The organism is Tabrizicola sp. (assembly GCF_030373185.1).
Lineage (GTDB): Bacteria > Pseudomonadota > Alphaproteobacteria > Rhodobacterales > Rhodobacteraceae > Tabrizicola.
Window position 1 is genome coordinate 1 of sequence record NZ_JAUCZH010000002.1, and the last position, 55,010, is coordinate 55,010.

Consider the following 55,010-nt stretch of genomic DNA (forward strand, 5'->3'; position numbering starts at 1 on the left):
CAATCGTGCCAATGTTGACGTGCGGTTTGTTCCGTTCAAACTTTGCCTTGCCCATTGCGAATTCCGCCTTGTTGATATCGGGCCGCGCTGGCCCAAGTTTACACGGGCGGCCACTTAGCCCGCCGGGCGGGGAAATTCAAGCCTGATCGGGGTTGATCCGGGCCATAGCGTCGCTTCAGTTGAACCGGTTGTCCCTTGGAAAGCCTCGCGGGGCCATCTTGCCCGCACTGGCACGGGCGCCCTGCCATTCGGCAAGGTCAGTTTCCAACCGGGTCCGGCCTGCCGGATCTTTCCAGCTGAGACCATCGGCAAGGCGGAAGGTGATGGCATCCGACAACCCGCCATCCTTGTATTTTTGCAGGCGCACGCCCTTGCCCTTGGCCATTTCCGGCAGTTCGGCCACCGGGAAGACCAGCATCTTGCGGTTGTCGCCAACCACCGCGATGCTGTCGCCTTGGACCTTCACGCAAACCGCCGTCCTTGTGCCGTCGCGCACGGTCAGCACGGCCTTGCCCGCCTTGGTCTGGGCCACCAGTTCTTCGGACGGCACGATGAAACCATCGCCCGCGCTTGAAGCGAGCAGCAGTTTTTCGCCCGGCCGGAAGATCATCAGATCAGTGATCCCGGTGTCATTCGGCAGATCGACCATCAGCCGCACCGGTTCGCCCATGCCGCGCCCGCCGGGAAGATTGGCACCAAGCAGCGTGTAGAAGCGGCCGTTCTCGGCAACCAGCAGGATCTTGTCGGTGGTTTCGGCGTGAAGGGCAAAGCGGGGGCCGTCGCCGTCCTTGAACTTCTGTTCGGCCGAAAGGTCCACATGGCCCTTCATCGCCCGGATCCAGCCCATGCGCGAACAGATCACGGTGATCGGCTCACGCTCGATCATCGCCTCATAGGGGACATCTTCTATTTCCCTGGCATCGGCAAACTGGGTGCGTCGCGCGCCAAGGACGGTGGCCTTGCCGTAAAGCTTGCGCACCTCGTTCAGGTCGCTGCCCACACGCTTCCACTGGCGGCGGTCATTTTCCAGCAGGTCAGCAAGGTCGGCGCGTTCGCCGGTCAGCGCGTCGCGTTCGGCGTTCAGCTCCATTTCCTCGAGCCTGCGAAGGCTGCGAAGCCGCATGTTCAGGATCGCCTCGGCCTGATTTTCAGTCAGCACCCCTTGGCCCTTTGCCGGGGGGCGATAGTCCTTTTCCGAGGTCGCGCGGATGTGGGGTTTCGACCAGTCTTCGGCCATCAGGGCGGCCTTGGGGTCATCATCATAGCGGATGATGTCGATCACCCGGTCAAGGTTCAGGAAGGCAATCAAAAGGCCGCCCAGAATCTCCAGCCGGGCGTCGATCTTTTCCACCCGGTGCAAGGACCGCCGCCGCAACACTTCGCGCCGGTGGTCAAGAAAGGCGCGCAGCACGTCCTTCAGTGAACAGACCTTCGGCACGCGGCCATCGATCAGCACGTTCATGTTCAGCGAAAAGCGCACCTCAAGATCCGAGTTCTTGAACAGGCTGCCCATCAACACATCCGGGTCAACCGTGCGCACGCGGGGTTCAAGGATCAGGCGGATGTCATCGGCGGATTCGTCGCGGACATCGGCCAGAAGCGGAACCTTCTTGATCTGGATAAGCTCGGCCAGCTTTTCGATCAGCTTGGATTTGGCGACCTGATACGGGATTTCCGTGACCACGATCTGCCATGTCCCGCGCCCAAGGTCTTCGACATGCCACTTGGCGCGCAGGCGGAAGGCCCCGCGCCCCGAGGCATAGGCGTCAAGGATCGACTCGCGCGGCTCTACGATCACGCCGCCGGTCGGGAAATCGGGACCGGGGATAAGGGCGACCAGCGCTTCGGTTGACAGGTCCGGGTCGGCCAGCAGCGCCTGACAGCCGTCAATCAACTCATCAAGGTTGTGCGGCGGGATATTCGTGGCCATGCCCACGGCGATGCCGGAAGACCCATTGGCCAGCAGGTTCGGAAAGGCGGCGGGCAGAACGACCGGTTCTTCCAGACGACCGTCGTAATTCGGACGGAAATCAACGGCGGTCTCATCAATGCCTTCCATCAGCGCCTCGGACGCCGCCGTGACCCGGGCTTCGGTATAGCGCGAGGCTGCCGGGTTATCGCCGTCAATGTTGCCAAAGTTGCCCTGGCCGTCGACCAGCGGGTAGCGCATGTTGAAATCCTGCGCGAGCCGCGCCATCGCGTCGTAGATCGCGGCATCACCGTGGGGGTGGAAATCCCCCATCGTGTCCCCGGCAATCTTGGCAGATTTCAGGAAGCCCCCGGTTGGCGTCAGACGCAGGCGGCGCATGGCCCAGAGGATTCGGCGGTGAACCGGCTTCAGCCCATCCCTCGCATCGGGAAGCGCGCGGTGCATGATGGTGGACAGCGCATAGGTAAGGTAGCGCTCACCGATCGCGCGGGAAAGCGGTTCGGATACGGTCAGGCCTGTCGGCCCCTCGATCTTGGGATCATTGTCGTCTGACGTCATGCATGTTGTGTAGGGAAATCGTGCGGGCGGGTCCAGATGCCTTGCGATCCCGCAGGACAACATCAGCCCGGCTGATGCGAATAGGACTCAACCCCTACGCCGGGCCTGTGCTAAGACCATCACAGACCAATTGACGGAATTTCCCATGCTGCGACTGACGTTGCTTCTTTGTGCCGGCCTGTTTGCTGCCCTGATGATCGCCGGTGAAGATCGGGGGCAGATGCGTCCGGGTCTTGCGCTGGCCGCTGCGGAAGGGCGGGTGCCGAAGGTAAGGGAACCCGCGTCAATGGCCCCTGCGGCAGAACCCGCCCCGGTTCTGGCCCAAACCCCGGCACCTGCCCCCGTGGCAGATCCGTTGCCGGAAGCCGTGGCAAAGGCCGAACCACAAGCCGCCCCCTATGTCGAGCCGGCGCGGGCGGTGGTGCAGGAAGTGAAAGAGCCGATCTTTACCCTTTCGGCGCTTGGCAACGAATTGGTGCCGGGCGAGGCCGGGGCTGTGAAGGATACCGCTGCATTCGAAGCGCCCCAAGTTGCAACAGAAGCTGACGGCACGATCTGGTATGTCACCGCAAGATCGGTGAACGTCCGGGCCGAACCCACGACCGAGGCCGAAGTCCTGGGCAAACTGACCAATGGCGAGGCCGCTTTGCTGGTCTCGACGGTGGATGGTGACTGGGCGCGGATCGTCATTCAGGGCGACGGCATGGAAGGTTACGTCGCACTGCGCTATCTGACCCCGGCGGCACCCTGAGGCCGTTTGGCCCCCGGGGGATTGCCTGATGTCTGACCGTTCCATCCTGATCACCGGCTGTTCGTCCGGCATCGGCCTTGATGCCGCGCGCGGGCTCCGGCTGCGTGGCTGGCGGGTCTTTGCCACCTGTCGGCAAGAGACCGATTGCGAACGGCTGCGGGCCGAAGGGCTGGAAAGCTTCCGGCTCGACTATGCCGATGAAGCCAGCATATCCGCAGCGGTGGCCGAAGTGGTGGCGCGCACCGGCGGGCGGCTGGATGCGCTGTTCAACAACGGTGCCTATGCCTGCCCCGGTGCCGTTGAAGACCTGCCAAGGGCCGCGCTGCGCGAGATCTTCGAGGTCAATCTTTTCGGCTACCACGACCTTGCCCGCCAAGTGATTCCCCTTATGCGGGCGCAGGGACATGGCCGGATCGTGAATTGCTCCTCTGTCCTTGGGTTCGTCGGGCTGACGTGGCGCGGGGCCTATGTGGCCACCAAATTCGCCATGGAGGGGCTGACCGACGTCATGCGGATCGAAATGCGCGGAACCGGGATCGATGTGATCCTGATCGAGCCAGGGCCGATTGCCACGAAGATCCGTGAAAACGCGATTCCCCATTTCGAGAAGTGGATCGACTGGGAAGCGTCGGTCAGGGTGGAACAGTATCGGGCCTTGCGTGGACGGCTTTACGGCAAGAAGACGAAGAAAGACCCTTTCGAACTTGAACCCGCCGCAGTCACCGCAAAGCTGATTCACGCGCTGGAGGCACGGCGGCCAAGCGCGCGCTACTATGTGACCACGGCCACCCACCTGATGGGCTTTGCCCGACGCTTCCTGCCGACCCGGGCGCTGGACTGGCTGATTGCGAAGGGTTGAAGCAATCAACATGACGGAGCATTTTACTTCGGATAGCCTGGCCGCGAAGGCGACGGGCAACTGTTGGCAAGCAAGGTGGGTTGCGGTGACGCCAGAGGCAAGTCAACTGGTTCATCGGATCAGGAAGCGGCAGAGGCTTGGCGCAAGGCTGTTCCGCTTCGTTCCGGGGGCTGCCCGGCGCAATCGCCTGATCCACGATTTCACCTTCCGCAGTGATGCAGAGGCGGTGGCGTTTCCCTTCGCCCTCAAGCAAGGGCGGCTGCCCGATTTCAACTCTCCCCGTGTGCTGGCTGAAAAGGTCCGCTGGACATTCCTGCACCATCGCAACCCGCTGATGCCGTTGATTTCAGACAAGATCGCGGTTCGGGACTACCTGCATTCGAAGGGTGCGCAGATTGCCCCACCCAAGTTGATCGCGACCGGATGGAAGCCCGAGGACATCCTGCGCATGGAGCTGCCAGAGCGCTTTGCCCTGAAAGCCTCTAACTCTTGCGGCGCGAACCATTTCCACACCGGTCCCGCTGCACCTGACCGGAAAGACCTGCGCCGGAAGTTGCAGCTTTGGCGCGACGCGGACCATTGGCGCCGCCACGGGGAACTGTTCTACCGCGACATTCCATGGCGCTTTCTGGTCGAGGAGTTTCTGCCCTCGGACCATCGCCGCATCGAATACAAGATCATGTGCTTCCACGGCGAGCCGGCGTTCATCTCGGCAATCTCGCAGCGCGGGCCGGGGGGATTGCAGCGGTCGGTCCGTTGGCCTGACTGGTCGCCGGCCGGGTTTGGCACCCGGGGCATAAGCTCCAGCCCAACGCCGCCGGACCGCCCCGAAATGCTTGATCAGCTTTTGGCCGAGGCGCGAAGGCTGTCAGAAGACTTGATGCATGTACGGGTAGATTTTCTGCACTATGACCACCGGCTGGTCTTTTCGGAACTGACCCTTTCGAACGCCGCAATGCGCACCCCGATCGACCCACCAGAGGCCGATGAATGGCTGGGCGGTCTTGTCGATCTGTCTCGTGAAGCGGAATATGCAGAACGCGGGCGGGCCATTGCCAAGGCTCTGGCATGGCCCCCTGTGCCGCCTGGCCGACGACACCCAGGCTGATCTGCGGCTGATCTGCGGCTGATCTGGAAGCCCGGGCGAATTTTGACTTCGCTTTTGCCCGGCCTGCGCCTAGATCACCACCAAAGGGAGTAATCGCCATGTTGTCCGATCCACTGTTCATCTTTGCAGCCGTGGCCTGTCTGGTCGTGCTGGCGATCCTGTTGTTCGGGATCGGCACCTTCGCCAAGGGTGGCGAGTTCAACAAGCGCAACGCCAACAAGATCATGCGCTGGCGGCTGGGGGTGCAGTTCGTGGCGGTCATCGCCATCGTGGCTTTCGCCTGGCTGCGCGCACGCGGCAACTGACGGGGAAGAAAATGGTAGTTCTGTCAAAAATCTACACGAAAACCGGGGATGCCGGGGAAACAGCGCTGGGCAATGGGGCGCGGGTGGCCAAACACTCGTTGCGGGTGTCCGCCTATGGTACCGTCGATGAAACCAATGCGACTGTCGGTCTTGCGAGGCAGCATGCCTCGGGTGACATCGATGCCGCGCTGAAGCGGATTTCCAACGATCTTTTCGATCTGGGGGCCGACCTTTGCACCCCCGACCGGCATCTGGATTCGACATTGTCCTACACGCCCCTGCGGATGATCGAAGGGCAGGTCAATCGGTTGGAGCGTGAAATTGACGCCATGAACGAAAAGCTGACCCCGCTGCGGTCCTTCATCTTGCCGGGCGGGTCTGCATTGGCGGCGCAGTTGCACTTGTGCCGCACGGTTTGCCGCCGGGCGGAGCGGCTGGTCGTCGAAGCCGCGACGATGGAAGACGTCAACCCCGAGGCGGTTCGCTACCTGAACCGGCTGTCGGACTGGTTCTTCGTGGCGGGTCGTATCGCCAACAATGATGGCAAGGATGACGTCCTGTGGGTGCCGGGCCTGACGCGCTGACCCTGCCTGATCGGCTTTCCCGATCAAAACGTCGCCCCTCAGGATCAAAACGCGGCGTCGTGTCGCTTGGACCTGTCGTATTTGGTCTGTCGCATGGCCTTCTCCTGCGGTAACAGGCGGTCGAGAGAGCTTGTCGGCCCTTTTGGGTCAGAAACGATGGAGGTTGCGGCCATGAAGGTGCTGGTCCCGGTCAAGCGGGTGATCGACTACAACGTGAAGGTTCGCGTGAAGGCGGACGGGTCGGGTGTCGACCTTGCCAATGTGAAGATGTCGATGAACCCCTTTGACGAGATTGCCGTCGAAGAGGCGATCCGGCTGAAGGAAAAGGGCATCGCGACCGAGGTTGTGGTGGTCTCCATCGGCGTCAAGCAGTCGCAGGAAACGCTGCGCAATGCGCTGGCGATGGGCGCAGACCGCGCGATCCTGATCGAAGCGACCGACAATGTGCATGTCGATATCGAGCCGCTGGCAGTCGCCAAGCTGCTGGCCGCTGTCGTGAAGGAAGAGGCTCCGGGTCTGGTTCTTTGCGGCAAGCAAGCGATCGACAATGACATGAACGCGACCGGGCAGATGCTTTCGGCGCTTCTGGGCTGGAGTCAGGCGACCTTCGCCTCGGAAGTGGCGATCGAGGGCGATACGGCCAAGGTCACGCGCGAAGTGGACGGCGGCTTGCAGACGATCACGGTCAAGCTGCCGACGATCATCAGCGTCGACCTGCGCCTGAACGAGCCCCGCTATGCCTCGCTGCCGAACATCATGAAGGCCAAGGCAAAGCCTCTGGCGACCAAGACCCCTGCCGATTACGGCGTCGATGTCGCGCCGCGTCTGACCGTGGTAAAGACCGTCGAACCGGCTGGCCGCAAGGCAGGCGTCAAGGTGGCCTCCGTGGCTGAACTCATTGCGAAACTCAAAGACGAAGCGGGGGTGATCTGATGGCCGTTCTTCTTCTTGCCGACGTCAATGACGGGCAACTGGCGACCGATCAGGTCGCAAAGACGCTGACTGCGGTGAAATCGCTTGGCCCGGTGACGGTGCTGGTCGCAGGCACTGGCGGCGACGCCGCTGCGGCCGAAGCCGCCACTCTGCAAGGCGTGGCCAAGGTGCTGTTTGCCGATGATCACGCCTATTGCCATGGCATGTCCGAACCCACCGCCGCGCTGGTCGTGTCGCTGGCGGGCGATTACGAACATATCGTCGCGCCATCCGGCGCGCTGTCGAAATCGGTTCTGCCGCGTGTGGCGGCGCTTCTGGACGTGATGGTGATTTCTGAGGTGCTCGCGGTGGTCGACGGATCAACCTTCGAACGCCCGATCTATGCCGGCAATGCGATCCAGACGGTCACCAGTTCGGACGCCAAAAAGGTCATGACGATCCGCACGGCGACCTTCGACGCCGCCGGCAACGGCGGTTCGGCCCCGGTCGAGAAAGTTTCGGCCAGCGTGGACAGCGGGCTTTCGGCCTGGGTCGAGGACAAGGTTGCCTCCAGCGACCGTCCCGAGCTGACCAGCGCCGGGGTCGTCGTGTCGGGCGGGCGCGGTGTCGGCTCTCAGGCTGATTTCGCGCTGATCGAGAAGCTGGCCGACAAGCTGAACGCGGCGGTTGGTGCGTCGCGCGCTGCGGTCGACAGCGGCTATGCACCGAACGACTGGCAGGTCGGGCAGACCGGCAAGGTCGTGGCGCCGGATCTTTATGTTGCCGTGGGCATTTCGGGCGCGATCCAGCATCTGGCCGGGATGAAGGACAGCAAGGTCATCGTCGCGATCAACAAGGACGAAGAGGCCCCGATTTTCCAGGTCGCCGATTATGGTCTGGTCGCCGATCTCTTCACCGCCGTGCCGGAAATGATTGAAAAGCTGTAAGCCGGGCAATTCGTCTAGCTTGCGCAAAGGGGCCGCCAATGCGGCCCCTTTTCTGTTTCAAAGCAACCCTTTGACCACCGGGCCAAGCAGCGTCGCCACTTCCTTGTGCACGGCCAGACCAGGAAGATGCCGGGCCTGGGCCATCTCAGTTTGAGGAAAATGCATGCGGTCAATACCTTCGGCAATTGCGGCGGGGCTTGGAACGGCCTCCACCAGTGTCGTGATCGCAGGCTGCAACCTGGCAAGCATGGCCCGGTCAACCATCAATGGGCCATAGGCCGGGTCAAGCCCGTCGGCCCGGGCGGGCGGCAAGGTGTCGGCAAGCCACAGCAACACCCTGCGCGGCGGCAGACAGGCCAGAAGTTGCCGCATCCGTTCCAGCCAGTTGGCCTTCAGGGCCGCCCGAACCACAGCAAAGCGGGCAGCGTCAGTGCGCTCAAGCACCATCAGGAGGTGGCGGGTAAAGTGGATATCGGTCACCTCCACCTCTGGGAACAGGGCGCGCAGGGCGGGTCTGGCGGCAAGGAACCGGTCATTGCGCCGGCTATGAACGGTGTAAAACGGGTTTGTCAGCACATCAGCCCCGGTGATCTGGACCACCGCCACCTGCGCCTGCGCCGCAACCCGCAAGGCTGCCGGGTCCGACAGATAGAAATCAGGCCCGGCATTCAAGCCGCCCAGATTGGCAACCTGATGGCCCGTGGCCTGTTCGAGCAGGGCCGGATAGGGGCTGGCGACATATTTGCCAAAGGTGGGTGACCCGCCAAGCGCCACGACGTAGGGCCGCGACAGGTCACGTTCCGGGCCACGAAAGACCGTTCGCGACAACCCATATCGGCAAGGGAAATAGTCAAGCGCCCCCGCGCCTGCCTGAAGCTGCATCATCACACCACCCATTTGTCAGTCACCCAGGCGTGAGGTTTGCAGACAGTGGTTGCCGAATGGCTAAAATCAGGCGGTTGAAGACAAGTCGAAGCATTTCTTCCCACCCGAGCCATCCTTGCGCCAGCTTTGGTCAAGGGGCATAAGCAACAGGTCAGCAGGAGGCGCAGTGATGGAAATCAGGCAGGTGGGCGTGGTCGGCGCGGGCCAGATGGGCAACGGGATCGCCCATGTCTTCGCGCTGGCGGGCTACGACGTGTTGATGACCGACATCTCGGAAGACAGCCTTTCCAAGGCGCTTGCAGTCATCGAACGCAACATTGAACGCCAGGTGTCACGGGGCAAGGTCATGCCCGCGGACAAGCGCGCGGCACTGGCACGCATCAAGACCACCCTGAAGCTGGCCGACCTTGGCCAATGCGATCTGATCATCGAAGCCGCGACCGAACGCGAGACGGTCAAGCAGGCGATTTTCGAGGATCTTCTGCCGCACCTGAAGCCGACGACGATCCTGACCTCGAACACCTCGTCGATTTCCATCACCCGGCTGGCCAGCCGGACCGACCGGCCGGAAAAGTTCATGGGCTTTCATTTCATGAACCCGGTTCCGGTGATGCAACTTGTCGAACTGATCCGCGGCATCGCCACCGATCAGGAGACCTGGGACACCCTGCACGAGGTCGTCCGCAAGCTCGGCAAGACCGCCGCGTCAGCCGAGGATTTCCCGGCCTTCATCGTCAACCGCATCCTGATGCCGATGATCAACGAGGCGGTCTATACGCTTTACGAGGGTGTGGGCTCGGTCAAATCCATCGACGAATCGCTGAAGCTGGGGGCCAACCATCCAATGGGGCCGCTGGAACTGGCGGATTTCATCGGGCTGGACACCTGTCTGGCGATCATGAACGTGCTGCACGAGGGGCTGGCGGATACCAAATACCGGCCCTGCCCCTTGCTGACGAAGTATGTCGAAGCCGGATGGCTGGGGCGAAAGACCCAGCGGGGGTTCTATGATTACAGGGGCGAAGTGCCGGTGCCGACGCGGTGAGCGATGTCAGCTTTCCGGCGGCGTGACCTGGCTTGGCCTTAGCCGACCCAGCCCATCCAGAGTTCCTAGACGGCCACCTTGTCTGCCGGAGTACTCACGGGCGCTACGGCGTCCCATTCTATCGGTAATCGTGATTGTGAAGCTGTTGCCCGCTAGCCGAGCGTCGAAGCGTACCAGACACTCGCGGTAGTCAGCATGGTCCACACCATGCTTTTCACAAAACGCAGGAAATGCGTTCGCGACCAGTGGCGCGGTGTGCTCCAAGTTACCTCCGGGGAAGACACCCGTCAGTTTTCCTGACAACACATCTATTACCACGTATCCCTGGGGCGTCGCCGCAGCCTCCGCGTAGACAGATATATGGAGGACGTAGTTTGGAACAATGAAACTCAGGCCTCCGGAAAGGGAGTCCGCCAAATTGTGTGCCACACTGTGTAGCTTGCTGTGCTTCATCGCGTCAGGATAGCGGGAAATGCTCTGAGAAACAGTCCTTATGCTATGTTGACTGAGAGCGGACTACTTCCCCAACGCCAGCGTATGCTCCCGCAGCCAGGCCAGGAACCCCCGCGGGTTGCCCTCCCACTTCTTCAGCTCCTCAGCCGGGATCGGTTCGCCGATCACCGGCCGCGTCGGTTTGAAGAGGCTGCGCTTGATCTCATAAAGCAAAAGGCCCTGCCGGATGGTGTCGGACACCTGGTTCGCAATCTGGAACGCGCGGGAATTCTGGCCGGGGAAATAGATCGGCAGGATCGTGGCACCCGAGGATTTCACAACTTTATGCGTGAAAACATTCCACTCGGCCTCGACTGCCGTCCCCCACCAGCCCGGGCTCATCGCGACCTTCCCCGCTGGGAAAAGGATGATGACGCCGCCAGCCTTCAGATGCCGCATGGTGTCGTCGCGCATCTTCAGCCCCAGTTCCCGGGCGTTGTCTTCGTGCGGGAAGGGGACGGGGATCATGAACTCCTCCACCTCCGGGATCCCGGTGAGGAGCGAGCGGGTCAGGATCTTGAAGTCGGACCGGACGCGGTTGATCATCTCGGCCATGACCATGCCGTCAACCAGCCCGGAGGGATGGTTTGCCACCACGACCAGCGGCCCGGTTGCCGGGATGCGGGAGATTTCTTCGGCGGGAGTGTCGATACGGATGCCCATGTGACGGATCGCCTTGGGCCAGAACGGGGCGCCGTGAGGCGCGCCGGATTTTTCAAAGCTGCGAATCAGGCGCAAAAGCTGGACCTTGGCGGTCATCCATTCAATCACGCGGATCGTGCCGGCCTTGACGGGGTTCTTGAAGGTGCCGGCATAGGAAAGTCGACGCATATCGTATTGACGCTCGACCGCTGCACTGCGCGGCAAGCCGTCATGCGGCTCTACCGCATCCCCGATATGAGACTGTTCCGTCACGAAGCGACTGCCTTCATCCCCAGCGCGCTTCAATACTCCTCACCGAAGCGGGCTGCAACCAGCGCTTCCAGAGCATCGGCGAGCTTCCCCGCTTCTTCTCCGGATGTCTTCACCTCAATAGTGGTTCCACGAGAGGCTGCCAACATCAAAAGGCCCATGATGCTGTCACCCGAGACCGAAAGCCCGTCCTTCAGCACCTCGGCCCTTGCGTCATGCGCTTCGACGACTTCGACGAATTTTGCGCTTGCCCGCGCATGCAGGCCCTTTTCGTTGACGATCCGCAGGGTTCTGCTGGTCATGGCTTACGCCCCGTTGCCCAGATCGAGGGCGTTGATGTATTTCCGCCCCGCATCCAGCGCCGCCGCGACAGCATCGGGAACGGCCATGTCGCGCGATTTGGCCAGCTTGATCAGCATTGGCAGATTCGCGCCATAGAGGATTCGACGGCCACTGGTGGCGCAGGCCGGAAGCGACAGGTTGGAGGGCGAGCCCCCGAACATGTCGGTCACCAGCACAACCCCCTGCCCGGTGTCCACCTCATCGGCGGCAGTGCAGATTTCCTGCTGCTTGGCCATGCGGTCATGGTCATCCTCGATTGCAATGGCCCGCATGCCGGCCTGCTTGCCCACAACGTGTTCGACCGCCGAGAGATACTCCCGCGCCAGACCGCCATGTGCAACGATCACGATACCGATCAAGCGTCTGCCACCCTCATTGCGTCAGGCAGGCCAGTGGCCGCCCTGCGTTCCAGTTCCCGGTGCCGTTTTGACACTGGCCAGCCCGCCTCTGCAAGCGCGTTCCCGACAAGTTCCGCTATTGCGACCGACCGGTGTTGCCCTCCGGTGCAGCCAAAGCCGATTGACAGATGCGCCTTGCCTTCCTCCAGATGGGCAGGAAGCAGAAACAGCAAAAGATCCTGCAATTTCCGAAAGAATTCCGCGAACCGGGGGTCCGCACGGACAAAGGCTTCGACGCGGGGATCGCGGCCATCCAGCAGGCGCAGTTCAGGCACCCAATGCGGATTCGCAAGAAATCGGCAGTCGAAAATCATGTCCACACCGCGCAGAACGCCACGTTTGTAGCTGAACGACTGGACCGAGACCGAAAGCCGCCCGGTGGCGCTGGTGTCGAAAAGCCCCGCCACCTCGGCCTTCAGGTCGTGCTGGTTCAGCTCTGTCGTGTCGATCAGATGGTCGGCCCGAACCCGGATCGGGGCCAGAAGGTCAATCTCGCGCTCAACCCCCTGTGCGGGCGTTTCGGCGGGGGCAAGCGGATGGCGCCGGCGGGTTTCCGAAAACCGCCGGATCAGGACCGAGGGCGCACAGTCAAGATAAAGGACATCAAGCGAAACCCGGGGGTCGCGGGTAAGGGTGTCGATCAGTTCGATCAGGGCCGTAGCGTTGAAATCACGGTTCCTGACATCAAGCCCTAGGGCAATCGGTCTGCCCAGCGGTTCCCCCTCGATCAGACGCGGGACGAGGCTTAGCGGGATATTGTCGATCCCCTCATACCCCAGATCCTCCAGCACGCGAATCGCGGTCGTTCGCCCGGCACCTGACGGCCCGGTCACAAAGATGATGCGATGGTCAGTGCCGGGGTCAGCGGTCATTCGGTGGTTCCTGCGGGCATCATGCCTGCCGCCCTTGCTGAAGATAGAGCAGGAGCGCTTGGGGAAAATGGCCATTCTGCGGGTGCAGCACAAGATCGACCTCGCATCCCAGTATCGTGATCTTGCGCAGGGGCGGCAGGCGCTGGACTTCGGGCTGGCCCAGATCTGCAACCAGCGTGATCGCGGCGCTGTCCACCACCGGGCTACGCAGAAGGCCGACGCCTCGCGCCTCGATCAGGCCGCGGATCGGGGCTGGGCATCGGGCGATCAGATTGCCCCCTGCGACGGAAACGTCGGTCCGATCATCGGCAACCAGCACCGCGCCAAGGCCGATCAGGCGCAACGCAAGGGACGACTTGCCCGAACCGGACGGGCCAAGGATCAGAAGGCCCCGCCCTTCCACCGCCACGCAAGACCCGTGCAGGATCTGGCCTGGTGTGTCCATCACACCGGCAGGCCGACAACAAAGCGCGCCCCAAGCGGCTCTGAAGTCGGGTCGGCGGCGGTAGGGCGGATGTTCTCGGCCCAGATCACGCCGCCATGCGCCTCGACGATCTGTTTGGAGATCGCAAGGCCAAGGCCGGAGTGCTGGCCGAACTCGGCTTGCGGGCGTTCGGAATAGAACCGCTTGAAAACCTTGGCCAGCGCCTGTTCCGGGATGCCGGGGCCGGTATCTTCCACCACCACCAGCACCCGGTTTTCGCGGCGGCGCGCCCAGACACGCACCGCATCACCCTCCTCGCAGAACGAGATGGCATTGGTGACAAGGTTGACGAAAACCTGCGCCAGTCGCGCTTCAAGCCCATGAATGGCGATCGGTTCCGACGGCAGGTCGATGATGAAATCCACGCCCTTCTCGCCAGCTTGCTGGCTTAGGTATTGGCACAGATTTGACAGCGTTTTCAGAAGGTTGAACTCTTCTTCCTCTTCCTTCACCAATTCGCTGTCCAGCCGGGACGCATTGGAGATGTCGCTGACCAGTCGGTCAAGCCGGCGCACGTCATGTTCGATCACATCCAGCAGTTTCTCGCGCTGGTCTTCCTTCTTGACGAAACGAAGCGACCCGACAGCAGACCGAAGCGACGCCAGCGGGTTCTTGATCTCATGCGCGACATCGGCAGCAAACTGTTCGTTCGCGTCGATACGGTCATAGAGGGCGGAAACCATCCCCCGCATTGCCACGGACAATCGACCGATCTCGTCTGGCCGCGCCGCAAGGTCGGGGATGCGAACCCGGGACGGGGCCACCCGACGGGCGTCTTTGTCGCGGCCGATTTCGGCGGCGGCGGCAAGGTCCGACAACGGGTTGGAAATGGTCGAGGCCAGCATCAGGCTAAGGCCGATCGATACCAGCACGGCCAGCAGGAACATTTGCAGGATCTGTTCGCGCTCGTACCGCACCAGCCGTTCAATTTCGGCCGACGTAGAGGTCAGAACCACCACCCCCACAAGCTGCCCCGATACGGTGACCGGGGCTCCTACAGAAAACAGCATGCTCCCTTCGCTGTCCCGCGCCGTCCGCGAAACGGTATCCCCACCACGGGCGGCATCGAAGACGACAAGTGCTTGTTGCGCGGCGTCTATGGTTTCGGTGCGAATGCCCTGCCCTTGCCTCAGGATCGCTGTAACCCAGTTCCAGACACCTTCCAGAAAATCGGTCAGAATGGTCGGCTGGCCGGGGTTTGAAAGCAGCGTATCCGTTCCCTGACCGACCTTGGAGGCGATGATCCGTCCGGTTGGATCGAAGACAAAAACCTCGACCATAGGGTCGACATTCATCCGCGCCAGCGTTTCGCTGAAGTCAAAGGCCGCGACGCCGGGGACAATCCGCGCCTCGTAGACATTGGCGATCAGTTCAGCCTGACGCGCCATGCCCTGCTGCCGCTGCAAGGCAAGGCAAGGCTGTCGCGAAACGGGTTCATGAACAGGACGCCAACCACCAGCATGACAAGCGCCATGAGGTTGAACACGATGATCTTGCGCGCCAAGGGCGAACGGTTCAGCGCCACGATGCTGCGGGCGCCGCGCCCTTCCTTCAGCCGCTCGACCGTGGCATCGGGCGATACCCAGTCTTCGCCCAACAGAACGTCACCCGACCGTTTAGGCTGGGCGTCCTCTAGTCCGATCCTGGGTGCCGCGGTCATTCCAGGGGGCCGTCACTCTTCGTTGTAGCGGTAACCGATTCCGTAGAGTGTCTCGATTGCCGAAAAGGTTTCATCGACAGAACGCATCTTCTTGCGCAGCCGCTTGATATGGCTGTCGATGGTGCGATCATCGACATACACTTGGTCATCATAGGCCACATCCATCAACTGATCACGCGATTTCACAAAGCCAGGGCGCTGCGCAAGCGCCTGAAGCAGGAGGAACTCGGTGACGGTCAGCGACACCTCCATTCCCTTCCATGTGACGGAATGGCGCAGAGGGTCCATCCGCAATGCGCCACGCTCCATCATCCGGGTTTCTTCGGTGGCCGCCGCTTCGCCGGTGTTGATCGCCTCCTGACGGCGCAAAAGCGCGCGGATGCGTTCGACCAGCAGACGCTGGCTGAAGGGCTTCTTGACGTAGTCGTCAGCCCCCATGCGCAGCCCCAGAACCTCGTCGATCTCGTCGTCTTTCGAGGTCAGGAAGATCACGGGGATCGAGGTCTTCTGCCGCATGCGTTGCAGCAGATCCATGCCATCCATCCGCGGCATCTTGATATCAAGGACAGCCATGTCCGGCATGCGGCGATTGAACGCCTCAAGCGCGGATTGACCGTCATTGTACGTCTCAACCTCAAACCCCTCGGCCTCAAGCGTCATGGCGACTGAGGTCAGGATGTTTCTGTCGTCGTCCACAAGGGCGATACGCGACATCTTCGGGCCTCCCGGTAACTGCTGCAACACAAAGCATAATTTGGACTGATTGTCATACCTGCGAGAACGATAATCAACAGGAAAGCGAATCACCTTGGCAGAACTGGGGCAAAGGGTGGCAATTTGGCCGACAGGCCATCAATTTTCGCCGACCGGGGACCGCAGCGGGGGGATGGTTGCGCTAACGGCAAAATGATTGCGCTAACGCCTTGAAAACATGCTATTCTGCCTTTGAACCATCATGCTATAGGCCGCTTACGATCAGCCCGGACAGCGGCTTGTCGCGGCATTCATTGGCCCGGATGCCATGGGACGGAACCGCCGCATCGATGGCTGCGGCAACGGGAGCTTGCAGGATGACCCAAGGACGCGTGAACCCTCTTCAAAAGCTTGAAAGCCAAGGCATTTCGGGTGTGGCGGTCGCCCACTACAATTATGTCGAGGCGGCTTTGGTCGAAGCGGCGGTCGTGCGGGGCGAAGGGCGGTTGGGCAGGGGCGGTGCTTTTCTGTGCGAAACGGGGCAGTTCACCGGACGATCCCCGAAGGACAAGTTCGTGGTCCGCACCCCGGCAACCGAAGGCACGATCTGGTGGGAAAACAACGCGGCCATGACGCCTGATGCCTATGCGCGCCTCAAGGCTGACATGCTGGCCCATGTGCAGGGGTCGGAGCTTTTCGTGCAGGATCTATACGCCGGGGCAGACCCCCTGCACCGGCTGGATGTGCGGGTGGTGACCGAACTGGCATGGCATGGCCTGTTCATCCGCCACCTGCTGCGGCGGCCGGAACGGGAGGAACTGGACAGTTTTGTTCCAGACTGGACAATCATCAACTGCCCGTCGTTCAAGGCAGACCCGGCCCGGCACGGTTGCCGGACGGAGACCGTCATTGCGCTGAACTTTGACGAAAAGACGGTGCTGATCGCCAACACCGCCTACGCGGGCGAAAACAAGAAGGCGGTCTTCACCGTCCTGAACTATCTTCTGCCGGACAAAGGCGTGATGGCCATGCATTGCAGCGCCAACCATGCGCTTGGCAATCCGGTGGATGCGGCTGTGTTCTTCGGTCTGTCAGGCACGGGCAAGACCACACTTTCGGCCAGCCCCGACCGCACCCTGATCGGCGATGACGAACATGGCTGGTCCGACCGGGGCATCTTCAACTTCGAAGGCGGCTGCTACGCCAAGACCATCGACCTTTCGCCCACGGCAGAGCCGGAGATCTACGCCACCACGCACCGTTTCGGCACGGTGGTGGAAAACATGGTCTATGATCCCGACACGCTGGAACTGGATTTCGCCAACCGCAGCCTCACGGAAAACACCCGTTGCGCCTACCCGCTTGAGGCGATTTCCAACGCCTCGGCCACCGGGCTTGGCGGCCATCCGCGCCATGTGGTGATGCTGACCTGTGATGCCTTCGGGGTGCTGCCACCCATCGCGCGGCTGTCACCGGCACAGGCGATGTATCATTTCCTGTCCGGCTTCACTTCCAAGGCTGCCGGGACGGAACGCGGGGTGACCGAACCGCAGCCGACATTCTCCACCTGCTTCGGCGCACCCTTCATGCCGCGCCGGCCCGAGGTTTATGGCAAACTTCTGCAAGCCAAGATCGCCAAGCATGGCGCATCCTGCTGGCTGGTGAATACGGGCTGGACCGGCGGGGCCTATGGCACCGGCAAGCGGATGCCGATCAAGGCGACGCGGGCGCTGTTGGCAGCGGCGCTGGATGGCAGCCTGAACACCGCCACCTTCCGGCGCGACCCGATGTTCGGCTTTGAAGTGCCGGTGGAGGTGCCGGGCGTTGACCCTGCCCTGCTGGACCCGCGCCGCACCTGGACTGATCCTGCCGCCTATGACGCGCAAGCGAACCGGCTGGTCGAGATGTTCTCGAAGAACTTCGCGCAATATGTGCCGTTCATTGATGCCGACGTGAAGGCCGCTGCAATCGGCTGATCCCTTTCGGCACCCTGACGACCCGTCTTGCTGATCCAGCAGTCGGGCCGTCAGGTCGCGAACAGCGCCAGCCGCACCATGTTCAGGCCGGTCAGCACCAGAAGCACCTGTGTCCAGCGGCGAAAGCGCCCTTGGTCCAACCGGTCTTGCACCGCATAGCCAAGGTATAGCCCAAGCAGCGCCGGCACCGTAAGCGCAGCGGAAAAGGCCAGCGTCTGCGCATTGGCAAGCCCAGTCCCCAGATGCGCCGACAACAGCGCCACCGCGCCAATCAGGAACACCACGCCTTGCGCCCGGATCGCCTGCACCTTCCCCGCCCCGGTGGACAACAGGAACACCAAGAGCGGCGGCCCCCAGATGCCCGAAATCCCACCGTAAAGCCCGCCCACGACGCCCAGCCCCCATTCAGCCCGGTTGCGGTGGTGAAGCTTGATCGCAAGGCTTGCCCCCATCAGTTGCAGCGCCGCAAAAGCGGTGATCGGCAGGCCAAGCAGCAACAGATACACATCTCGCGGGATCATCCCGGCGAAGGGGGCAGAGATGGCGATGCAGATTACCGTGCCGATCAGAAAGCGGTGATAGGTCGCCGCCGTATCCCGTGCCGCGCCGACGCCCTGCCGAAAGGCTTGCGAGATGTTGGTGGCCAGCGTCGGCAGGATCAGCCCGGCCAAGGCCAGATTGGTGGGCAGGAACACGGCGAAGGCGGAAATCAGGATCATCGGCATGGCAAAGCCGACAGCCCCCTTCACGATGCCAGCAAAGAAGGTCACGGCCATCGCCGCGACAAAGGCCTCGGCCGAAAGGCCGACCGTCAGGAAATCAAACATGGGCTTACCCCTTTTGTCGCCCTTGTGGCGCAGTTGGGCTGCAAGGAAAAGGGGGGCAGGCGTTGCCGCACAGAACGGCTGCGACATTTTCGGTCGCTTGACGCGCCGCACGCGAAATCTAATTGCTCTGCGATTGCGAAGGCGCTAGGTCTTCGCAGGTGCAGAATCTACGCGACCGGAGACCCGCCATGCCGCATGATGGACAGGCCATGACCCAGACCCCGATCCTTTCCGACCTGATGGCGCGGACCACCGCCGTTCTGCCCGAAGTGGAGGGGCTGTTCACCTCGGCGCGGGATGCATTGAAGGCAGAGGTGACGGTTGCGGGCAAGATCTCAGTCCCTGCTCTGGAACAGCGCCAGTTCGAAACCCACGCCCTTGCATGGCTTGCGACCTATCTGGAGGCCCTGCGTCAATTGAACGGCTGGGCTGGCCGGGTGTCCGAAGCTGGCCAGTTTGGTGAAATGGAGGCGCTGATCCTTCAGATCGGCTTTGGCGAATACCTTGCCCAGATCGCTGGCGGCATCCCGATGAGTCAGGGCGAACTCGCCCGACTGCCCGACCTTGGCCTGACATGGCAACCCGGACCCGAGGCTGCGGCGCTGATCGCGGGGGGCAATAGCCCGGCAGCGCGGTCGCGGCTGGTGGCGCTGATGCAGGACAACCAAGGCCGCGCCACCTTTGGCGCACCCGGGCTTGATGACGAACTGGAAATGATCCGCGACCAGTTCCGCCGCTATGCCGATGAAAAGGTCATCCCCGTCGCGCATGACTGGCACCTCAAGGACGAACTGATCCCGATGGAAGTGATCACCGAACTGGCCGAAATGGGCGTCTTCGGTCTGACGATCCCGGAAGAATACGGCGGGTTCGGGCTTTCCAAGGCCAGCATGGTGGTCGTGTCGGAAGAACTGTCGCGCGGCTATATCGGCGTGGGCAGCCTTGGTACCCGGACGGAAATCGCCGCCGAGCTTATCCTGTGTGGCGGCACGGACGACCAGAAGGCCAAGTGGCTGCCCAAGCTGGCCAGCGGGGAAATCCTGCCGACCGCCGTCTTTACCGAGCCGAACACCGGGTCGGACCTTGGCAGCTTGCGTACCCGGGCGGTCAGGGATGGCGACGACTGGAAGATCACCGGCAACAAGACCTGGATCACCCATGCCGCCCGCACCCATGTGATGACGCTTCTGGCGCGTACTGAACCCGACACCACGGATTATCGCGGGTTGTCGATGTTCCTGGCCGAAAAGACCCCCGGCACCGATGACGCCCCCTTCCCCACCCCCGGCATGACCGGCAGCGAGATCGAGGTGCTGGGCTATCGGGGCATGAAGGAATACGAACTGGCCTTCGACGGGTTCGCCGTGAAGGGCGAGAATCTCTTGGGCGGCGTGACTGGCCAGGGCTTCAAGCAACTGATGCAGACGTTTGAATCAGCCCGAATCCAGACCGGCGCCCGCGCCGTGGGCGTGGCGCAATCGGCGCTGGAAACCGGCATGCAATACGCGCTGGACCGCAAGCAGTTCGGCAAGCCCCTGATCGCCTTCCCCCGCATCTCTGGCAAGCTGGCCATGATGGCGGTCGAGGTGATGATCGCCCGCCAGCTGACCTATTTCAGCGCCTGGCAGAAAGACCACGGCCACCGTTGCGACCTTGAGGCCGGGATGGCGAAACTTCTGGGCGCGCGGGTGGCTTGGGCGGCGGCGGACAATGCGCTGCAAATCCACGGTGGCAACGGCTTTGCGCTGGAATACCGGATCAGCCGCATCCTGTGTGACGCGCGGATCCTGAATATCTTCGAAGGGGCCGCCGAAATTCAGGCCACCGTGATCGCCCGCCGACTTATGGACTGAATTGCCTTTTGCGGACAGTTTAGCCCGATGGCACCGCGCAGAACCGCCTGAGGCTGCGAACAAAAGGACAGGGCTGTTGGGCAACCTATGCTCGTCATGGATTAGATGGCGTTGGTCTGACCTGAGAAGCCAAGAGCCCGAGCCTTTCAGCCCCCGCCGCGCGACGGGCGCTGAATGCCAAGGCGCGGGTGCAAGCGTCCTGCCACGGCCCAGGACGCAATCAGCCCAACCCCCGCCGCGATGAATATCCCGGGCAACGGCGCCACCCAAAGCACCAGCCACGCCGCCCCCGGGGTCAGGATGCCAGACACGTCGCGGAAACTGGAATAGACGGCGGACATCTCGGTCCGCTCGCTGGGCTTGACCGACATCAGGAAGGGCAGACCGCCCACCACATCCAGCATGACCAGAAACACCGATGCCGTCATCACAAGGGCAACCGTGGCCCATGGCAGGAACGCCAGCAGCCCTGCCAGACAGAACAAGGCCCCGCAAACCCCAAAGGCCGCCCGCACCGACCGGCGCACCGACATGCGGCGACCAAGGCGGTTCAGCGCGGGTGCCGCGAACAAGAGCGCGTTGGTGATCGAAAGCGCGATGCCGCCAACCTTGTCGCCCAAGCCCGCCTCTATGCAGAAGATCGGCAGGTAGACGACATAGACCCACCAACCGCAGCTTCGCATCACCGCGAACATCCATCCGGCGATCAGCCGGGGCTGGCTGAAGAACCGTCCCAGATATCCCAAGGGGTTGACCGCAGGCCCCTTGGCCCGGGCAATCTGCTTGCCATTGCCCAGCCGCAAGACCCAGAAGGAAACCAGCAGGACAAGGGCAAAGGCCCCGGCCACAAGAAACGGTGCTGGCGCCCATTGGTGGTAAAGCCAGACCCCCGACATCGGCCCCAATGTCCATGCCGTCGCCGCATAGGCCATCTGCACCGACTGGCTGCGTCCAAGGTTTCCACGGTCCACATAGTCCAGCACATAGGCGTTCAGGCAGACAAAAATGGTAACCGTAGCCATCGCGTTGCACATCAGTGCCAGCGGCACTGACCAGGTGGTTCCGATCGCGCCCAGTGTATTGCCGACAAGGTAAAGGCAAACGCCCCCGGTATAGGCCCAGCGCCGTGGAACCCGCCTTGTCGCCCAAGGCACCATCAGCCCCCAGACCAGCGCCACGATCCCCGAGATGAAGAACACCACCGACGTCGTCTGCGCATCGCCCAGCGCGTCATAGACCACCAAGGGCATGGTCGAGATCAGCATGCCCCTGATCGCGGCATCCAGTCCCGCAAGAATGGCAAAATGCTCGATCCTTGGGGTCGGGCTGTGCTTGAGCGCCAGAGGCAGGTAACGGGTGGCCATGCGCCGACCTTGGCCCGAAGCCTGCCGGGGTGGCTGTCACGGCTGCGACATCCTGCGTCGTTTCAAGCCGGACTGCGGGTGATCAGATCGACCAGCCGCGCCCGCGCTTCCGGCAGGGGGCGGCCTTGCAGGACCGGCGTCAGCCCTCGGTCCAGAAAGAACCCGGTCAGGCGCAATCCCTGCGCCAAAGCTACGGCCGTCATCTCGCCCGCGCCGGAAAGGCCTGCGGGAAAGGGCAAGAGCCTGTCTGCCCATTCCCCGGCGCCTTCGGCCGAAACGGCCCGCCCGGATTTCGGGCTGACATAGACCAGTCCCTCGGTCACCCCCGTCACGGCGCAACTGTTGAGATCAAGGCCGAAACCCAACTCCTCCAGCAGCTGCACCTCCCAGCGCAGATAGGTTGAGGTCCAGCCAGGCTGACCAAGCGCATCCAGTAGCGGCAAGGTTTCAGACCATAGCGCCGGGTGCGGCTCCCGTTCCGGCAGGGCCGCCCGCAACAGCGCGCAGACCGACATCAGACCCGCAAGCGCCAACCTGTCAGACAGCACATGCGCACGCGACCGCAAGGGCTCGACCGTGAAAGTGCCGATATGATCATCCAGTCGCGCGCGCCAATCCAGCTGCAACTGAGTTCCCGGCTGCAAGGTGGCCGCCATCTTGCGGGACGCGCCGCCGCGCACGACGCCCGCATGACGGCCATGCGCCGCCGTAAGCACCTCGATGATCGCGGCACTTTCCCCATGCGGACGCATGGAAAGAAGCACGCCTTCGTCTCGCCAATCCATGCGCCGACTATCTCGCTGCGCGCGAAAGGGCGCAACTCAATCCGAAAGCCCGTCTTGATCAAGCAACGTGCGCCCGGCTCGGTCTTCCAGCTCGATCACCCAAAGGTCCGGGTCGCGCGACCGGGCGCGCGCCAGAAGCGCGTCTACCTCGGCTTCGGCCCCTTCGGCCAACAGCATCCATGCACGATTTCCGGTCATCAGGTCCGACCGCCGCTCATAAGCCCGTGCGGTTCCGTCCAGCAGCGCCACCTTGACCACCACCGCCCCCGCCTGCGCATCCCCCTTGGCTGTGACATAGGCCGCAATATCGGCCAACCGCAGCCGCGTAAGGTAAGCCGACACCCAGACGCCAGAGGCCAGACGCACGCTCATCGGATCTGCTCTTTTCCAAAATACTCCCGCCGGAGGCTCCACCGTTGTGGCAAATGCCCAAGGGTCAGGGCCTCACGCATCGCCGTCCTTGAAATCCAGCCCCATTTCCGAATAGCGCTCGGGTTCGTCAAGCCAGTTCGGCCGCACCTTCACCTGAAGGAACAGATGCACGGTCCGGCCCAGAAATTCGCTGATGTCGGCCCGTGCAGCCTGACCGACGGCCTTGATCGTCTCGCCCTTGTTGCCCAGCACGATCCCCTTGTGGCCGTCACGGGCAACATAGACGATCTGGTCGATCCGTGTGGTGCCGTCGGGCTTGTCTTCCCACTTTTCCGTTTCAACTGTCAGCTGGTAGGGAAGTTCCTCATGCAGGCGCAGGGTCAGCTTTTCGCGGGTCATTTCCGCCGCGATCATCCGCATCGGCAGGTCGGCGATCTGGTCTTCGGGGTAGAACCATGGGCCTTCCGGAACCTCACCCGCCAGCCATTCCCGAAGATCGGCGACGCCATAGCCCTTTTCGGCGCTGATCATGAAGGTCTTCTTGAACGGATAGGCTGCATTCACCTCTTCGGCCAACGCAAGCAATGTCTCGGCCTTCACCCGGTCGATCTTGTTGATCGCCAGCGCCACCGGTTGCCCTTTCGGCATCTCATCGGCCAGCCGGTCGATGATCAGCTTCACGCCCTCGGTCAGGCCACGATGCGCCTCGATCAGAAGCACGATCACATCGGCATCCGAGGCCCCACCCCAGGCCGCCTTGACCATCGACCGGTCCAGCCTGCGCCGGGGACGGAAAATGCCGGGCGTGTCGACAAAGACGATCTGCGCCGGTCCCTCGATCGCAATCCCCCGGATCCGGGTCCGCGTGGTCTGCACCTTATGCGTGACGATGGAAACCTTCGCCCCCACCATCCGGTTCAAAAGCGTCGATTTCCCGGCATTCGGTTCGCCGATCAGGGCCACAAAGCCCGCGCGTGTGTCAGTCATCACTTGTCTCCAGCCGGGCCAGCAGCGCCCTTGCGGCTTGCTGTTCGGCGATGCGTTTCGATCCGGCTTGTGCTTCGGCCGCCTCTCCCGAGGCCAGTTGCACGGCGACCGTGAACCGGGGCTGGTGGTCCGGGCCAGAGCGGGCGGCCTCGATGTAGCGGGGCGGGGGCATCCCGCGGGCCTGCGCCCATTCCTGCAAGGCGGTCTTCGGGTCGCGGGCATCGGCCTCCACCTCGGAGACCCGGCTGCCCCAAAGCCGCAAGATCACCGCGCGCGCCGGTTCGAAGCCGGCGTCCAGAAAGACGGCGGCAATCACCGCTTCCATTGCGTCTCCAAGCAGCGCCTCCTTGCGGCGCCCGCCGGTCAGCATCTCGGAACGACCCAGCTTCAGCACGTCGCCCAGAGCTATGTCGCGCGCGACAGCGGCGCAGGTTTCCTTGCGCACCAAGGCGTTGAAACGGGGGGCAAGCTGACCCTCTCGCGCGCCCAGATCGGCGGACAGCAGCGCTTCTGCCATCACCAGACCAAGCACCCGGTCGCCCAGAAACTCCAGCCGTTGATTGTCTGGCCGCGTTGCCGAGCCGATCGAGGCATGCGTCACCGCCCGCATCAGAAGTTCGGGCTTGGCGAAGTGATGCCCAAGGCGGCCTTCAAAGGCCTTGAGTTCAGCCGAAAGCCTCACTCGACCGCCTTGAAATATCGGTCTGATCGCCAGGTCCAGAAGTAAAGCATTCTGCTGCCAGCAGAGGAGAACATGATCCGGTCCGCACGGCCGATCAGATATTCGGCCGGCACGAAGCCCACCCCGCCGGCAGCCTGCGCATAGCGGCTGTCCTGACTGTTGTCGCGGTTGTCGCCCATGAAGAAGTAGTGACCTTCCGGCACGGAGAAGACATCCGTGTTGTCGCCAAAACCGTTTGCGTCGATGTTCAGGATCGAATGCTTCTGCCCCTCGGGCAGGGTTTCGATGAAGCGGCTTTTCGAGCAGATGCCACCTGCCCCGACCGCACCGTTTTCACAGCGCGGCAGATTGCGCATCGGGCCTTGGGGTTCGTAGACCTCTTCAAACAGGCCGGCAGGTTCTTGAGGGGCGGCCACGCCGTTGATGTAAAGGACGCCGTTCTGCATCTGGATCTTGTCACCGGGCATGCCGACAAGACGCTTGATGAAGTCGGTGTCGTTGACCGGGTGGCGGAATACCGCAACATCCCCACGCTCGGGTTCAGAGGCGAAGATCCGGCCCGAAATGGGACACATCGCGAAGGGGCAGGAGTACTTGGAATAGCCGTAGGCCATCTTGTTGACGAACAGGAAGTCGCCGATCAGCAGCGTATCCTTCATCGATTCCGAAGGGATCCAGAACGGCTGAAAGAACAGCGTGCGGAAGGCCCCCGCAATAACCAATGCCCAGAAGACGGTCTTTATCGTCTCGACGATGCCGCCTTCGGCCTTGTCCTTCGCCATCTTGCGTCCTGCCTATTGCCACTTTGCCCGCGCTTCTTGCGCGCAAGCGCGGGGCGAAGTCAAGGCAGCCTGCCCTTGCGGCGGGGGGGCTCCGTCGGGACGACGACCTCGGCCCGGAAATCGGTGCCGGGGGTCGGCGCGGTGACAACCAGCGTCCAGAAACGTCCGACGGGTGGAGTATTGCCAGAGACTACCTTTCGAATCCCCGGGATATGGATGGTGGAGCGGTGGCGAGGGTTCGTTCCCGGAAGGATGCCGCTTGGTACCGGATCAGGCCCCACGGAGCTGGGCAGGTCGAAGCGAAACGGCAGGCCCTGCGTGGCATCGGTTTCGGGGGGAACACTCCGCTCGGCTGTCCACACCGGGAAACTGGAGGTCTTGAAGCGGCCGTCATCCTCGAACTCATGAACGTCGAGGCAGGTCAGAACCAGCCGGAACGGCCCGGTTGCCGCGACAGGCTTTTGTACCCGCACCCGGCCACTGACCGGGCGGCCAAGGCGCAATGTGCCGGGCGGGTCAATCTCCAGCTTCGTCGCGCCAAAGGCGAGGTGGCGCCGCGCGTGACCGACCGCCTTGACGAAGAACCAGCCGGCGATCCCCAGAAGGCCAAGGACCATAATCGAGATCGGGTTGATGAAATCCGGGTCACTTGTATCGAAACTCTCAGGCCAGCCGGTCATCCAGCCCAGCCAGCCTGCCCCACCCAGCGCGGCAGCAGCGATCCCGGCAGCCGCCAGTGCCTCGATCCGTGGCGAAAATTGAGGCGGTTCGGTCATGGGTTACCCCCGGGCGACAGGCCTTGCTTCGATCACCACAAAAGCCTGCGCCCAAGGGTGGTCATCGGTCAAGGTGACATGGATCACCGCCTCATGTCCTTCGGGTGTCATGGCGCGCAGGCGTTCGGCGGCCCAGCCCGTAACATGCATCACCGGCTGGCCGGAGCGCAGGTTTGTCACCGCCATGTCCCGCCACGCAATCCCCATGCGAAGGCCGGTGCCAAGCGCCTTGGAACAAGCCTCCTTGGCCGCCCAGCGCTTTGCGTATGTCGCGGCCACGGCGCGAGGGCGGCTTTCAGCCTTGCGCTGTTCGCGTTCAGTGAAAACACGGTTGCGAAAGCGGTCGCCGAAGCGGGCCAGTGTCGCCTCGATCCGTTCGATATTGGCCAGATCGCTGCCGATGCCAAGGATCATCGGGTCAATCCAGCCGCGCAGTCACGGCCCCACTGGCCTGATTGAGCGTAACGGTCAGGACCGCATCGGCGTAATCACCCGTTTGCGGCAGCCAACGCGTTGCCCGAAGGCGGAACCGAAGACCCGTTGCAGGGTCATACTCGGCTGTCATGCCATCAAGCGTCAGACCGGCAAGGCCGATGCCATCCGACCCGGACACCACGCTGCAACTGCGACCGCCGACCTCATCATAGGGTGGTGAAAGGATCACCAGATGAAAGGCCCCCGCTGCTGGCTCGATGGTGTCGGTGACGGCAAGCCGCACCGCGCCATTTGCAAACTGGCGGGAGTTTTCTTCCCACGGCTCGGCCAGCGCAAAGGCTGAACTGCGGAAATCATCACAGATACCAATGCTTTGCGCCATTGCGGCGCCAGTCAAGCCAAGCGCCACCAGCGGACCAAGGGCAAGCGCGCGGATCATGCCGACGCCCCCCGCGCCAATTTCATCCGGCGGCGCATTTCCTCGATCGCCGGTCCCAGGCCCCGGAAAATCGCCTCACCGATCAGGAAGTGGCCGATGTTCAGCTCCATCACCTCGGGGATCGCGGCGATGGGCTCCACGTTGTCATAGGTCAGGCCGTGGCCAGCATGCACCTCAAGACCCGCCGCCGCCGCCCGTTCGGCCCCAAGGCGCAAGGCGGCAAGCTCGCGCTCGGCAAGTTCCGCGTGACCTTCGGCCAGAAGGTCGGAATAGAGACCCGTGTGCAGTTCCACCACCGCCGCGCCGATGCGGGCGCTGGCCTCGATCTGGCGCGGGTCATGGCTGATGAACATGCTGACGCGGGCGCCAGCCTCCCGCAGGGGGGCGATGTAGTCGGTCAGGCGCGCAACATCGCCTGCCACGTCCAACCCGCCTTCGGTTGTGCGTTCCTCGCGCTTTTCGGGAACAAGACAGACGGCATGGGGGCGGTGGCGCAGGGCAAGGGCCTGCATTTCCGACGTCGCGGCACATTCGAAGTTGAGCGGGACCGAGATCGCCGCCATCAGCGCCTCGATATCGGCATCACGGATATGGCGACGGTCTTCGCGCAGATGCGCCGTGATCCCGTCCGCGCCCGCCGTTTCGGCCAGCAAAGCCGCACGCAACGGATCAGGCCAAGCCGATCCTCGCGCATTCCTGACTGTGGCTACGTGGTCGATGTTCACCCCCAGCCGGAGACCATTCGGCTTGCGGATCGGATCTGTCATCACTGTTCCCCTGTCGCCATGTCCGTCAGGCTGATCATGGCGCCCCCGGACCGTCATCTCCAACTTCACTTTCGCGTCGGTTGAGCTTGCTTGCTGCATCGGCAAGTTTCAACCGCATCCGCTGCCGCCTTTCGCCGCGCTCTGTCGCCGTGGCGGCGCGCTTGTTCTGATAGGCTTCGACCAAGGGGATTGTCACATAATATCCTGCGGCACTAATCAGGATCGCAGGCCCAAGCGCACCGATGAAATAGGGCAGATAAATTTCGTGCCAGAACTGGCTCAACCCGTCCCATCGTGCCGTTTGCGGCCCGAACATGGACATGAAGTTGAACCAGAGATCCTGACCGGCATGGCTGAAGGCCTTGCCGATGTATTCACCGTTCAGCGGTGCCTCGATGCCAAGCATCCAGTGGCCCAAGGACATGGCCAGCACGGCAAAGAACGGGGTGGTGACCGGGTTGGTGTTGAACGTCGCCAGCAGCGCCGCCAGCACGTTGCCCCGCGCCAGCCGTGCGGCACCCCATGCGGCAAGAAACTGCAATCCCGGCAGAGGCAGAAACCCGACGAACGACCCGGCAAAGACCCCGCGCGCCACCCGGTGCGGCTGATCTGGCAGGCGGCGCATGCGGTGAACCACATAGCGCACAGCGCGCTTGAAGCCTCCCTTTGGGTAGACCTGTTCGCGCAGCCACGCGCCCCAGCCCAATGGTTTCTTGCGTTTGAAGACCAACTTTCCGCCTCATTGCCCAGGCTTTTGCCTGATGACCCGCCTTACGGCCGCTTGGTCAAATCTCGATGACGCGAGATCTGCGCCACATCCGTTTCGGCCTCCAGCGCAGTCATGACCATGTGAAGATGTTCAACGTCGCGCAAATCCACGTCAATGATAAGGCGATAGAAATCCGGTTTGCGGTCGGTGAACCTCAGGTCCGAGATATTGGCCTTCTGCTCGCCAATCAAGGTGCAGATCCGCCCCAGGACGCCAGAGTCGTTCGAGATCGTGACATCAAGCGAGATGGTGTAGACGGGCGCATGGCGGCCCGAATGCCAGTGCAGATCGACCCAGCGGGTGGTCTGGTCCTCAAATTCCTCTAGCGCCGGGCAGTCGATGGCGTGAACCACGACACCCTGCCCGCGATAGGTGATGCCGACGATCCGTTCGCCCGGCACGGGCTGGCAGCACTGCGCGCGGCGGAAGGTCTGGTCGGCGGTAAGGCCGACGACGGGGCGCTTGGAATCGACCTCTTCGGCGGTGGCCTGCGCCAGATCGGGATAGAGCGTCTCCACCACACGGCGTGCAGGCATCTCGGCAGACCCAAGCCGGGCCAGCAAGTCATTTTCATCGGCCAGCCCCAGCATCTTGGCTGCCGTGCGCAACGCCTTGTCGGTGGCCTTCTTGCCAACATGGTCAAAGGCCGCGCGGGCCAGTTCCTGCCCCAGCTTGACGAAGCGCCCCTTGTCCTCCTCGCGCAAGGACCGCCGGATCGCCGCCTTGGCGCGGCCCGTGGTCACGATGTCAATCCAGCTGGACTGCGGGCGCTGGCCTTCCGCCGTGATGATTTCAACAGACTGGCCATTCTTCAGCCGGGTCCAGAGTGGCACCCGGATGCCGTCGATCTTGGCGGAGACGCAGGAGTTTCCGATCCTTGTGTGGATCGCATAGGCGTAGTCCAGCGGGGTGGCGCCACGCGGCAACTGGATCACGTCACCCTTGGGCGTGAAGCAGAAGACCTGATCGGAATACATCTCGAGCTTGACGTTTTCCAGAAACTCATCCGTGTCGCCTTCGTCGAGCCGTTCGGTCAGCGTGGCAATCCACTTTGCGGGATCGACGGCGAAGGGGTTCTTCGCGCGCACGCCTTCGCGGTAAGACCAATGCGCGGCCACGCCGGCTTCGGCCACCTCGTGCATCTCGCGTGTGCGGATCTGCACCTCCACCCGCTTGCCATCGCGGCCGGACACGGTGGTGTGGATCGACCGGTAGCCGTTCGATTTCGGCTGGCTGATGTAATCCTTGAACCGCCCCGGCACCGCGCGCCAGCGTTGGTGGATCACGCCAAGGATGCGGTAGCAGTCCTGCACCGACCCGCAGATGACCCGAAAGCCGTAGATGTCGGACAACCGGCTGAACGCCAGATCCTTTTCCTGCATCTTGCGCCAGATCGAATAGGGCTTCTTGGCGCGGCCATAGACATCGGCCTCGATCTGGGCCTTTTCCAGCTCGTGCCGGATGTCGGCGGTGATCTTGTGGACCACATCGCCGGATTCCTTCTGCAAGGTCACGAAGCGGCGCATGATCGAATTGCGCGCCTCGGGGTTTAGAACCTTGAAGGACAGATCCTCCAATTCCTCACGCATCCACTGCATGCCCATGCGGCCGGCAAGCGGGGCGAAAATCTCCATCGTCTCGCGAGCCTTCTGGGCCTGCTTTTCCACATTCATGCTTTTGATCGTGCGCATGTTGTGCAGACGGTCGCCCAGCTTGACCAGAATGACCCGAAGATCCTTGGACATCGCCATGAAAAGCTTGCGGAAATTTTCCGCCTGCTGGCTTTCGGTCGAGGACAGTTGAAGATTGGTCAGCTTGGTCACACCGTCGACCAGTTCCGCCACCTCATTGCCGAAAAGCGCGGCGATTTCGGAATAGGTGGACCGGGTGTCTTCGATCGTGTCGTGCAAAAGCGCGGTGATGATCGTGGCATCATCCAGCCGCTGCTCGGTCAGGATGGCGGCGACAGCGACGGGGTGGGTGAAATAAGGCTCACCCGATTTCCGCATCTGACCGTCATGCATCCTGAATCCGTAGGCATAGGCCTTGCGGATCAGATCGGCATTGCAACGCGGGTTATAGTTGCGAACCAGGGCGATGAGGTCTTCGACGTCGATCATCACCGCCCCGCTTGCGGGTTTTCCGCCTTAAAGCTCGCCCTGGGCTTCCATCAGCGCGCGGAGCAGCTTTTCTTCCGACATGTCGTCGACCATCGGACGATCCATGTCACCGCCCATCAAAAGCGCCATCTGGTCATCTTCCGGCTCATCAACCTCGATCTGGGTCTGATGGCTTTCGATCATCCGCTCGCGCAGCACCTCGGCCGATTGCGTTTCATCCGCAATCTCGCGCAGGGCGACGACCGGGTTCTTGTCGTTGTCGCGGTCGATGGTGATCGGCGAGCCGGACTGGATTTCGCGCGCCCGGTGGGCGGCAAGCATCACCAGTTCGAACCGGTTCGGAACCTTGTCAACGCAATCTTCGACCGTAACGCGGGCCATGGGCAACTCCAATCCGGAAGTTTCGCTGGAAGCCGCCTATTTAGGCCCTTGGACTTGCCATGACAAGCGCTGAATCGCCGCAAATCAAAGCGGTTTCACGGCATCACGGTCCGACTGCGGCAGGGCGGCAAGCATTTGCCGAACACTTTTCCCGATGCGCGGATGCACCCAGTCCGGCGCCACATCGGCCAAGGGGACCAGTACAAAGGCCCGATCCTGAATCCGGGGATGGGGCAGGATCAACTGATCCGGCGTGGCACCGATCTGTGCTTCGGGTGGCAGGTTTCGCCAGTGATCCTGCGTTTTTGCGTCCGGCAGCAGCGAATCGCCCATCGCCAAAAGATCGATATCCAGCGTCCGCATGCCCCAGCGCTGCGCCCGTTCCCGGCCAAATCTGGCCTCGACCCGATGCAGCCGGGCAAGAACTGACGCAAGGTCAACTGCATCTCGGTTGGCAAGCACCGCCGCCGCGTTCACATAATCCGGTCCCACCCCGGCCGGAAAGCAAGGAGTTGCGTAAAGCCGGCTAAGGCCAAGAACGGGAAGGCCTTCCTCGGACAAAGCCTCGACGGCAGATCGCAGCGTGTCGGCAGGATCATGCCCGTCGAACGGCAGGTTTGCGCCGAATGCAACCAGCAGTTGCTCATTGTTCTGTAGTTGCACGCGATTATTCCCAAGCTTGACTTGTCTGAGCCCATTTCCGACTGATATTCACGAACCGAGTGCCGACGAAGTCATCTACAACACGTGGTCCAGACACGGAAGTTCGATCGGCGCAGCACGCTTTGAGGGGACACAAAGGATGTTTTACAAGGACGAACGGCTTGCGCTGTTCATTGATGGATCGAATCTATACGCCGCGGCAAAGGCTCTTGGTTTCGACATCGACTACAAGCTCTTGCGGATGGAGTTCATGCGTCGTGGCAAACTGCTGCGCGCTTTCTACTATACCGCCCTGCTTGAGAACGACGAATATTCTCCGATCCGCCCACTGGTCGACTGGCTGCATTACAACGGCTTCACCATGCGCACGAAGCCGGCGAAGGAATACACCGACAGTCAGGGGCGCCGGAAGGTCAAGGGGAACATGGACATCGAGCTTTGCGTCGATGCCATGGAACTTGCGGCCCGCGTGGATCATGTCGTGCTGTTTTCCGGCGACGGCGACTTTCGCCCACTGGTGGAAAGCCTTCAGCGTCAGGGGGTTCGGGTGTCGGTGGTGTCCACCATCCGCAGCCAGCCGCCGATGATTGCCGACGAATTGCGTCGTCAGGCAGACAACTTCATCGAGCTGGACGAGCTGCGCGACGTGATCGGCCGCCCACCACGCGAACCGCGGCCCATGGTTGCCGAGGAAACAGAGGTCGAGGCAAAGTGACCCCGACACCGGGTTGGTCACCGGGTCGATCTGAGGGGCGATCAAAGGTCCGGTCCGCGTGATTGCGCTGACCGGCCTCTTTCTGGCCGCTCTTCTGGCCTCGACCCCGGTGCCGTTTCAGTCGGAGGTCGTGTTCATCGGCTTTCAGGCTGCGGGTTGGCCCGTGCTGACGCTGGTGATTGTGGCATCCGTTGGCAATGTCCTTGGGTCATGCGTGACTTATGCGGTCGGGCGCGGCCTTGGCGGATTTCGGGATCATCCGCGCTTTCCGGTCCGGCCTGCGCAACTGGCCCGGGCCGAAGGCTGGTTTCAACGCTGGGGTCTTTGGTCCTTGCTGCTAAGCTGGGCGCCGGGGGGCGATGTGATCGTGGCCGCGGCGGGGCTTTTGCGGGTGTCGATCCTGCCATTCCTTATCCTTGTCAGCATCGCAAAGACTGCCCGATATACGGCCGTAGCCCTTGCCGCAGGTGCGGCCTTGGGCTGACCTGGTCTGACGTGATTGCCGGTCCCGGCTGGACCTTGGGCGCATTTGGCCCTAACTCTCGGTCAACCAAGCGTCGGAATACCATGGCATCGCTTCCCCCCCTGACCCTGTATCTTGCCGCCCCGCGCGGTTTTTGTGCTGGCGTGGACCGCGCCATCAAGATCGTCGAGATGGCAATCCAGAAATGGGGCGCGCCGGTCTATGTCCGGCACGAGATCGTGCATAACAAGTTCGTCGTCGATGCGCTGCGGGCGCAAGGCGCGGTTTTCGTCGAGGAACTGGACGACTGTCCCGATGACCGCCCCGTGGTCTTTTCCGCGCATGGTGTGCCGAAATCCGTTCCGGCTGAAGCTGCAAACCGCCAGATGATTGCCGTCGATGCCACCTGCCCCCTGGTGACCAAGGTCCATAACGAGGCCGCACGGCACCATGAAAACGGTGTCCAGATGATCTACATCGGCCATGAAGGCCACCCGGAAACCGTTGGCACCATGGGCCAGCTTCCCCCGGGCGAGGTGCTGCTGGTGGAAACCGTGGCCGATGTGGCAACGCTTGAGGTCCGCGATCCGGCGCGGCTGGCCTTCATCACCCAGACCACGCTTTCGGTCGATGACACCGCCGACATTGCCGCCGCGCTGAAGGCGCGCTTTCCTGCCATCAACGCCCCGGCGCATGACGACATCTGCTATGCCACAACCAACCGTCAGGCTGCGGTCAAGGCTGTTGCGCCAAGGATCGACGCGCTTTTGGTGATTGGCGCGCCCAATTCATCAAACTCCAAACGTCTGGTCGAGGTGGGCAGCGCCGCCGGTTGCGCCTATTCCATGCTGATCCAGCGCGCGACCGATATTGACTGGCGCGCGCTGCATGGCGCCCGTGCGATTGGCCTGACAGCTGGTGCCTCGGCCCCCGAACTGCTGGTGAACGAGGTGATCGACGCCTTCCGCGCAAGGTTTGATCTGACCGTGGAACAGGTGGAAACCGCCGTCGAGGATATCGAGTTCAAGGTTCCGCGCATCCTGCGGCAAGAGGCGGTCTGATCGCTGAACCGTCCCGCGCCTGCCTGCGGTGCTTTCGGGGTCTTGCCCCGGACTGGATCAAAGGCGCAGGGCTGGCCTTGGCGCATCTGCCGGGCTAAGTCTGCCACATGACCGATGACCGCCGCATCCCCAGACCTGCCCTGATCCTTGGCCTTGCCGGGCTGATCCCTTTCCTGTGGTCCGCCGCCACCCACCTTTCGCCCGCTCTGTCCGGCTGGGCGGTGCAATGGCTGTCTCCGATGTTTCTTGGTGCCTATGTCGGGCTGAGTTATGGCACGGTGATCCTGTCCTTCATGTCGGGCGTGCTGTGGGGCTTTGCCACCAAGGCCGAAGGCGGTGAGGCCGCCGTCGCCTACGCCTTGTCCGTGATCCCCGCACTTTGGGTGTTCTTCATGGTCACCGATGCCTCGGCCAATTCCACCATCTTCCTTGCGGCCGGATTTGTCGGGCTGCTGCTTCTGGACGGAATGTATGCCGCATGGGGTCTTGCCCCGCGCTGGTGGCTGCGGCTGCGGGTCATGCTTACGGTGGTGGTTCTTGCCTGCCTTGCCATCCCGTTGCAGGTCTGACGCCCATGCCCGATCTTTTCGCCTATACCGATGGTGCCTGTTCCGGCAATCCCGGCCCCGGCGGCTGGGGTGTGCTGATGCTGGCCCGCGAAGGTGGCGCCGTAGTCAAGGAGCGCACCCTTCAGGGTGGCGAGGCCATGACCACAAATAACCGGATGGAACTGATGGCCGCGATCTCGGCACTGGAGGCGCTGGCCCGGCCAAGTGACATCACCATTGTCACCGACAGTGCCTATGTGAAGAATGGCGTGACGGAATGGATCCATAACTGGAAACGCAAGGGCTGGCGCACGGCAGGTGGATCACCGGTCAAGAATATCGAACTTTGGCAAAGGCTTGAAGAAGCGCAAGCCCGCCACAAGGTGACGTGGCGCTGGATCAAGGGCCATGCGGGCCACGCGGAAAACGAACGTGCCGACGAACTCGCCCGCGCGGGGATGGCCCCGTTCAAGGCCAGCGCATGACCGGTTTTCCCGCCCTGACGCTGCTGACCGGGCTGGATTACGCCTCGGTGCTGGTCTTTGCGCTGACCGGCGCTCTTGCGGCCAGCCGGTCGCAGCTTGACGTGGTCGGCTTCATATTCATCGCTTGCCTGACCGCCGTTGGCGGCGGCACCCTGCGCGACGCGATCCTGAACCGAGAGGTGTTCTGGGTGGCCGATCCAGTGGTTCTGGCGGTGGCAACGCTGGCCGCTGTCCTTGTGTTCTTCACCGCCCACCGGCTTGAAAGCCGCTACCGGGCGCTGTTGTGGTTCGACGCCTTCGCGCTGGCCGTCGCTGTCCCCGCTGGAGTCGCGGTGGCGCTGGCCGAGGGCAAGGGTTGGCCAGTCGTTCTGGTGATGGGGATGATCACCGGCTGCATGGGCGGGTTGATGCGCGATGTGGTTTGCAACGAAGTGCCGCTGGTCCTGAAACAGGGCGAGCTTTACGTCACCTGCGCCTTTGCCGGGGCGCTGGGGGCGGTGGGGGCGGGCCATGCGGGGCTGGAAACCGGCGTGGCCCTGTTGATCTGCGCCGCCCTTGTCTTCACCTTGCGCGCTGGCAGCATTGCCTTTGGCTGGCGCCTGCCGGTTTACAAATCGCAGCCGCCAAGCTCGGGCGCACCAAAGCGGTAAACTGCTTGCAGAATGAACGAATATTCGTTTATCGTTGCTTCATGCCACGCACCCGCACCATACCAGACGACCGTATCTTTGCCGCCGTGCAAGCACTTCTTGATACCGGCGGCGACAAGGCGGTGTCCTTCGCCACGGTCGCTGCCGCAACCGGCCTTGCCGCGCCCACGCTGGTTCAGCGCTATGGCAGCCGTGATGGCATGGTCCGCTCCGCCCGCATGGCCGCATGGGAACGGCTTGAAACCGCGACCGCCGAGGCGATCCTTGCGACCGAAGACAAAGGCCCGCAAGCCTTGCTGAAAGCGATTGGCACCGCCGATGCCGCGGCACTTGCCGCCGATTTCCGCGATGCAGACCTTGCCCAGCGCGCCGCCGCATGGCGTGCCTCGGTCGAGGCGGCGTTGTCCTTGCGACTTGGGACGGGACAGAAAGCACGCGAATCAGCGGCGCTTCTGTTCGCCGCATGGCAGGGCCAGCAGCTTTGGTCCCGCATGGGTGAACCGGGCTTCAGGCTGAAGGACGCGGTAAAGCGGCTTACTTGATCCAGGTCTTCCAGGCCCAGATCAACAGGAGCGCCCCGGCAAGCGCGCCAACAAACCCGGCACCCGCGCCCGCCATCATCACCAGGCCGCGCAGCACAAGCCCGCCGATCAGCGCGCCCAGCACCCCAAGCGCAATCGTCGACGGTGTATCAAGGTCAACCCTTAGGATACGCGTGGCCAGAAATCCGACCGCCACCCCCACGACCAAAAGCCAGATGAGCGGCATCTCGACCCTCCTCCACCATCTTTGTCGGATATGGGAAGCCCATACCTCCGATGCTAGAGCCGGTCGGGAAGAACCAGCCCGCGCAGCACTTCGGCAACAGGCATCGGGCGCTTGCCTTCGCGCTGCGCCTGCGTGATCTCGACCGCACCGCTGCCACAGGCGATGGTGAACCCGGCCAGAACCTGCCCCGGGCTGCCATTTCCCATTGCCAGCCGTGAGCGTAGAAGTTTCACCCGTTCGCCATTCACGTCGACCCATGCACCGGGAAACGGGGAAAGCCCGCGGATCAGCCGATCGACCTCAACCGCTGGTCGGGTGAAATCCACCCGCGCTTCGGCCTTGTCGATCTTGGCGGCATAGGTCACGCCTTCAGCGGGCTGCGGGATGGCGGGCAAGGGTAGCCGCTCCAGTGCCTGCAAGATCAGCCGCGCGCCCATGGCGCTTAGCCGGTCATGCAGCTCAGCGGTGGTTTCTTCCGCGCCGATCGGGGTTGCCTCACGCAAGAGCACCGGCCCGGTATCAAGCCCCGCCTCCATCCGCATGATGCAGACCCCGGTTTCAGCGTCCCCGGCCATGATCGCCCGATGAATGGGCGCCGCCCCCCGCCAGCGCGGCAAAAGCGAGGCGTGGATGTTCAGGCACCCAAGGCGCGGTGCGTCCAGCACCGGCTGCGGCAGGATCAGACCATAGGCGACCACAACCGCAACATCGGCCCCAAGGGCGGCGAAGGCGGCCTGTTCCGCCGGGTCGCGCAACGAGACCGGATGGCGCACGGGCAGGCCAAGCGCCTTTGCCCGCGCCTGCACCGGGCTTGGGCGGTCTGCCTTGCCACGCCCGGCGGGACGCGGCGGCTGGCAGTAGACCGCAAGGATCTCATGGCTTTGGTGCAGCGCGTCCAGAACCGGAACCGAAAACTCCGGCGTTCCCATGAAAATGATTTTCATTTTGCACGCCTCAGCTTTTCGGCCTTGGCGATCAGCATCTTGCGCTTCAGCGCCGACAGGTGGTCAAAATACATCTTGCCCGCCAGATGGTCGATCTGGTGCTGCACCGATGTCGCCCAAAGGCCGACGAAATCCCGGTCCTCGACCGCGCCCTGTTCGTTCAGGAACCGCACCGTCACCGCCCGGGGCCGCCGGATCACCGCCGATACGCCCGGCAGGTTGGGCGAGGCTTCCTCATGTTCGCGCATCTGGCCGCTGGCGTGCAGGACTTCGGGATTGGCCATCCGCACCGCCTGCCCCCGGGCATCGGAACAATCCACCACCGCCAGCCGAAGCGGCACACCGATCTGCACGGCGGCAAGGCCGTATCCCGGCATCGCCTCCATCGTGTCGATCATGTCGGCCCAGATCGCGCGAACTGCGTCAGTGATGCCGTCCACATCGGCGGCGGGCTGGCGCAGCACCGGATCCGGCCATGGCACACAGCGACGCAAGGTCATGCCGCCACCTCTGCCTCGGCCCGCGCGCGGGCTTCGGGCGACAGCCGGTCCAGCGTCAGGATACCGTCCAGATGATCATATTCATGCTGCGCGCAGATCGCGGCAAAGCCGGTCAGCACAGTGTCATGCGCCTGCCCGTCAAGCCCGGTCCAGTGCATCCGCACGGTTTCCGCCCGCTCCACTTCCGTCACCGGGCCGGGGATGGAGAGGCACCCTTCCGGCCCCAGTACCCGCGACGGCGAAAGCTCTACCACCTTGGGGTTGATGAAAACCTGCGAGCTGCGCTGGCCTTCCTTCCACGTCACATCCATCACGAAAAGCCGGATCAGCCGCCCGACCTGCGACGCCGCCAGACCCCGGCCCGGTGCCGCATACATCGTTTCCAGCATGTCCGCCGCCAGTTGGCGCAGGTCATCGTCAAGCGCTGCGGGGGCGCAGGGCTGGGAAAGCCGGGGGTCAGGCCAGCGCAGGATCGGTAAAAGCATCAAAGCCACCTTGGATATGCCCCTGCCGCATAGCCGGGCGGACCGCGAAAGTCACCCCCGGCGGGCCAAGGGCCGCACCTAGGCTTCAGACCGCCCGCGCGCGTTCGCGCTTCAGCTTTTCCATCTTCCGAGTGATCATCTGCCGCTTCAGCGGTCCCAGATAATCAATGAACAGCTTGCCATCCAGATGGTCGATCTCGTGCTGCACACAGGTCGCCCAGATGCCCGCGAACTGGCGTTCCTGGTCCTGTCCGTCAAGATCCATCCAGCGGATGGTCACTTCGGCCGGGCGCTTGACCTCGGCGTATTGGTCGGGGATCGAAAGACAGCCCTCTTCGTAGACCGAGACATCTTCGGACGCCCAGACCACACCGGGGTTGATCAGCACCATCGGCTCGGGCGGGCCGTCCTTGATGCAATCCATCACCAGCATGCGCTTCATCACGCCGACCTGCGGTGCGGCAAGGCCAATGCCGGGGGCGTCATACATCGTCTCAAGCATATCGTCCGCCAGAAGCCGCAGCTCTGGCGTGATTTCGGTCACGGGGTCGCAGACCTTCTTGAGGCGCGGATCAGGATGGATCAGGATAGAGCGGATCATGTGTTGCGATTTACGAAAGCCGGGCCATCAAGGCAAGGGGTTCGCGCCCCAAAGCCAAACTCTGCAGGCAGATTGCCTTTGCAGACGCAAATTCCAATCTGAAGGCCAATATCGGATCATGTTTCCGATTATCTCTGAATAAATGGGATGACATTCCGTTTATCTTTGTCTACTCGGTATATCGTCCCCACCCAAAGAGAGCCCGTCATGACCTTCGACACCCCGATCAACCGCGCCGGAACCCATTGCGTCAAATGGGACATGATGGAATCCCTTTACGGCCTGTCGCCACGGGACGGGCTTGCGATGTGGGTTGCCGACATGGAGTTCCGCCCGCCTCAGGTTGTCCAGCAGGCGCTGGACAAGATGCTAGCCCATGGCGTCTACGGCTACTTCGGTGACGACCGCGCCTATCTGGAGGCGATCCGCTGGTGGATGCAGACGCGTCACGGCTGGACTGTGGATCCAGAATGGATCTTCACCACCCACGGCCTTGTGAACGGCACAGCGCTGTGCGTTGACGCCTTCACCGCCCCCGGCGACGGGGTGATCCTGATGACGCCGGTCTATCACGCCTTTTCCCGGATCATCAAAGCCGCCGGGCGCGAGGCGGTGGAATGTCCGCTGGCGCTGGTGGACGGCGTGGCCCAACTGGATATCCCGGCATGGGAAGCACGGCTGACCGGGCGCGAAAAACTGCTGATCCTGTGTTCCCCCCACAACCCCGGCGGCCGGGTCTGGACAGTGGCGGAATTGCAGGCCGTGGCCGATTTCTGTCAGCGCCATGACCTTGTTCTGCTATCGGACGAAATTCATCATGATCTGGTCTATCCGGGCCAGAAACACACCGTGATGCCAAATGCCGTGCCAGAGATTGCGGATCGGCTGATCATGATGACCGCCACCACCAAGACCTTCAACATCGCTGGCGCCCATATCGGCAACGTCATCATCTCGGACCCGGAGTTGCGCAAGACCTTTGCCAACAAGATGAACGCGATGGGCATTTCGCCCAACTCCTTCGGGATGCACATGGCGACGGCGGCCTATTCACCGGAAGGCGCGGCCTGGGTCGATGACCTGATGCACTACCTGGATGGCAACCGCCGCCTTTTTGACGAAGGCATCGCGCGGATTCCGGGCCTGCGATCCACCCCGCTGCAATCCACCTATCTGGCTTGGGTCGATTTTTCCGGCACCGGAATGACCCCTGCCGAGGCGATTGACCGGGTTGAGAAGGTTGCAAAGATCGCCACCAACCATGGCGCCAGCTTTGGTGCGGGGGGTGAGACGTTCCTGCGCTTCAATCTGGCTTGCCCAAGGGCGCAGATCGCCGATGCGGTAGACCGGTTGCAACGGGCCTTTTCCGACCTGCAATGAGGCGTCTCTTTCGCCTTCTTGCCTATCTGGCGCTGGTGGCGGCCCTTGGGCTGATCACCGCGTCCTTGTTCATGGCGCCGGAGAAGCTGGACAGCCCGCCGCCACCGCCGCTTTCGGGGCAGGTTGACCGGATCATCATCGAAAAGACCGCCCGCCGGATGCAGTTGATCCAGGACGGCAAGCCGGTGCGCAGTTATCAGATTTCGCTGGGGTTTTCCCCCGCCGGCGACAAGGAACGTCAGGGAGACGGGCGCACCCCGGAAGGCGAATTCACCATCGACCGGCGCAACGCCGAAAGCGCGTTTCACCTGTCGGTCGGCCTGAATTATCCCCGCCCCCAAGACCGCGCCCGTGCGGCGGCTGGCGGCTACAACCCCGGCGGCGATATCTTCATCCACGGCCAGCCGAATGGCCTTGCCGAAGGGTTCAAGCTGCGCGGCGACTGGACGGCAGGTTGCATCGCCGTGACCAACGCCGAAATGCGTGAAATATGGGCTGTCACCCCGATCGGCACCAAAGTCGAGATCCGGCCATAGGGCAGCTCGCTCAAGCCCGGGGCAGCAAGGCCACCGGCGCGTTTTCATCCCGCCAGAAATCCAGCGCCGCACGGTCGGCCACCGCCGTCGCCCGTTTGAAGTCGCAGACCAGTTCGCCGTTCTCGATGCTGCTGGCGACTATCAGGCATTGGAACACATGGCGTGACCCGTCGTAGACATCGACCAAACCGCGCAATTTGCCCGGCGAAAGGTCGGCATCCAGTGCAAAACCATCATGCCAAAAGCGAAGCACCGGAAAGACCGCATCGCCTACCTGCACCCGCAGCCGCGACTTGCGCTTCTGTTCTTTCTTGCGGGCGGCTTCCAAGCCTTCCCGCACTTCCTTTGGCAGAAACTCAAGCATTGGCAGACCTCGCTTGTGCTGTGAACCAGTCTGGAGCCTGACAGGCAAAAATCAAGCTGCATCAATGATATTGCCCATGTGTAAACAGAAGATGTCCGGAAAAGCGCGCGGGAGGGCAACCCTCGGTTGATTGCCGCGCCTGGAAAACTGATCCGGGGCAAATGCATGCCACCAACAGGCCATACTTGCGAATCGCTTCAGGCACAGAAATAGCGGGGGGATGATCCTTGCCCTTGCCATGATCCTTGATGCCCTCCTTGGCGAACCCCGTTTCCTGTGGGACCGGGTGCCGCATCCGGCGGTGCTGATGGGCCGCCTTGTCGGCCTTTGTGACCGCCGCTTCAACCGGGGCCAGTCGCTGAAGGCGCGGGGGGTGCTGGTCACGCTGGCGCTGTTGGCCGTCGGGCTGGCGGTCGGATGGGTGATCCAGATCCTGCCGGATCATGGCGTGGTCGAGGTTGGGATGCTGGCGATCCTGCTGGCGCAGAAAAGCCTTGTCGAACATGTCCGCGCGGTGGCTACGGGGCTGCGGCGGTCGCTGGCTGACGGCCGTGCGGCGGTGGCGATGATCGTGGGGCGTGACACTGGCCAGATGACCGGGCCGGATGTGGCCCGCGCCGCCATCGAAAGTGCGGCCGAAAACCTGTCGGATGGCGTTGTGGCCCCGGTGTTCTGGTATCTGGTTCTGGGTCTGCCGGGGATCGTCGCCTACAAGCTGATCAACACCGCTGACAGCATGATCGGTCACATGACGCCGCGATACCGCGAATTCGGCTGGGCCTCGGCGCGGCTCGATGATGTGCTGAACCTTATCCCGGCGCGGCTGACCGCGCTTCTGATCGCCTTGACCCATGGCTGGGTCGATCCTGCCCCGATCCTGCGCGACGCGCCCAAGCATCGCAGCCCGAACGCCGGCTGGCCCGAAAGCGCGCTGGCCCCGGTTCTGAACGTCGCCCTTTCCGGGCCGCGCAGCTATGACGGCATCCGCAAGGACTACCCTTGGGTATGGCCCGAAGGCCGCCGCGACCCCGGACCGGATGACATTGACGCCGCCGCCAACGCGCTTTGGCGGGTCTGGGTGGCGCTGCTGGCAGTTGCTGTTCTGACGGCCCTTTTCTAGGGTCAGCCCAACACCGGAGAGATCATGCGCGCCGTCACCCTGTTTGCCCTGCTTCTTTCCGCCCCAGCCTATGCCGCGCCTTGCGGGGGTGACTTCGACGCCTTCCTGACCGCGATGAAGGCCGAGGCCATCGCCGCTGGCACCCCTGCGGACAAGGCCGCCGCCTTCTTTTCCGGGGCGCGGCAGGATGAAAAGGTGCTGAAGGCCGACCGCAGCCAAGGCGTGTTCCGCAAGCCCTTCCTTGAATTCTCGCAAAGCCTGATCTCGAAAGGCCGACTTGCCACCGCACAGGCCAAGTCAGCCGAGTTTGACGCGATCTTTGCCCGGGCAGAGGCGGAATACGGCGTCAGCCGTGGCGTCTTGCTGGCCTTTTGGGCCTTCGAGACCGATTTCGGCAAGGTTCAGGGCGACTTCAACACCCGCAACGCGCTTCTTACGCTTGCGCATGATTGCCGGCGCCCAGACCTGTTTCAGCCGCAGGTTCTGGCAGCAGCGCAACTTTTCGCGCTGGACGAGCTTGATCTTGACACCACCGGCGCATGGGCGGGCGAAATCGGCATGGTCCAGATGCTGCCGAAGGATATTCTGGAACGCGGCGTTGATGGCGATGGCGACGGGCTGGTGATGCTGAAGACCTCGCCTGCCGATGCGATCCTGTCCGGGGCGCGGATGCTGCAACATCACGGCTGGCGCGCGGGTGAACCTTGGCTGGCCGAGGTGACGCTGCCCGCAGGGTTCGACTGGGCGTTGACCGGGCTGGAAACCGAACGCCCGACCGAAGATTGGGCGGCGCTGGGGGTGATCCCGCGTGATGGGGAGCTGGCGCCGGGGCTTTCGGCCTCAGTCCTGTTGCCGCAAGGGCGCAAGGGACCGGCCTTTCTGGTCTACCCGAATTTCCGGACATTCTTTGAATGGAACCAAAGTTTTGTCTACGTCACCACCGCCGCCTATTTCGCAACCCGGATAGAAGGCGCTGGCCCCTATATCGCTGGGAACCCCGACCCGATGCTGGGCCTTGAAGACATGAAGGCGCTCCAGGAAAAGCTGGCCGCGCGGGGCCATGACGTTGGCAAGATCGACGGCATCCTTGGCGCAGGCACCAGGAGCGCGGTACAGAAAGAACAGCTCCGGCTGGGTCTGGCGGCCGATGGCTGGCCGACACGCGCCCTTCTGGAGGCGCTGTGATGGGCAGTTGGGGTCTTGTCACCACGGTAAAGGCACCTGAGGAGCAAATCCTAGCCTTTGTCGCACATCACCTTGGGCTGGGTGCCTCACGCCTCTGGCTCTATTTTGACGACCCGGACGATCCGGCCTTTGAACGCGTCGCCAAACTGCCCCGCGTAACCGCCACCCGCTGCACCGACTGGTATTGGGCCATGCGTGGCGGGCGCCATGAACAACACCAGAACCGGCAGGCCCGCAACGCGCGCCACACCCAACGCAAGTGCAAGCTGGACTGGCTTGGGCATATCGACGTTGACGAATTCCTGCATGCCGCCCGGCCCGTGTCGGAGATACTGGGCGCAATTCCCCCTGACATTCCAAATGTTCTGATGGAATCCTTCGAGGCAATGCACACACCCGATCTGCCCGATGACATCTTTACGGCCCGTCATTTCCGCGGCCCGCTGCATCGCCAACACCGAGACCTGCATTCTGCCATTTTCGGGCCAGCGGCGGTTGCGCTTCCGAAAGGCAGCCTTGCCCACGCGATCGGCAAAAGCTTTTGTCGACCGGCCGTAAAGGGATTGGCCATCCGCCTTCATGAAGTCTTCTTGAACAAGGAACGGCTCCGCAGCCAGTTTCATCCTGAATTGCGGGTTCTGCACTTTCACGCTCAGGATCCGGTCGCATGGCGTCGCGCCCTGCCTTTCCGGTTGGTCAGCGGCGCCTACCATCACCCGATAGAACGCCCGCTTCAGGCCTTTCTGACTGACGCGAGTGATGAGGTCATTGACCAGTTCTATGAAGCGGCCATGACCCTGACGCCCGAAAAAATCGATCTTCTGATGGCGCATGACAGGCTTGTCACCGCTAACCTTACCCTGCGCGCCAAGGTTCAGGATCTGTTGGCAGGCCGCCTTGGCTGACAGCCACTAAGCCGTATTCACCAGCATCAACGCGGCGCGGCGGAAGGTGGCCATTATCTCGCCACGCTCGTTTTCCGCGACGCTGGTTTCACGCATCGCACGGTCCATCACGGCCAGCCAGTCTTCGGCATCCTGCTGGCGGATTTCGACATGCGCGTGGATCTCGCGCAGGTTCATGTGGCCGTGGCGTTCGTGATAGTAGCGCCGCCCGCCGAAAAAACCGCAGAGAAATTCGAACTGTGCCGGGCGAACGTGCGAAAGGCCGTGGCCCTTCAGGTGCATTTCCATGATCGCGCGGCCCTGTGGCAGGGTCTCGATCAGGTCGTAGAAATGATCGACAAGGTCATGAACCTTGTCCTCTCCTCCGATCCTGTCGATCATTGGTTTCATGGCGTCAGCTTTGCGGGCGGGTCTTCTTCGGGTCGTAATGTGATAGCGGCACGATGACGGCGGGCAGGCGCTTTTGCTGGCCGTCCAGCTTGCCGACCTCCAGCGCGGTGCCAACTGCGGCGTGCGCCACATCAACCCGCGCCAGCGCGATGTTCTTGCCCAGTAGCGGCGAGCGGACTGAGGATGTCACCTCACCAATCTGCGCGCGCCCGATGTGCAGGCAGTCGCCATGCCCGACATCGACATTGGCGTCGATCTCCAGCCCGACAAACTTGCGGCTTGGATGTTCCTTCCGCCGGATCAGCGCCTCACGGCCGATAAAGTCATCGGTTTTGGATTTCAGCGGCACGGTAAAACCGATCCCGGCCTCGAACGGGTCGGTCTGGTCGCTGAAGTCGTAACCTGCAAAGATCAACCCGGCCTCGATCCGCACCATGTCCAGCGCGGCAAGGCCCATGGGGCGCAGGCCCAGATCCTCGCCATTGGCCCAGACGGCGTCATAGACCGCGCTGCCGTCCTTGGGGTGGCAAAAGATCTCAAAGCCCAACTCGCCGGTATAGCCGGTCCGTGACACCACAACCGGTGCGCCCGCTGGCCCACCAAGGCGACCAATGGTGAAGCGGAACCAGCCCAACTCCTCGATCGTCGGCTGGTGCGGCGCGGTCCAGATCATGCGCTTGATGATCTCGCGGCTGTTCGGGCCTTGAACGGCAAGGTTGTGCAACTGGTCGGTGCTGCTGCGCACCATCGCGTTCAGGCCCAGCTTTTCCGCCTGCTCCCTGATCCAGACCCCGCCGTAATCATCGCCGCCGATCCAGCGGAACTGGTCACGGCCCAGACGGAAGGCGGTGCCGTCGTCGATCATCCCGCCGTGGTCGTAGCACATGGCGGAATAGACCACCTGGCCCTGCGAAAGCTTCTTCATGTCGCGGGTCAGCACCCAGTTCATCAGGGCTTCCGCATCCGGGCCGGTCACCTCGAACTTGCGCAGGGGCGACAGGTCAAGCACCACGGCGGCCTGACGGCAGGCCCAGTATTCCTCAAGCGCACCATTCGACGAATAGGCCTGTGGCAGCCAATAACCCTTGTATTCGACCACATTGCGGGTTTTCTGGCTGATCCGATCGTGGAAGGCAGTTTCCTTGGTCATCTTCGGCTCCGACTCCGGCGTGGGGCGATAGGCAATGGAACGGCTGAATTTCTCGGCGCCGGAATAGGTGCGGACGTGGATGTCCGACAGATACCAGCCGTTCGCAGGCGAGGTGTCATCCGGGCAGGCCGAGTTGACGCAGACGATATCGGTCAGCGCACGGAACAGCACATAGTCGCCGGGGCGGGACCACGGCTCGTCACTGATCAAGACGCCATGTGAATCAATGTTCGTATTGAAGAACAGGTTGACCGCCATCCAGCCGGGGCGCGGGTCGACGCCATGTTTGGCAAGCGCCTTGTTGAAGTTGTCGGAACAGTTGATGTGGCCGGGATAGCCGATGTCGTCGTAATACTTCGACGCGCAGGCCATGGCAAAGGCGTCATGGCGGCCCACGGTATCCTGTACCACCTCGACCAGCGGCACCCAGTCCTGATCGAAGTATTTCGAATGGAGGCCGGGCATCGAATAGGCATGCCCCATCAAGGTGCGGCTGGTCGTCACGTCCAGCGCATGCTGGATTCCCTTGTCAAGCTTGCGGGCATCAAAGCATTGAAAATCAGTGCATTGCCGACCATCGACGTCAAGGATCTGGATATAGTCCCCGGCCTTGACGAAGTAGCTTTCCGCCGTGGCCGACTTTACCCGCAGATCAAGGATCGGGTCGGCCAAGGGGTCCGGCAGATCATGGTTGCCGATCATCCGGGGCTTGGCGCGCTGGACCAGCAGGGTCAGTGGCGTCGCGGTATCCTGTGCCTCGGGGGCCATCGGCAGACCGGGGGCGGCAACGACAAGCCAGCCGTCATCCATCGCCGTTAGTTCGGCCCGCGCGCCGGGGGGCGTGTCAGGACCAAACAGCCGCAGCCCCCCGGCCTTGCCCAAATCAATGTGGCGTTGCGTCAGGCCACGGCGCAGCCGCGCCAGCCCTTCGCCCGCAGCATCCCCCAGCGCAAGCATCGCCTTCAGCCCTTCGGCGGTAGAATTCGGCGCCTGACCAAGAATGGCGGCATCAATCCGGCCATCCTGCGCTGCGGCCACAAGTTCGGCAGGCTGACCGCCTTCGTCATTCACAAGGGTCAGCCGATCTCCGGTCATCAGTTGCAAAAGCGTAGCACCGCCGCCCGGAATCACATGGCGCTCTTGCCCGTGGTGGCGCGAGAAACCTTGCGGTGTCAGAATCCGGCTCGGGCGTGGCGGGCCGGGATTGACCATCGGATAGGCAGTATCGAGCATGGTTTTCCCCGAAGATGCAGCAACGGCATTTTTAACAAGGATAAAACTTGTTCATTCACAAGAATAGCGACAGGCTAAGCCTGACACAAGCGCCGCAACGGCGGAAGGCAAGAAAATGCTGGCATTGAGCTTTGGACTGACGGCAGCGCTGATCTGGGCAGTGCATGATCTGCTGGCGCGGAAACTGTCGCAGGGTGCGGCTTTGCTTCCCATAATTACGGTTGTGCTTGGCGCGGGCTCTGTGGTGCTGGTGCCGGTGGCCCTTCTGGCCGGGGACTGGGCGGCGATGACCGGGGCCGCATGGGGCATTGCGGCGTTTTCCGGGGTGGCCATCGCGGTGGCAATCGGCAGCCTTTACAAGGCCTTCAGTCTGGCGCCTGTGCGCCTTGTCTCGCCGGTGATCGGGGCCTATCCGATGCTGTCTCTGGCCTTTGCGATGGCGCAGGGCCGCCCGGTGACGGGGTCGGAATGGCTTGCCGTTCTGGCGATCGTGACGGGCATTGCGATTGTGGCGCTGTCTTCACGGGATGACGCGCCTGAAGGCTATGCATCTTCTCCCAGTGTGGCGCTGGCTTGGGCCGCGCTTGCGGCGGTAGGTTTCGCCGCGACCTTTGCCTTGGGGCAAGAAGCGGCGCGGCAGGGTGCAGACCTGCCGGTGATCCTGATCGGCAGGGTTGTCGCGCTGGGGGTGATCGTGGCGCTGCTTCTGTGGCATGGCGGTTCGCTTGCACCGCAGCGCGGCCACTTCCCGGTGCTTGCTCTTATGGGCGTTTTTGACGCCGTGGCCCTTGGTCTTGTCACTGCAGCGGGTAGCCTTCCCCGGGCAGAATATGCATCAGTCTCGTCTTCGTTGTTTGGCGTGCTGACGATACTTCTGGCGGCATTCTTCCTGAAAGAGCGGGTGCGCGCCGTGCAATGGGCGGGCATTGCCGCAGTCTTCTGCGGGATCGCGGCCCTGTCGATGCAAGGCTGAGGCGCCCTATTCGGCCGCTTCAACCCGCGCAGGCCCCGCCCGCCGCATTGAAAGGGTCAGCCGCCGCTCATCCCTTGGGCTGACCCCAAAGATCTCGGTATAGTGCCGGACCATAGGGCTGGAGGTCATGTAACCGACCGAAGCCGCAATGTCGCGCAGCGAGTCGTTGGAATAAAGTACCCGCTGCCGCGCTTTGGTCAGCCGAAGCTGATGATAGTAGCGCAACGGGCTTTGCCCGGTTTCCCGCTTGAAAAGCCGTTCAAAGTGACGCCCCGACAGACCGACCGCATTGGCTACATCGGGGATGCGCAACGGGTCTTCGACATGGGTTTCAAACAGCCTGATCGCCTCGCGGATCGCGGCGGGGAGCGTGTCGGTCGTGCCGCCAGACCTGGCGACCGGCACCTTCTGGCTGGCGTCGGCATCGCGGACGAAAGGATGCTGGAACCAGCAAGCCACCTCAGTCATGCAGTCGCGACCCAGTCTTTCCTCGATCAGGCGCAGCATCAGGTCAAACACCGCCCCCGCGCCAGACACGGTGACCCGGCGGCCTTCGCGCACCAGCGCTGCTTCCCGGGAGTCGACATTCGGAAAATCCGCCTTGAACGCCGCCTCATAGCACCAATGCACTGAACAGGGCCGTGCCTCCATCAGCCCGGACCGAGCCAAGGGGAAGATCCCACCCGAAAAGGCGCCCATTACCACCCCGGTCCGGTCAAGCCAGCGCAGGCGCGCGGCGCTGCGGCGGGGGTCGGCGAACTCCGCGGTCGGTGGCGAGATCAGATAAAGCTGATCCAGCCCCTCGGCCTCCTGCAAGGTGACGTCCGGCTCGAACCCGATCTCGGCAGATGAACGCACCGGAACCCGGTTTTCAGCGACGAGCTTCCACTCAAACTCCCGTCGACCGCTGATCTCGTTCGCGGCGCGCAAGGGCTCGATGGCCGAAGTCAGGCAGGCCATCGGAAACCCCGGAAACAGGAGAAACCCAACGCTGAGGGGCGCGCGCTGTCCCATCAGTTCCCCCGATCAGTCATCTGGCCACCACCCCGGCGAGGTCGGCTGGCCGTCATCGTATTTCGACAGCCAGTCCACCATGGCGGGGCGGTTGCGGATGAAACCCTTGTAGGTCGCCAGTTCCTCAGGCAGGTCGCGGATCACCCGGTGCAGTCGGCGACCCCATTTCGGGACCGTCACGATCTCGTCGAACGAGGCCAGATAGCAGCGGATGTCGAAGGCAATCGCGTTTGAGCGGGGCAGGCGGTAAAGCGATTGCAGTTCCACCCGCAGGTGCTGTTTCTGCCCCAGATTTTCAGGTGTGATGGTGGCCTTGGTCGGCCCCCATTTCGGATAGGTCTCGGGCGCCGTATCCAGCAGCGGGTTGACTGTCATCGTCCAGTTGAACCGCCGCACCGGCGCGCCGTGCTGCAACTTCATAAGGAATTTCAGTGCTCGGTCGAAAACGCCCTTTTCATGGGCAAGTGGCACCGGCGCATGCCATTCGTGGAAGTTCATGCCTACGTCAAAATCCAGCGACCAGTCGGCCTGACTGGTCACCATTCCCGCGTCCATCCACAGCGTGCCATCCCGTTCGTCCTGCAGGCTGAAATCGCCTTGGGTCTGGCGGGTGATGTATTCAAACGGGCCATAGGGCAGCGTTGATTCGTCAAGGAACGTGAACGAATGGTCGATCCCCAGCGGCCGGTTGATCCAGCGCCAGTTGTTGCCGCTCTTTTCAAGGCTGAACCATTGCGGATAGTCCCGCGCCTTGGCCTCCATGATCAGTTCCAGAAGATCCCAGCCCGCCAGCGTCATGTGCGGCAGGCTTTGGCAGCGCAATGGATCATCAGCCAGCACCTTGGCGCGGTCGATCATCTCGGCAACGTAGTGTTCGTCCACATCCAGGATATGCTCGAACGCGGTGCCTTTGCGGCCCGGCACATGCGGTTCCATGTTGACCGAATACATGTAGTCGTCGCGGTCAAACGGGAACGGGAAGCGTCGGATGTTCTGCGTCGAATTGCGGTAGGTGAAGTCCTCACGGAAGGTTTCTTCCCGGAAGAAATCATTGAACGCGCCCGGTTTGAAGTCGAGGCTCATGGTCGTCTCCTATCGGTCGATGACAAGGGTCTTGCCCTCGAAGCGGGATACGCACGGCATGATCTTGCGGCCTTCGGCATGTTCTTCGGGGCTCAGCCAATGGTCGCGGTGCAAGATCATGCCATCACATTTGTGAACGGTCGTTTCGCATTGTCCACAGGCCCCGCCGCGGCAAAGATAGGGAGCATCTACGCCCGCCGCCTCAATCGCCTCCAGCAAGGATTGGGTGGTGCCGACGGTAATGGTCTTGCCGCTGGCAGCAAGCTCCACCGTGAAGGGCAGGCCGGTGCCGGGGGCAAGAAATTCTTCATGATGCAGCGCCAACTTCGGCCAGCCCATGCTTTCGGCAGTGGAAAGAACCCAGTTGATCATCCCTTTCGGGCCGCAGACGTAAAGATGAGTGCCAATCGGTTGCATCGACAGGATTCGAGACAGGTCAATCGCCTGCTTTTCCTCGTCAAAATAGGTGTGGACCCGGTCAGGATGCGCCGCTGTCAGCCGGTCCATATAGGCCCCAAGCGCGCGGTTGCGGGCAGAGTAGTGCAGTTCGAACCTGCCGCCGAAATGCGTCAGTTGCGCGATCTGCGCGATGAAGGGGGTGATACCGATGCCGCCCGCAATCATCAGGTGCTTCTTCGCCCGATTGTCCAGCGGGAAGAGGTTGACCGGATAGGAAAGCGTCATTTCCATCCCTGGCTTCACATGGTTGTGCATGTAAAGCGACCCGCCCCGGCCCTGATCATCTCGACGAACCGAGATTTCATAGCCTGACCGATCCTCGGGGTCTGACATAAGTGAATATGGGTTCAGCCTGCGAAGTCCGTGATCGTCCATCTCCACGACGGTATGCGCGCCACCCGAAAAAGCCGGCAGGTCCGACCCGTCGCGGGACACAAAGCGGAATCGCTTGATCAGATCATTGACCTCGACGACCTCGGCCACGCGGACCAGAAGCTTGGCACCACCGCTCATTTGAACCTCACCACGCTTTGCGGCACTTCACCGGGGTCTTCGGCATCGATGTTGACACCCTGAAACGCCGCGATCCGCCGTGAATAATGGTCACGGACAAAGAGGTTAAGCCCGCAATGGCTGCATTTGAACGGGTCTGAAGCCACGTTCTCGGTGATCCCCTTGCAATGCACGCACTGGACGCGGCGCACGGTCGATCCGCGATGTTCCTTCTGGATCGCGCCCACGGGAAATCCGGTCTTCATGATCTCACGTTCCGCCTGACCGATCAGTCCCTCGGTCCCGGCAAGGTAGAACTGGCTACCCATATGCGCGTCAGCGAGCACCCGGATCAGTCGCGGCAAGAGCGCCGGAATGGTCGGCGCGCGGAAGAACTGTGCCGCACCAAGCGCCTGCAATTGACTGGAAAGATCCGTCCCGTTCGGGCCGGGCGCATACATGACATGAGCGGCAGCCAGAATTCCCGAACGATCACTCGCCTTGTCCAGCATCTCAATCACAGCATCCGCCCCCTCTCCGTCAGCAACGATAAGGTGCAACTGGCCGGGGCGGGGTTCAAGGGGTGCATAGACCGGGCGACTGTGAATGGTCGGGGTCACTGGGGTTAGACTGCTGGTCACGTATCCGTATCCTTAGTCGAGAGGGGGTCCGCCCGCTGGGCAGACCCCGGTCCTTGCATCAGTCCTTGGCGGTGCGGCGTTCTTTCTTGATGTCGTAGAACGGCATCGAATGGGTAGTGGCCGCGATTGGCCCATGCGTGCCGCAGCGCACTTCAAGGCTTGTGCCGTTGTTGGCGCAATCAACCGGCAGGCGGGCGATGGCGATGTTCCAGTCGTTCAGCGGCGAATACATCGCCTGCGTCACCAGTCCGACCTGCTTGCCGTCGCGGAACACCGGAGCGCCGTTTCCGGGGACATTCTTGCCTTCCAGCTTCAGGCCCCAGATCTTGAAGCGCTCGCGGCCCTTCAGGCGGTAATGCTCTTCCGCCCCGCGGAAGCCTGTCTTGCCCGGCGACACGGTGAAGTCGAGCCCCAATTCCCACAGCGTATCGCCCGGGCCTTCATTTTCAAACGGATACATCTCGGAATTGTCGAAGGGGAAGAACAGCAGATAGCTTTCCGTCCGCAGCATATCCAGCGTGGTAAATCGGCAGGGGATGATCCCCATCGCGGCACCTTCTTCAAGGATGCGGTCCCAGATCATCGGCGCGTCCTGCCCGCGCACGAACAGCTCATACCCCCGTTCGCCGGTATATCCGGTGCGCGAGATCATCGCGGGCTTGCCGAAAAGCGAGGTCTGCATGTGGTTGAAATAGGGCAGCTGGCGGATGCCCGGCACATGCTTTTCCAGATACTCCACCGCCATAGGGCCTTGGAGCGACAGATCGTGGGTGTTGTCGTCGAACCGGATCGACACATCGCGGCCCGTCGCGGCCATGGTCAGCTGTTCATGCGCGCCGCCCGACCCGTGGACGACCATGAAGCTGTTCGGCGCCAGACGGTAGATCACGCAATCATCAATGAACTTGCCCTGATCATTCAGCATGGTCGCATAGACCGACTTGCCGGGCATCAGCTTTTCCATGTTCCGCGTCGTGGCGCGTTCGATGACATGGCTGGCTGCCGGCCCGGTGATATGAACCTTCTTCAGGCCTGACACATCCATCAGCCCCGCCTTGGTGCGGATCGCCATGTATTCGGCATCCGGGTCGCCCTTGGAATAGGACCATGCGGTTCCCATCCCGCTCCAGTCCTCAAGGTCCGAGCCAAGTGCGCGGTGGCGGTCGATCAAAGTCGAGAAGCGCCAGGAGTTGGTCATTTGCGGTCTCCCTGAAGGTTATTCATTTTTCGCCAGTCTCAGGCGATTCTCGCCAGAAAGCAATAATGAAGTGCAACATTCTTTCTTGTGAGAAAACAGTTGCCGAAGAAAAAGGCCGCCCGAAGGCGGCCTGATCGTTCTCTTTGCAGTCGCGTCTTCCCGTCAGGCGCGAGGCAGGTCTTCCTTGGTGACCACATCGGTCTCGACACCCCAACGCAGGCTGTCCAGACCCTCGGCCATGTCCTCGTCCGACACTTTCAGACCGATGGTTGCCTTCAGTACCATCGCCGTGACCAGCGCTGTCACGACGCCGGCACCGACGCACACGACAATCCCCGCAAGCTGCATCACCAGGCTGATCTGGCCATGCTGGAAGGCATAGGCACCCTCTTCGATCCCGAAATAGCCGCCGCGCGGCGTGCCAGCCTTGAACAGACCAAGCATGATCAGACCATACGAGCCCGCACCGATGAACAGCGGCGTCAGCTTGTGTTCGTCGAACCGGCGCTTGAAGGTGAACTCGTAGACCAGATAGGCGATCACGGGCGCACCAAGGGCCACAAGGAACATCTGCCAAGGCAGATACACGTCAAAGCCGGACGCGCCCGACACATAACCCGCCAGAGGTCCAAGCAGCAGATAGGCATATTTGCGGGTCGCATAGGCGATGATCGTGCCTGAAACAGCCCCACCAGCCCAAGCCAGCGCATAGTTGTTGATCGCCACACCGACGCTGGTGTCAGCCATGGTGATCGAGATTGCCAGCGCCTCGGGGTCGACGAAGAACAGGCAGGACATGATGACCATCGGCAGACCGGCAAAGATGGTCAGTAGGCCGACAGCCGCCAGCCCGATCGACGGCGCATAATAGCCTGGCACCCGGGGGTGGGGCTCGAACACGCCGGGGCGGGCTGACAGCATCGGCACCATGACCAGCGCCATACCGGCCGGGAACAGGTAGACGAAGCCCACACCGAAGAAGTCATGAAAGCCCGCATTTGTCAGCGGGCCAACAGAACCCCATGTGATCCAGCTGACCACAGACGAGGCCACCGCAGCAACAATGGCAAAGACATAGTAGGCCGAGGCCTTCATCCGTTCCGACACCGCGAAGTGGAACAGGATGTTCACGATCCCGGCAAAACAGGCAAGGAAGAACACGAAGATCTGGAAGGTGTTCAGCCCCGGGAAGACCGCCGGATCGACATTCTGCGCCAGTGCGTTCAGCATTGCCCCGCCGATCCACCAGTCTTTCAGACTGTCCATCAGCGTTGCATCAACCATGATGTAATACTGGGCGGCCCAGAAGCCGAAGCCGATGAAGTAGTAGGTCGTGAAGCCAAGGAAAAAGCCCATGACCTTTTCGATGGTCGAGTTGAAAAGGCTTTTCCGCCGGGTCGTCCCGGCATCGATCAGCAGCAGCCCGACCACAACGAAGATCGCCCCGACCGTGCCGGATGCGTAGACTACGTTCTGAACAAGCGAATTCAGGTTCACCTGATCCGCGAAGAACGCGACAGTTTCGCCTTCCATGATGTACTCCCTGTTCCCTTTTTTCCGCGACGCCGGACTATTGCGTCCGGCATGACCGGCACAGCGTCGGTCGAGCGGCTGGGCTTTGCTGCCCATGGCTGGCATGCTTGCCGCAAAATTGGGCAGAGGCAAAACAATTTTTGCCCACAGAGAAATAAATTTTCCCGTCAAAGCCGAATATTCGCTTGACAGGCGAGCAACGCATGACGCCCCAGCCGGGGCCGGGGCGTCAAGGTCGTGGGATGGTCAAGCCTACCTTGTCTTGCGATACGCAGCCTTCTCGTGCAGCGCGCCGAACACAAGTGCGCCGACACAAAGGATGATCGACAGGATCAGCCAGATCGCCTCGCTGCCGTGGCCCGCGTAATACGAGCCCTCGACAGCCGCCCAGTCGGTGATATCGGTTCCGAACATTTCAA

The 55,010-nt window shown here is 62.4% G+C and carries 61 protein-coding genes and 1 pseudogene; 23 read left to right on the forward strand and 39 right to left on the reverse strand.

What is annotated here, in order from left to right:
• Window positions 1-175 precede the first annotated feature (175 nt).
• Window positions 176-2,488, reverse strand: coding sequence for a DNA topoisomerase IV subunit A (gene parC / locus QUV21_RS04775; RefSeq protein WP_300853491.1), 2,313 nt, complete (start codon window positions 2,486-2,488; stop codon window positions 176-178).
• Window positions 2,489-2,633: 145 nt separating this feature from the next.
• On the opposite strand from parC, the gene QUV21_RS04780 reads away from it, so the two are divergent.
• From QUV21_RS04780 to QUV21_RS04810, 7 genes are all read left to right on the forward strand, one after another.
• Window positions 2,634-3,239, forward strand: coding sequence for an SH3 domain-containing protein (locus tag QUV21_RS04780; protein ID WP_300853492.1), 606 nt, complete (start codon window positions 2,634-2,636; stop codon window positions 3,237-3,239).
• Between the two features lie 28 nt (window positions 3,240-3,267).
• On the forward strand, window positions 3,268-4,098 hold the full coding sequence (locus tag QUV21_RS04785) for an SDR family NAD(P)-dependent oxidoreductase (protein WP_300853493.1): 831 nt from the start codon (window positions 3,268-3,270) through the stop codon (window positions 4,096-4,098).
• A 10-nt stretch (window positions 4,099-4,108) separates the two neighbouring features.
• Window positions 4,109-5,206 carry an ATP-grasp fold amidoligase family protein gene (locus QUV21_RS04790; protein WP_300853494.1) on the forward strand — a complete coding sequence of 366 codons (1,098 nt, stop codon included), beginning with the start codon at window positions 4,109-4,111 and terminating at the stop codon, window positions 5,204-5,206.
• Between the two features lie 98 nt (window positions 5,207-5,304).
• The gene (locus tag QUV21_RS04795) at window positions 5,305-5,511 is read left to right on the forward strand and encodes a twin transmembrane helix small protein (protein WP_300853495.1); all 207 of its coding nucleotides are present in this window, start codon (window positions 5,305-5,307) and stop codon (window positions 5,509-5,511) included.
• An 11-nt stretch (window positions 5,512-5,522) separates the two neighbouring features.
• A complete protein-coding gene (locus tag QUV21_RS04800) occupies window positions 5,523-6,095 on the forward strand; it encodes a cob(I)yrinic acid a,c-diamide adenosyltransferase (protein WP_300853496.1) in 573 nt (190 codons plus the stop codon).
• Window positions 6,096-6,266: 171 nt separating this feature from the next.
• Window positions 6,267-7,028: an electron transfer flavoprotein subunit beta/FixA family protein gene (locus QUV21_RS04805; protein WP_300853497.1), complete on the forward strand. Its 762-nt coding sequence runs from the start codon at window positions 6,267-6,269 to the stop codon at window positions 7,026-7,028.
• Window positions 7,028-7,954, forward strand: a complete 927-nt coding sequence (locus QUV21_RS04810) for an FAD-binding protein (RefSeq protein ID WP_300853498.1) — start codon at window positions 7,028-7,030, stop codon at window positions 7,952-7,954. The genes QUV21_RS04805 and QUV21_RS04810 overlap by 1 nt, the downstream gene beginning before the upstream one ends.
• Before the next feature lie 57 nt (window positions 7,955-8,011).
• Here QUV21_RS04810 and QUV21_RS04815 read toward each other — a convergent pair whose 3' ends face one another.
• Window positions 8,012-8,839, reverse strand: coding sequence for a DUF6473 family protein (locus QUV21_RS04815; RefSeq protein WP_300853499.1), 828 nt, complete (start codon window positions 8,837-8,839; stop codon window positions 8,012-8,014).
• A gap of 169 nt (window positions 8,840-9,008) precedes the next feature.
• On the opposite strand from QUV21_RS04815, the gene QUV21_RS04820 reads away from it, so the two are divergent.
• Window positions 9,009-9,884 (forward strand): 3-hydroxybutyryl-CoA dehydrogenase, encoded by an 876-nt coding sequence (locus QUV21_RS04820; protein ID WP_300853500.1) that lies wholly within the window; start codon window positions 9,009-9,011, stop codon window positions 9,882-9,884.
• Window positions 9,885-10,400: 516 nt separating this feature from the next.
• Here the strand turns inward: QUV21_RS04820 and QUV21_RS04825 are convergent.
• From QUV21_RS04825 to QUV21_RS04855, 7 genes and pseudogenes are all read right to left on the reverse strand, one after another.
• On the reverse strand, window positions 10,401-11,291 hold the full coding sequence (locus QUV21_RS04825) for a lysophospholipid acyltransferase family protein (RefSeq protein WP_300853501.1): 891 nt from the start codon (window positions 11,289-11,291) through the stop codon (window positions 10,401-10,403).
• A 29-nt stretch (window positions 11,292-11,320) separates the two neighbouring features.
• Window positions 11,321-11,590 carry an HPr family phosphocarrier protein gene (locus QUV21_RS04830; protein ID WP_300853502.1) on the reverse strand — a complete coding sequence of 90 codons (270 nt, stop codon included), beginning with the start codon at window positions 11,588-11,590 and terminating at the stop codon, window positions 11,321-11,323.
• Between the two features lie 3 nt (window positions 11,591-11,593).
• Window positions 11,594-11,989 carry a PTS fructose transporter subunit IIA gene (locus QUV21_RS04835; protein WP_300853503.1) on the reverse strand — a complete coding sequence of 132 codons (396 nt, stop codon included), beginning with the start codon at window positions 11,987-11,989 and terminating at the stop codon, window positions 11,594-11,596.
• Window positions 11,986-12,900 (reverse strand): RNase adapter RapZ, encoded by a 915-nt coding sequence (rapZ, locus tag QUV21_RS04840; protein ID WP_300853504.1) that lies wholly within the window; start codon window positions 12,898-12,900, stop codon window positions 11,986-11,988. Before rapZ ends, QUV21_RS04835 begins: the two co-directional genes overlap by 4 nt.
• A gap of 19 nt (window positions 12,901-12,919) precedes the next feature.
• Complete coding sequence (locus tag QUV21_RS04845; protein ID WP_300853844.1) at window positions 12,920-13,345, reverse strand: HPr kinase/phosphorylase; 426 nt, start codon at window positions 13,343-13,345, stop codon at window positions 12,920-12,922.
• Window positions 13,345-15,044 (reverse strand): annotated as a pseudogene (locus QUV21_RS04850) (sensor histidine kinase). Before QUV21_RS04850 ends, QUV21_RS04845 begins: the two are co-directional and overlap by 1 nt.
• Window positions 15,045-15,056: 12 nt before the next feature.
• Window positions 15,057-15,758 carry a response regulator transcription factor gene (locus QUV21_RS04855; protein ID WP_300853505.1) on the reverse strand — a complete coding sequence of 234 codons (702 nt, stop codon included), beginning with the start codon at window positions 15,756-15,758 and terminating at the stop codon, window positions 15,057-15,059.
• A 356-nt stretch (window positions 15,759-16,114) separates the two neighbouring features.
• On the opposite strand from QUV21_RS04855, the gene QUV21_RS04860 reads away from it, so the two are divergent.
• Window positions 16,115-17,713, forward strand: a complete 1,599-nt coding sequence (locus QUV21_RS04860) for a phosphoenolpyruvate carboxykinase (protein ID WP_300853506.1) — start codon at window positions 16,115-16,117, stop codon at window positions 17,711-17,713.
• A gap of 50 nt (window positions 17,714-17,763) precedes the next feature.
• Here the strand turns inward: QUV21_RS04860 and QUV21_RS04865 are convergent, their stop codons facing one another.
• Complete coding sequence (locus tag QUV21_RS04865) at window positions 17,764-18,540, reverse strand: sulfite exporter TauE/SafE family protein (RefSeq protein ID WP_300853507.1); 777 nt, start codon at window positions 18,538-18,540, stop codon at window positions 17,764-17,766.
• 188 nt (window positions 18,541-18,728) lie between these two features.
• On the opposite strand from QUV21_RS04865, the gene QUV21_RS04870 reads away from it, so the two are divergent.
• Complete coding sequence (locus QUV21_RS04870) at window positions 18,729-20,393, forward strand: acyl-CoA dehydrogenase family protein (protein WP_300853508.1); 1,665 nt, start codon at window positions 18,729-18,731, stop codon at window positions 20,391-20,393.
• Between the two features lie 146 nt (window positions 20,394-20,539).
• Here QUV21_RS04870 and QUV21_RS04875 read toward each other — a convergent pair whose 3' ends face one another.
• From QUV21_RS04875 to folK, 14 genes are all read right to left on the reverse strand, one after another.
• Window positions 20,540-21,757 carry an MFS transporter gene (locus QUV21_RS04875; protein WP_300853509.1) on the reverse strand — a complete coding sequence of 406 codons (1,218 nt, stop codon included), beginning with the start codon at window positions 21,755-21,757 and terminating at the stop codon, window positions 20,540-20,542.
• Between the two features lie 62 nt (window positions 21,758-21,819).
• A complete protein-coding gene (recO, locus tag QUV21_RS04880; protein ID WP_300853510.1) occupies window positions 21,820-22,542 on the reverse strand; it encodes a DNA repair protein RecO in 723 nt (240 codons plus the stop codon).
• Between the two features lie 36 nt (window positions 22,543-22,578).
• Window positions 22,579-22,914 (reverse strand): DUF1491 family protein, encoded by a 336-nt coding sequence (locus QUV21_RS04885; protein WP_300853511.1) that lies wholly within the window; start codon window positions 22,912-22,914, stop codon window positions 22,579-22,581.
• Window positions 22,915-22,986: 72 nt separating this feature from the next.
• Window positions 22,987-23,901: a GTPase Era gene (era, locus tag QUV21_RS04890; protein WP_300853512.1), complete on the reverse strand. Its 915-nt coding sequence runs from the start codon at window positions 23,899-23,901 to the stop codon at window positions 22,987-22,989.
• Window positions 23,894-24,583 (reverse strand): ribonuclease III, encoded by a 690-nt coding sequence (gene rnc / locus QUV21_RS04895; protein ID WP_300853513.1) that lies wholly within the window; start codon window positions 24,581-24,583, stop codon window positions 23,894-23,896. The genes era and rnc overlap by 8 nt, the downstream gene beginning before the upstream one ends.
• On the reverse strand, window positions 24,580-25,365 hold the full coding sequence (lepB, locus tag QUV21_RS04900; protein WP_300853514.1) for a signal peptidase I: 786 nt from the start codon (window positions 25,363-25,365) through the stop codon (window positions 24,580-24,582). Before lepB ends, rnc begins: the two co-directional genes overlap by 4 nt.
• Before the next feature lie 59 nt (window positions 25,366-25,424).
• A complete protein-coding gene (locus QUV21_RS04905; RefSeq protein WP_300853515.1) occupies window positions 25,425-26,141 on the reverse strand; it encodes a hypothetical protein in 717 nt (238 codons plus the stop codon).
• A gap of 3 nt (window positions 26,142-26,144) precedes the next feature.
• On the reverse strand, window positions 26,145-26,555 hold the full coding sequence (gene acpS / locus QUV21_RS04910; protein ID WP_300853516.1) for a holo-ACP synthase: 411 nt from the start codon (window positions 26,553-26,555) through the stop codon (window positions 26,145-26,147).
• A gap of 4 nt (window positions 26,556-26,559) precedes the next feature.
• Window positions 26,560-27,015 carry a hypothetical protein gene (locus QUV21_RS04915; RefSeq protein WP_300853517.1) on the reverse strand — a complete coding sequence of 152 codons (456 nt, stop codon included), beginning with the start codon at window positions 27,013-27,015 and terminating at the stop codon, window positions 26,560-26,562.
• Window positions 27,012-27,782, reverse strand: coding sequence for a pyridoxine 5'-phosphate synthase (locus QUV21_RS04920; RefSeq protein ID WP_300853518.1), 771 nt, complete (start codon window positions 27,780-27,782; stop codon window positions 27,012-27,014). The genes QUV21_RS04915 and QUV21_RS04920 overlap by 4 nt, the downstream gene beginning before the upstream one ends.
• Window positions 27,783-27,816: 34 nt before the next feature.
• The gene (locus QUV21_RS04925; RefSeq protein WP_300853519.1) at window positions 27,817-28,512 is read right to left on the reverse strand and encodes a DUF2062 domain-containing protein; all 696 of its coding nucleotides are present in this window, start codon (window positions 28,510-28,512) and stop codon (window positions 27,817-27,819) included.
• A 41-nt stretch (window positions 28,513-28,553) separates the two neighbouring features.
• Window positions 28,554-30,671: a bifunctional (p)ppGpp synthetase/guanosine-3',5'-bis(diphosphate) 3'-pyrophosphohydrolase gene (locus tag QUV21_RS04930; RefSeq protein ID WP_300853520.1), complete on the reverse strand. Its 2,118-nt coding sequence runs from the start codon at window positions 30,669-30,671 to the stop codon at window positions 28,554-28,556.
• Window positions 30,672-30,698: 27 nt separating this feature from the next.
• Window positions 30,699-31,052, reverse strand: coding sequence for a DNA-directed RNA polymerase subunit omega (gene rpoZ / locus QUV21_RS04935; protein ID WP_300853521.1), 354 nt, complete (start codon window positions 31,050-31,052; stop codon window positions 30,699-30,701).
• Window positions 31,053-31,136: 84 nt separating this feature from the next.
• The gene (gene folK, locus QUV21_RS04940) at window positions 31,137-31,715 is read right to left on the reverse strand and encodes a 2-amino-4-hydroxy-6-hydroxymethyldihydropteridine diphosphokinase (protein ID WP_300853522.1); all 579 of its coding nucleotides are present in this window, start codon (window positions 31,713-31,715) and stop codon (window positions 31,137-31,139) included.
• Window positions 31,716-31,854: 139 nt separating this feature from the next.
• Between folK and QUV21_RS04945 the strand changes: the two genes are divergently transcribed.
• From QUV21_RS04945 to QUV21_RS04975, 7 genes are all read left to right on the forward strand, one after another.
• Window positions 31,855-32,430 carry an NYN domain-containing protein gene (locus tag QUV21_RS04945; protein ID WP_300853523.1) on the forward strand — a complete coding sequence of 192 codons (576 nt, stop codon included), beginning with the start codon at window positions 31,855-31,857 and terminating at the stop codon, window positions 32,428-32,430.
• A gap of 58 nt (window positions 32,431-32,488) precedes the next feature.
• Window positions 32,489-32,914, forward strand: a complete 426-nt coding sequence (locus QUV21_RS04950) for a YqaA family protein (protein ID WP_300853524.1) — start codon at window positions 32,489-32,491, stop codon at window positions 32,912-32,914.
• 83 nt (window positions 32,915-32,997) lie between these two features.
• Window positions 32,998-33,954, forward strand: coding sequence for a 4-hydroxy-3-methylbut-2-enyl diphosphate reductase (ispH, locus tag QUV21_RS04955; RefSeq protein ID WP_300853525.1), 957 nt, complete (start codon window positions 32,998-33,000; stop codon window positions 33,952-33,954).
• A 107-nt stretch (window positions 33,955-34,061) separates the two neighbouring features.
• Window positions 34,062-34,523 carry a DUF3429 domain-containing protein gene (locus QUV21_RS04960; protein WP_300853526.1) on the forward strand — a complete coding sequence of 154 codons (462 nt, stop codon included), beginning with the start codon at window positions 34,062-34,064 and terminating at the stop codon, window positions 34,521-34,523.
• Window positions 34,524-34,528: 5 nt separating this feature from the next.
• Window positions 34,529-34,987 carry a ribonuclease HI gene (rnhA, locus tag QUV21_RS04965; protein WP_300853527.1) on the forward strand — a complete coding sequence of 153 codons (459 nt, stop codon included), beginning with the start codon at window positions 34,529-34,531 and terminating at the stop codon, window positions 34,985-34,987.
• Window positions 34,988-35,001: 14 nt separating this feature from the next.
• Window positions 35,002-35,637 (forward strand): trimeric intracellular cation channel family protein, encoded by a 636-nt coding sequence (locus QUV21_RS04970; protein WP_300853845.1) that lies wholly within the window; start codon window positions 35,002-35,004, stop codon window positions 35,635-35,637.
• Between the two features lie 41 nt (window positions 35,638-35,678).
• The gene (locus tag QUV21_RS04975; RefSeq protein ID WP_300853528.1) at window positions 35,679-36,179 is read left to right on the forward strand and encodes a transcriptional regulator; all 501 of its coding nucleotides are present in this window, start codon (window positions 35,679-35,681) and stop codon (window positions 36,177-36,179) included.
• Here the strand turns inward: QUV21_RS04975 and QUV21_RS04980 are convergent.
• From QUV21_RS04980 to def (QUV21_RS05000), 5 genes are all read right to left on the reverse strand, one after another.
• Window positions 36,172-36,405 (reverse strand): GlsB/YeaQ/YmgE family stress response membrane protein, encoded by a 234-nt coding sequence (locus QUV21_RS04980; protein WP_300853529.1) that lies wholly within the window; start codon window positions 36,403-36,405, stop codon window positions 36,172-36,174. The genes QUV21_RS04975 and QUV21_RS04980 overlap by 8 nt on opposite strands.
• Window positions 36,406-36,458: 53 nt before the next feature.
• Window positions 36,459-37,349, reverse strand: coding sequence for a methionyl-tRNA formyltransferase (gene fmt / locus QUV21_RS04985; protein WP_300853530.1), 891 nt, complete (start codon window positions 37,347-37,349; stop codon window positions 36,459-36,461).
• On the reverse strand, window positions 37,346-37,849 hold the full coding sequence (def, locus tag QUV21_RS04990; protein ID WP_300853531.1) for a peptide deformylase: 504 nt from the start codon (window positions 37,847-37,849) through the stop codon (window positions 37,346-37,348). Before def (QUV21_RS04990) ends, fmt begins: the two co-directional genes overlap by 4 nt.
• On the reverse strand, window positions 37,846-38,337 hold the full coding sequence (gene def / locus QUV21_RS04995) for a peptide deformylase (RefSeq protein ID WP_300853846.1): 492 nt from the start codon (window positions 38,335-38,337) through the stop codon (window positions 37,846-37,848). The genes def (QUV21_RS04990) and def (QUV21_RS04995) overlap by 4 nt, the downstream gene beginning before the upstream one ends.
• Window positions 38,338-38,419: 82 nt before the next feature.
• On the reverse strand, window positions 38,420-38,935 hold the full coding sequence (gene def, locus QUV21_RS05000) for a peptide deformylase (RefSeq protein ID WP_300853532.1): 516 nt from the start codon (window positions 38,933-38,935) through the stop codon (window positions 38,420-38,422).
• 207 nt (window positions 38,936-39,142) lie between these two features.
• Here def (QUV21_RS05000) and QUV21_RS05005 point away from each other — a divergent pair, with 207 nt between their 5' ends.
• Window positions 39,143-40,315 (forward strand): MalY/PatB family protein, encoded by a 1,173-nt coding sequence (locus QUV21_RS05005; protein ID WP_300853533.1) that lies wholly within the window; start codon window positions 39,143-39,145, stop codon window positions 40,313-40,315.
• Window positions 40,312-40,851, forward strand: a complete 540-nt coding sequence (locus QUV21_RS05010) for a L,D-transpeptidase family protein (protein WP_300853534.1) — start codon at window positions 40,312-40,314, stop codon at window positions 40,849-40,851. The genes QUV21_RS05005 and QUV21_RS05010 overlap by 4 nt, the downstream gene beginning before the upstream one ends.
• Window positions 40,852-40,861: 10 nt before the next feature.
• On the opposite strand, the gene QUV21_RS05015 is transcribed toward QUV21_RS05010, so the two are convergent.
• Window positions 40,862-41,215 carry a hypothetical protein gene (locus QUV21_RS05015; RefSeq protein ID WP_300853535.1) on the reverse strand — a complete coding sequence of 118 codons (354 nt, stop codon included), beginning with the start codon at window positions 41,213-41,215 and terminating at the stop codon, window positions 40,862-40,864.
• Between the two features lie 220 nt (window positions 41,216-41,435).
• On the opposite strand from QUV21_RS05015, the gene cbiB reads away from it, so the two are divergent.
• The 3 genes from cbiB to QUV21_RS17800 are packed head-to-tail and all read left to right on the forward strand — an operon-like array spanning window position 41,436 to window position 44,425.
• Window positions 41,436-42,335 carry an adenosylcobinamide-phosphate synthase CbiB gene (cbiB, locus tag QUV21_RS05020; protein ID WP_300853536.1) on the forward strand — a complete coding sequence of 300 codons (900 nt, stop codon included), beginning with the start codon at window positions 41,436-41,438 and terminating at the stop codon, window positions 42,333-42,335.
• 24 nt (window positions 42,336-42,359) lie between these two features.
• Window positions 42,360-43,520: a lytic murein transglycosylase gene (locus QUV21_RS05025; protein WP_300853537.1), complete on the forward strand. Its 1,161-nt coding sequence runs from the start codon at window positions 42,360-42,362 to the stop codon at window positions 43,518-43,520.
• Window positions 43,520-44,425, forward strand: a complete 906-nt coding sequence (locus QUV21_RS17800; RefSeq protein ID WP_366907545.1) for a glycosyltransferase family 2 protein — start codon at window positions 43,520-43,522, stop codon at window positions 44,423-44,425. Before QUV21_RS05025 ends, QUV21_RS17800 begins: the two co-directional genes overlap by 1 nt.
• A 6-nt stretch (window positions 44,426-44,431) precedes the next feature.
• On the opposite strand, the gene QUV21_RS05035 is transcribed toward QUV21_RS17800, so the two are convergent.
• Entirely contained in the window at window positions 44,432-44,815 is a 384-nt protein-coding gene (locus QUV21_RS05035; RefSeq protein ID WP_300853539.1) for a group II truncated hemoglobin, read from the reverse strand.
• A gap of 4 nt (window positions 44,816-44,819) precedes the next feature.
• Window positions 44,820-47,198, reverse strand: coding sequence for an aminomethyltransferase family protein (locus tag QUV21_RS05040; RefSeq protein WP_300853540.1), 2,379 nt, complete (start codon window positions 47,196-47,198; stop codon window positions 44,820-44,822).
• A 124-nt stretch (window positions 47,199-47,322) separates the two neighbouring features.
• On the opposite strand from QUV21_RS05040, the gene QUV21_RS05045 reads away from it, so the two are divergent.
• Window positions 47,323-48,171: a DMT family transporter gene (locus tag QUV21_RS05045; RefSeq protein WP_300853541.1), complete on the forward strand. Its 849-nt coding sequence runs from the start codon at window positions 47,323-47,325 to the stop codon at window positions 48,169-48,171.
• A 6-nt stretch (window positions 48,172-48,177) separates the two neighbouring features.
• Here the strand turns inward: QUV21_RS05045 and QUV21_RS05050 are convergent, their stop codons facing one another.
• From QUV21_RS05050 to QUV21_RS05080, 7 genes are all read right to left on the reverse strand, one after another.
• On the reverse strand, window positions 48,178-49,185 hold the full coding sequence (locus QUV21_RS05050; RefSeq protein WP_300853542.1) for a helix-turn-helix domain-containing protein: 1,008 nt from the start codon (window positions 49,183-49,185) through the stop codon (window positions 48,178-48,180).
• Between the two features lie 12 nt (window positions 49,186-49,197).
• Window positions 49,198-50,268 (reverse strand): DUF3445 domain-containing protein, encoded by a 1,071-nt coding sequence (locus tag QUV21_RS05055; protein ID WP_300853543.1) that lies wholly within the window; start codon window positions 50,266-50,268, stop codon window positions 49,198-49,200.
• Between the two features lie 9 nt (window positions 50,269-50,277).
• Entirely contained in the window at window positions 50,278-51,240 is a 963-nt protein-coding gene (locus QUV21_RS05060) for a PDR/VanB family oxidoreductase (protein ID WP_300853544.1), read from the reverse strand.
• Entirely contained in the window at window positions 51,237-51,860 is a 624-nt protein-coding gene (locus tag QUV21_RS05065) for a dimethylamine monooxygenase subunit DmmA family protein (RefSeq protein ID WP_300853545.1), read from the reverse strand. The genes QUV21_RS05060 and QUV21_RS05065 overlap by 4 nt, the downstream gene beginning before the upstream one ends.
• A 58-nt stretch (window positions 51,861-51,918) precedes the next feature.
• Window positions 51,919-53,058 (reverse strand): aminomethyltransferase family protein, encoded by a 1,140-nt coding sequence (locus QUV21_RS05070; protein ID WP_300853546.1) that lies wholly within the window; start codon window positions 53,056-53,058, stop codon window positions 51,919-51,921.
• A gap of 162 nt (window positions 53,059-53,220) precedes the next feature.
• Window positions 53,221-54,591, reverse strand: coding sequence for an ammonium transporter (locus tag QUV21_RS05075; RefSeq protein WP_300853547.1), 1,371 nt, complete (start codon window positions 54,589-54,591; stop codon window positions 53,221-53,223).
• Window positions 54,592-54,843: 252 nt separating this feature from the next.
• Window positions 54,844-55,005 carry a hypothetical protein gene (locus QUV21_RS05080; protein WP_300853548.1) on the reverse strand — a complete coding sequence of 54 codons (162 nt, stop codon included), beginning with the start codon at window positions 55,003-55,005 and terminating at the stop codon, window positions 54,844-54,846.
• Between the last annotated feature and the right edge of the window lie 5 nt (window positions 55,006-55,010).

Bases quoted from the DNA above. Each gene is read 5' to 3' on its own strand.
- parC (WP_300853491.1), bottom strand. From the start codon at position 2,488: ATGACGTCAGACGACAATGATCCCAAGATCGAGGGGCCGACAGGCCTG.
- QUV21_RS04805 (WP_300853497.1), top strand. From the start codon at position 6,267: ATGAAGGTGCTGGTCCCGGTCAAGCGGGTGATCGACTACAACGTGAAG.
- QUV21_RS05070 (WP_300853546.1), bottom strand. From the start codon at position 53,058: ATGACCAACTCCTGGCGCTTCTCGACTTTGATCGACCGCCACCGCGCA.
- QUV21_RS04820 (WP_300853500.1), top strand. From the start codon at position 9,009: ATGGAAATCAGGCAGGTGGGCGTGGTCGGCGCGGGCCAGATGGGCAAC.
- QUV21_RS04960 (WP_300853526.1), top strand. From the start codon at position 34,062: ATGACCGATGACCGCCGCATCCCCAGACCTGCCCTGATCCTTGGCCTT.
- QUV21_RS04945 (WP_300853523.1), top strand. From the start codon at position 31,855: ATGTTTTACAAGGACGAACGGCTTGCGCTGTTCATTGATGGATCGAAT.
- QUV21_RS04780 (WP_300853492.1), top strand. From the start codon at position 2,634: ATGCTGCGACTGACGTTGCTTCTTTGTGCCGGCCTGTTTGCTGCCCTG.
- acpS (WP_300853516.1), bottom strand. From the start codon at position 26,555: ATGATCCTTGGCATCGGCAGCGATCTGGCCAATATCGAACGGATCGAG.
- QUV21_RS04815 (WP_300853499.1), bottom strand. From the start codon at position 8,839: ATGATGCAGCTTCAGGCAGGCGCGGGGGCGCTTGACTATTTCCCTTGC.
- QUV21_RS04915 (WP_300853517.1), bottom strand. From the start codon at position 27,015: ATGATCCGCGCGCTTGCCCTTGGTCCGCTGGTGGCGCTTGGCTTGACT.
- QUV21_RS04875 (WP_300853509.1), bottom strand. From the start codon at position 21,757: ATGGCCACCCGTTACCTGCCTCTGGCGCTCAAGCACAGCCCGACCCCA.
- rnhA (WP_300853527.1), top strand. From the start codon at position 34,529: ATGCCCGATCTTTTCGCCTATACCGATGGTGCCTGTTCCGGCAATCCC.
- QUV21_RS05040 (WP_300853540.1), bottom strand. From the start codon at position 47,198: ATGCTCGATACTGCCTATCCGATGGTCAATCCCGGCCCGCCACGCCCG.
- QUV21_RS05080 (WP_300853548.1), bottom strand. From the start codon at position 55,005: ATGTTCGGAACCGATATCACCGACTGGGCGGCTGTCGAGGGCTCGTAT.
- def (WP_300853532.1), bottom strand. From the start codon at position 38,935: ATGATCCGCTCTATCCTGATCCATCCTGATCCGCGCCTCAAGAAGGTC.
- QUV21_RS04865 (WP_300853507.1), bottom strand. From the start codon at position 18,540: ATGTTTGATTTCCTGACGGTCGGCCTTTCGGCCGAGGCCTTTGTCGCG.
- QUV21_RS04870 (WP_300853508.1), top strand. From the start codon at position 18,729: ATGCCGCATGATGGACAGGCCATGACCCAGACCCCGATCCTTTCCGAC.
- QUV21_RS04920 (WP_300853518.1), bottom strand. From the start codon at position 27,782: ATGACAGATCCGATCCGCAAGCCGAATGGTCTCCGGCTGGGGGTGAAC.
- QUV21_RS05025 (WP_300853537.1), top strand. From the start codon at position 42,360: ATGCGCGCCGTCACCCTGTTTGCCCTGCTTCTTTCCGCCCCAGCCTAT.
- QUV21_RS04795 (WP_300853495.1), top strand. From the start codon at position 5,305: ATGTTGTCCGATCCACTGTTCATCTTTGCAGCCGTGGCCTGTCTGGTC.
- QUV21_RS04975 (WP_300853528.1), top strand. From the start codon at position 35,679: ATGCCACGCACCCGCACCATACCAGACGACCGTATCTTTGCCGCCGTG.
- QUV21_RS17800 (WP_366907545.1), top strand. From the start codon at position 43,520: ATGGGCAGTTGGGGTCTTGTCACCACGGTAAAGGCACCTGAGGAGCAA.
- QUV21_RS04800 (WP_300853496.1), top strand. From the start codon at position 5,523: ATGGTAGTTCTGTCAAAAATCTACACGAAAACCGGGGATGCCGGGGAA.
- QUV21_RS05035 (WP_300853539.1), bottom strand. From the start codon at position 44,815: ATGAAACCAATGATCGACAGGATCGGAGGAGAGGACAAGGTTCATGAC.
- QUV21_RS04930 (WP_300853520.1), bottom strand. From the start codon at position 30,671: ATGATCGACGTCGAAGACCTCATCGCCCTGGTTCGCAACTATAACCCG.
- QUV21_RS05050 (WP_300853542.1), bottom strand. From the start codon at position 49,185: ATGGGACAGCGCGCGCCCCTCAGCGTTGGGTTTCTCCTGTTTCCGGGG.
- ispH (WP_300853525.1), top strand. From the start codon at position 32,998: ATGGCATCGCTTCCCCCCCTGACCCTGTATCTTGCCGCCCCGCGCGGT.
- recO (WP_300853510.1), bottom strand. From the start codon at position 22,542: ATGGATTGGCGAGACGAAGGCGTGCTTCTTTCCATGCGTCCGCATGGG.
- QUV21_RS05055 (WP_300853543.1), bottom strand. From the start codon at position 50,268: ATGAGCCTCGACTTCAAACCGGGCGCGTTCAATGATTTCTTCCGGGAA.
- QUV21_RS05005 (WP_300853533.1), top strand. From the start codon at position 39,143: ATGACCTTCGACACCCCGATCAACCGCGCCGGAACCCATTGCGTCAAA.
- QUV21_RS04860 (WP_300853506.1), top strand. From the start codon at position 16,115: ATGACCCAAGGACGCGTGAACCCTCTTCAAAAGCTTGAAAGCCAAGGC.
- QUV21_RS04810 (WP_300853498.1), top strand. From the start codon at position 7,028: ATGGCCGTTCTTCTTCTTGCCGACGTCAATGACGGGCAACTGGCGACC.
- era (WP_300853512.1), bottom strand. From the start codon at position 23,901: ATGACTGACACACGCGCGGGCTTTGTGGCCCTGATCGGCGAACCGAAT.
- fmt (WP_300853530.1), bottom strand. From the start codon at position 37,349: ATGAAAATCATTTTCATGGGAACGCCGGAGTTTTCGGTTCCGGTTCTG.
- lepB (WP_300853514.1), bottom strand. From the start codon at position 25,365: ATGGCGAAGGACAAGGCCGAAGGCGGCATCGTCGAGACGATAAAGACC.
- QUV21_RS05075 (WP_300853547.1), bottom strand. From the start codon at position 54,591: ATGGAAGGCGAAACTGTCGCGTTCTTCGCGGATCAGGTGAACCTGAAT.
- QUV21_RS04830 (WP_300853502.1), bottom strand. From the start codon at position 11,590: ATGACCAGCAGAACCCTGCGGATCGTCAACGAAAAGGGCCTGCATGCG.
- QUV21_RS04785 (WP_300853493.1), top strand. From the start codon at position 3,268: ATGTCTGACCGTTCCATCCTGATCACCGGCTGTTCGTCCGGCATCGGC.
- QUV21_RS04790 (WP_300853494.1), top strand. From the start codon at position 4,109: ATGACGGAGCATTTTACTTCGGATAGCCTGGCCGCGAAGGCGACGGGC.
- QUV21_RS05060 (WP_300853544.1), bottom strand. From the start codon at position 51,240: ATGAGCGGTGGTGCCAAGCTTCTGGTCCGCGTGGCCGAGGTCGTCGAG.
- rpoZ (WP_300853521.1), bottom strand. From the start codon at position 31,052: ATGGCCCGCGTTACGGTCGAAGATTGCGTTGACAAGGTTCCGAACCGG.
- QUV21_RS04855 (WP_300853505.1), bottom strand. From the start codon at position 15,758: ATGTCGCGTATCGCCCTTGTGGACGACGACAGAAACATCCTGACCTCA.
- QUV21_RS05010 (WP_300853534.1), top strand. From the start codon at position 40,312: ATGAGGCGTCTCTTTCGCCTTCTTGCCTATCTGGCGCTGGTGGCGGCC.
- rapZ (WP_300853504.1), bottom strand. From the start codon at position 12,900: ATGACCGCTGACCCCGGCACTGACCATCGCATCATCTTTGTGACCGGG.
- QUV21_RS04980 (WP_300853529.1), bottom strand. From the start codon at position 36,405: ATGCCGCTCATCTGGCTTTTGGTCGTGGGGGTGGCGGTCGGATTTCTG.
- QUV21_RS04905 (WP_300853515.1), bottom strand. From the start codon at position 26,141: ATGACCGAACCGCCTCAATTTTCGCCACGGATCGAGGCACTGGCGGCT.
- QUV21_RS05015 (WP_300853535.1), bottom strand. From the start codon at position 41,215: ATGCTTGAGTTTCTGCCAAAGGAAGTGCGGGAAGGCTTGGAAGCCGCC.
- QUV21_RS04845 (WP_300853844.1), bottom strand. From the start codon at position 13,345: ATGGACACACCAGGCCAGATCCTGCACGGGTCTTGCGTGGCGGTGGAA.
- cbiB (WP_300853536.1), top strand. From the start codon at position 41,436: ATGATCCTTGCCCTTGCCATGATCCTTGATGCCCTCCTTGGCGAACCC.
- def (WP_300853531.1), bottom strand. From the start codon at position 37,849: ATGACCTTGCGTCGCTGTGTGCCATGGCCGGATCCGGTGCTGCGCCAG.
- QUV21_RS04885 (WP_300853511.1), bottom strand. From the start codon at position 22,914: ATGAGCGTGCGTCTGGCCTCTGGCGTCTGGGTGTCGGCTTACCTTACG.